Genomic DNA, 46,229 nt, shown 5'->3' with positions numbered 1-46,229 from the left:
GCATGCCGGGATCTCGGGGACCTTCTCGAGCGACTATGAGAGCCACGCGCTGCAGCTTTCCTTCAACGCGAAGTTCTGAGCGCGAAGTTCTGAGCGCTCACAGGCCCAAACAAAGACACCGCGGCGCTTTTCAGCGCCGCGGTGCATTTTAGAGGCTCCAAAAGAAACCAGTCGTTTCAAGTTTTATCCGGCTCCTCAGGCTTCTGATGATCTCGTCCTACAGTAGTTTCGCTCAGGTCGCGTTCTGCAAGCACAACGAGCCATCGATGTAGGGCTATCGACAAACCCGCTCCAGTAATTGGCTGGGATCGGATTGAAGGTCCGCTTGGCGCCGGGAAGGCCATGTCTTCCTGCCCTGGACGCTGCGTCACCGCATGACCGGTTCAAGCCCAAAGTGCAGTTATCCCCAAAATCTGGGGGCAGAATTGTGGAGAGGAGCCGTAACGTCCAATGGCGGTTCGAAGGATTCTGACGTGCTCAAATATTAGGCGCTTTCTGTTTTCCCAGGGAGCTTTTCATCCAGCAAGCCGGAGACTGGCAGTTCCACTCCGGTCGATCCGCCGACCTTCGAGAATGACGCACATTCTCTCTCGATCAGCCTGCGCATCCCGCCACAGCGGCTTTGAGGCGGGCTTTGGGAATACGAAATTGCTGACAGCTTGATAGAGCAATGCTGTCTTTCGCTGCTATCCGGGCGAAGGACCGCTTTGGGCCGATATACCATTGAGTTGAGCAAACGACGCTCAGCCAGGTCGCGGTAATCTCAAGCTTTCTCACGCATCAAAAAAGCTTCCCAAGGCGGAAGCGTGATTATTGCCGGACCATTCGATGGAAGGATGGCGGCATTCGGGGAAACTGGCTCGACACTCCCATCCGGGCTGCGAAACTCAGCGGCCGTGTCCGATAGATTGAAGACGCAATGCATCTCGTTGCCCTCGAACACGCGGCGAAAACTCAGAAGCGATCCATCGACGGCCAGATCCACCAGCGCCCCCTTACGCAAAGCTGGCTCCCGACGTCGGAGCGCGATCGCGTCGCGGTAGTGGTTTAACAGACTGTCGGGCTTATCATGCTGAACCGAAACCGCCCGCATCTCGTGCCCTGCGCCCAGAGGCAACCACGTGCGCGACGCTGTCGAAAATCCTGCGTGAGCCGCGTCATATAGCCAAGCCATCGGCGTCCGGCATCCGTCACGACCTTTGAAATCGGGCCAGAAACGTTTTCCATAGGGGTCTTGCAAATCCTCAAACCGGATCTCGGCCTCGGGTAGTCCAAGTTCCTCTCCCTGATAGATGGTGGCCGAGCCGCGCAGGCACATCATCAGCAAGATCATCAGTCTTTGCGCTTCGTTCCCGAGATTCCATCGCGAGACATGCCGCATCGCATCATGGTTCGAGAAGGCCCAACAGACCCAGCCCTCGGGCGCGGCCGCTTCAATATTCGCGATGACCTCGGCGACATGTGACGCAGTTGGAGGTGTCGGCGAAAGAAAATCATAGGCGTAACACATCTGGATGTGGTCGTCGCCGCGCGTGTAGCGCCCGATCAACTCCAGCCCGATCTGGGCATCGCCGATTTCGCCAAGCGCGATGGCGCCATACTCATCGAGGAGCTGACGAAACTCGGCTACGAATTCGAGGTTTTCCGGCCTGTTCCGGTCGAAGATATGCTCTTGATAATTATAGGGGTTCACCGAAGGCGCGATCGAGTCGTTCTGCCGTTCCTCCGGCAGCGCCGGGTTGTCGCGCAGCTCGGAGTCGTGAAAATAGAAGTTCAACGCGTCGAGCCGGAAACCGTCGACCCCGCGGTCGAGCCAGAAGCGTGCAATGTCGAACGCCGCGCGGCGCACGTCCGGATTATGGAAATTAAGGTCAGGTTGCTCGCTCAGAAAGTTGTGCAGGTAATATTGCTTGCGGCGCGTGCTCCACTCCCAAGCCGAGCCGCCGAAGATCGACAACCAGTTATTCGGCGGAGTGCCGTCGGGCTTCGGATCGGCCCAGACATACCAGTCAGCCTTCGGATTCTCGCGATCGGCGCTGCTCTCGACAAACCATGGATGCTGGTTCGAACTGTGTGAAAGCACCAGATCGACGAGCACGCGGATGCCCAGCCGGTGCGCTTTCTCGATCACGGCGTCGAAATCCTCCAAGGTGCCGAAAATCGGCTCGACATCGCAGTAATCGCTGACGTCGTAGCCGAAATCCTTCATAGGCGACCGAAAGAAGGGCGAAATCCAGATCGCATCCGCCCCCAGAGACGCAACGTGATCCAGCCGCTGCACGATGCCCGCCAGATCGCCGATCCCGTCGCCATTGCTGTCCTGAAAGCTGCGCGGATAAATCTGATAGATCACCGCTCCACGCCACCAGTCGCGATCGGCTATGACACTGCCCTTGGGGGCGATGGGCTCTTGCAGGCTCATGAAGACGATCTCCGGAAAACATGTCGGGAAACAGCGCCGCGGATTGCGCAGCTGCTTCCCACCTTGGGCTTACTTGATGCTTTTCCACCGGGTCTCGACCCGGTCCGTCACGGTCTTGGCATCCTCACCCGTGGTGAAGTCCACCATCGCTTTCCAGAAGGCATTGGTGCCGATCTCGCCCGGCATCAGGTCCGACCCGTCGAAACGGAAGGTCGTCGCCGATGTCAGGATATCGCCGAGCTTGCGCTGCGTGTCGTCCTTGTAGAGCGCTTCGTTCGCCGCCTTGAGCGGGGTCAGGAACTGGCCCTGCGCCATCATGATCTCATGCGCGATCGGGGTCAGCAGGAACTGGATGTAGGCGCGCGCCATCGGGCTGTCATGGGTGATCGTCACCATTCCGCCAGACCCCAGAACGGGTCGCCCAAGTTCGGGCTTGGAGGCGTAGGGCGGAAAGTAGAAGAAGCTCGCGTCGCGCCCGACCTTCACATCCGAGGGGAAAAACGTCGGAATGAACGAGGCTTGTTTCATCATCATGCATTTCGGCGGAAAGGTGAAAAGCCCGCTCGGCGCGTCGCGGAAATCGGTCGTGACGGCGGTGTCCGGGCCGCCTGGCGTATATTCCGGATTTCGCGCGAAGGTCCCGTAATCCTCGATCGCCTGCACGACGCGCGGGTCGTTGAACGGGATCTCATGATTGACCCATTCGTCATAGACCTTTGGCGGGACGGTGCGCAGCATGAAATCCTCGACCCAATCGGTCGCCGGCCAGCCGGTAGCGGCCCCCGATCCCAACCCGATGCACCAGGGCGCGACGCCGTCCTTGACCATCTGATCGCTCAGTCGAACGAGATCTTCCTGCGTTTGCGGAACTTTGTAACCCATCTCCTTGAAGTTTTCGGGCGAATACCAGACGAGACTTTTGACGTCGGTGCCAAAGAAAACACCGTAGAAATTGTCTTTGCCGTCCGGACCGGGAAACGTCGCGAGGTCGGCCCAGGATTGACCGGCGGCGTAGCCGTCCTTCACCTCCTGCTCGGTCGAGGCCTCGAGCGGCACGAGGACGCCGGCCTTGCCCATGTCCTTGGCCAAGCCGGGCTGCGGGAAGTTTGCGAAATCGGGTAGCCCGCCCGCCTTCGAGGCGATGACGATATCCTGCTCGTAGCTCTCCGAACCCGAATACTGGACCGTCGCTCCGGTCGCAGCTGCGAAATAGGCATAGAGGTTGCGGTAACGATCGGCGTCATTGCCGGTATTGGCCCCCATGATCGTCAAAGTCTGGCCACTGAAATCGTATTTTCCGGCAAAGTCGTGATAGCTCTTCCAGTCGAATTCTCCCTTATCGACCGGAAATACCAAGTCCTGCGCCATCGCAATTCCTGGCCAAGCCAGCAGAGCTGAGAGCGCGATCGCGGGCTTCGAAAACTTTGTCATGGTGATCTCCTCCAGATCCAGCGCCGAAATCGACCGTGCCTCGTCGATCCGAAACGTTTCGGAAAGATGCTAAAACGAGACGATTCTGTCAATGATCTTCGGTTTACGGGTTCGTGAGCGGACTACTCCCGTGGCGGTTGGATCGAAGCGCCTTGGCGGAACTCGAATTCCAGTTCAGTGACTTGGGCCTCAATATCGGGATGCGTGATACGGCGATCGAATGATGAAGCCAAAGCGCTCCAAGCCGCTCCGAGCTCGGAGCGCGTGCCGCCAATCGGTGGATCGAACGCGTCCGGGTCGTAATGTTCGAGTCCATCGTCATGGGCGAGCACCGAAAGGTCCCGCGGGACCTGAAGCCCGGCTTCCTTCACTGCGGCGTAGACGCCAGCCGCCATCATCAAGTTACCAGCGATGATTGCACTGGGCGGATTTTTCCCAGTCAGAAGCGAAATCGTCAGATCGTGTCCCGCCTCGAAGGTCATCGGTGCATTCAGAATGCGGCAATCGCCTGCGCCCTTCACGGCTTGATCGAATCCTCGAGCGCGGGCCTGCGCGAAAGGCAGATCTGCGGGGCCGTTGAGAAAGGCGATATCGGCATGACCCAGCTTTCTCGCGGCGCTTACCATCGAGCCGATCAAAGCAGCATTGTCGAGATCGACGAAATCATGTGCGCAGCTCGGATCGCGCCCATGCACAACGAAGGGGATGCCACGGTCTGCAAGCTGGACAATACGCGGATCGTTTACCGTCGGCCCGATCACCACGAAACCGTCGACCCCACCGCTGCGATAGAGCTGGTCGTAGACCGAGATATCGTTCGCATATGCCGTCACATGCAGAATGAGACGCTTCCCGCGCCGGGAAAATTCGGCGGAGATGCCCCAGACGACTTCGAAAAGAACCTCGCGGGCAGATGCATCAAGTTGACGCGGAACCACCATAGCGACATTTCCCGACTGCCCTGTCTTCAGACCTCGCGCCATCAGGTTCGCACGATAGCCCAGCTTGGCTGCCGCTTCCTCCACGCGGCGCCGCGTCTCGGCGTTGACATCGTCGAAGCCACCGAGCGCGCGACTGACCTGTGTGATGGAAATACCCGTCTCCTTACTGATGTCCTTCAGTGTCGCCATGACCATCCCCGCTATTCCCAGCCAAGCTTAGCATGATCCCGAAACGTTTCGACAGTGCGAACATGTTCATTTCTTGGCCATTACCACCGAGCGGAATGGTGTTTTTTTCCTGAACTGTTTCTCGCCGTGCAAGAGGCGCGATGTTCCCAACGAGTTTCAGGCGACCTTTCGCTGCAGGCAGCATCAAAGTCCGCTATGGGCCGATACCAGAGACAATGAGGTCTTACGGCTGTTCGCGGCGCCTTGCCTTTTATGCCTGCGGCAAAGATTCTCGCGGTGGCGCCAAAGTCTGCCCCTTTTTACCGAGTCAATCCAATCGCGATCTCCGAACCGCGCGATTTGGGATGCCTGCGCCGGCACGGAGGTTCGCAACAACGCGTCGTGACACAAGAATACCGTCCGCGCGAAGTGCTTCGGTCAGTTGGCGATCATTTAGCGGACATTCGGGGCCTTCTTCGGCTATCATCTGCGCGATACGCGTTTTGACTGCAAAGGCACCCTCAGGGGATGAAACTCCCGAACCTTTTCGGAGAGGGCGTGAGAAAAACTCTCGCAGTGAAAGTACGCCCATCGCGGGGGTCGCCGCCGAGGAAGAACGCGCCAATCGTCCCACCGTGCTTTCATGAAGGCCGAGACGACGCGCGGCTTCTCGGCGCGTCAAAACTCTTTGCCCAACGGGGCCCTCGGAAAGAAACTGCCCCTGCTCAACTGCCAGCAACGTGCCAAGCGCCAAGAGGTTTTCGTTTCGCGTCTGAATGGCGCTGAGGAGCTGAAGCGCTTCGCTTCTTTCTCTTGAGAACGACGTCCCTAAGCCAGCTCCCTGCTGAAAGTCATTCACTTCGATCCGGGGAAGGCTCTCGGGGTTGAGCTGAGCGGTCCAACCATCGTCCCCTTTTTCGAAAATGAGATCAGCTATACGTGTGCACGTAGCATCTGTCGAAAAACCAGAGGCAGGTCGCGGGTTCAAATCGCGTAAACGGGCCAGCAGTGGGACTAACTCGTTGCCACTAATTCCGGCCGCCTCCGCGAGAGCGGTGGGCCCACGTTCCGCGAGAACCGGAAGAACATCGAGCATTCGCCGCATCTGCGGCGATACCTCTTCCTCTTCGGCAAGTTGCAGGGCGAGGCATTCGCCAAGCGAGCGGGCAAAGAGGCCACGCGGCTCGATTGCCTGAAGCGCGGCCAGGACGGTCTCGACACGCGCGGACGGAACCCGCAACGTGGCGGCGATCGTCTCGACCGGCGTCTCCAGAAAGCCGTTCGGCCCCATCGCGTCGAGCAGCGCCAGCGCAATGGGCCGGTCTGCCGGACGCGGCGCAAGACGGTCGATCTGGCCGAGTACATGGGCGCGCAACGAGGGTCCGGGTGCGGCGATATCGGCCGTGCCATCCTCCATCGCGGGAGGCAGGCGCACTCTCAGCCAGGGATTATCGGAGGCCGCCTCTCGTAGGGTTTGCGCCAACTCGAGATTGGAAAGCTCCAGAAAGCCGATCGCCCGGTGCAGCTCCTGAGAGAGCTTGAGCTGGGTGTCGAGGCGCTGGGTGACCTTCTGGGTGAGTTTCATGTCTTTTGGACGTTGCGGCGGAAGAACTCGGCGAAGCCTCTTGCCACTCTGTCGTTATCGAGCCCCCCGTCAAGCGTCGCCAGTGCGCTTTTTGCCCGATCCATCGGTACGCGATCGCCCTGATAAGCGGTCAGAAGATCGTGGATATAACCCGGCTGGAACTCGGGGTGGAACTGCACCGAGAGCGCTGGGAAGCCGGTATAGACCAGCCCGCCATTTGGGGAGGGGTCGTTCGACAAGAGCCGCGCGGTGCCGGGAGGGAGCGCCGTAATCTGATCCTGATGGAACGACAGAGCAGCGAGCGGATCGGGCCCGAAGACCTCTGCCCCTTGCGGCGAAAGCATGTGCTCCTGCCGTCCGAGCATCCAGCCCGCCGCGGATTTCTCGACCTTCCCGCCGAAAGCCTGCGCCATCACCTGATGACCGAAACAGACCCCTGCCACCGGGCGGTTGCGCGCGCGCAACTCGCGCAGGAACCCCTCGAGCGGGGCAATCCAGTCATGGTCTTCATAGACACCCGCGCGGGATCCCGTCACGAGATAGGCGTCATAGTGATCGGGATCATCGGGAAGCGCCTCGCCCCCCGCGACGAAGATGCTTTCGAACGTTGCCTCGGGCAAGGCCGGTGCGAGCCAGCGTTCGAACATCCCCGCATAGGTGCCATGGGCGGGCCGGAACGCCTCGGCGGGGCGATCGGCTTCGAGAATACAAAGTTTCATTGTCGTCCTGAGGATAGGTCGGTCGGGGCGAGCTGTGCCCCGACCGGGAGAGGTCAGCTCAACTCGATCCAGACCGATTTGGTCTGCGTGTATTGCGTCAGCGCCTCGAGGCACTTGTCGCGCCCGTTGCCCGACTGCTTGAACCCACCCCACGGCGTCGTGGCATCGCCCGCCTCATAAGCGTTGACCCAGACGATCCCCGCCTCGACATCGCGGGCAAAGCGATGCGCGTTCTTCACATTCGAGGTCCAGATCGCAGCCGCCAGCCCGTAGATCGTATCATTGGCGGTTTCGATCGCGTGATCGAGGTTGTCGACCGGAATAATCGAAGCGACCGGGCCGAAAATTTCCTCCTGCGCGATCTTCATCTTGTTCGACACATCGGTAAACAGCGTCGGCTCGACGAAGCAGCCGGCGTTGAAATTGGCCGGGACATTGCCGCCGAAGGTGAGCTTGGCCCCCTCCTTGCGGCCCGCCTCGATATAGCCCAGCACGCGCGATTGCTGCTCGGGCGTCACCAGCGGCCCCATCGTCGTGTCCGGATCGAGCGGGTCGCCGGGGATGTGCATGTCCTGCGCGGCCTCGGTGAAGAGCGCGATATACTCGTCATAGACTGCGCGTTCGACGAGGATGCGCGAGCCCGCCGAGCAGACCTCGCCCTGGTTGCAATAGATCCCCGCGACACCTGTTGCGGCGGCCTTCGCCAGATCTTCGCAATCGGCCAGCACGATCTGGGGCGACTTGCCGCCGCATTCGGTGCTGACCCGCTTCATGTTCGACTGGCCCGCATAGATCATCATCAGCTTGCCGACCTCGCCCGAACCGGTGAAGCCGATCTTGTCGACGTCCATGTGGAGCGCCAGCGGCTTGCCGGTATCCTCGCCAAAGCCGGTGACGACGTTGAAGACCCCATCGGGCCCGCCAGCTTCCGAGAACAGTTTCGCCAGAAGCAGCGCCGAGAGCGGCGATTGCTCGGCCGGTTTCAGCACGATCGAGTTGCCGACGCTCAGCGCGGGTGCGATCTTCCACGCAGCCATCATCAGCGGGTAGTTCCACGGCACGACGAGCCCGCAGACCCCCAGCGGCTGGCGCAGGATGTAATGGAGCGCGTCGGCATTGGTGTTGGTCACCGCGCCCTCCATCTTGTCGATCACCTCGGCGAAGAAGCGGATCGTCATCAGCGAGCCGGGAATGTCGATGTTGAACATGTCCGAGATCGGCTTGCCCATGTCGAGCGTGTCGAGCAGCGCGAAATCCTCGGCATGCTCTTCGATCAGATTCGCGAAGCGACTCATCACCGCCATCCGCGCGGTGGGCTCCATCCGCGACCAGACGCCCGATTTGAACGCCTTCTTCGCGGCCGCGACGGCGCGGTCCACGTCCTCGGCACTGCCGCGCGCGACAGCGGCCACAACCTGCCCATTGGCCGGGTTGATGGTTTCGAATTTCGCGCCCGACGCCGCATCGACGAATTTTCCGTCGATGAACATCCGCGTTTCGGGCACGAGTGCGGCAGCGCGAGCCTGCCAGTCTTTCAGAGTCATGGTCATTGGCGTTCCCTCCATGTCGTTATTTTTTGCGCTCTCGCGTCGCGATGACCGCGACCACGATGAGAATGAGCGATAGAAGCACGATGATTGTGCCCACCGCGTTGATTTCCGGCGTCACGCCGCGGCGCATCGTCGAGTAGATATACATCGGCAGCGTGTTGTCGCGCCCGGTCAGGAAGAAGGTCACCGGGATCTCGTCGAAGCTGAGCACGAAGCTCAGGAGCCCCGCCCCGATGATCGCCGAGCGAATATTCGGCAAGGTGATGTCGATGAAGCTGCGCCATGGCGAGGCACCCAGATCGAAGGCCGCTTCCTCGAGCGACGGTTGCAGGCGCTGCAGCCGCGCATAGACCTGCGTCACCACCACGCCCAGCAGAGCCGTCGCATGACCCAGGATCACCGTCTCGAGGCTCAGCGGAAAGCCCATCAGCTTGAACATGTTGAGCATCGAGATACCGGTGACGATCCCCGGCAGCGTGATCGGCAGCAGGATCAGCCTGCGGAACACGGATTTGCCGGGGAAGTCGAACTTGTGCAGCACCATCGCCGCGGGCACGCCGACCGCGAGGGTCACGACCGTCGCCAGCGTCGCGACATAGAAGCTGTTGCCGATCGCGGCGATCAGGTCGGAATTGCTCCATAGCTTGCGATACCAGTCGAGCGTGAACCCCGAGAGCGGCCAGGTGAGCGACCGCGAGTCGTTGAAGGAAAACGCGATCAGGACCCAGATCGGGATGTAGAGAAACGCCATCAAAAACGCGACGAAACTCATGAAGGCCGTATCCGCGCCATAGCGCGACACGAGGCCGGGTGTTTTCTGTGCCATGGTCAGACGCCTCCCGTCATGCCTTTGCGCTCCATCCTGTCGGAGAGGGAGACGATGGTAAGAACGACGACGAGCATCACGATTGCCAGCGCGGAGCCGAGCGGCCAGTTCAGTGCCGCGCCGAACTGTGTGGCGATCACGTTGGCGATTAGGTTGCCGTCAGGTCCGCCCACGAGGAAGGGCGCGATGAAGTCTCCAAAGGAGAGACAGAAGGTCAGCGTGAACCCTGCCGCGACACCGGGCAACGATAAGGGCAGCGTGACCGTCCAGAAGCTGCGCCACGGCCCCATCCCGAGATCGGCCGAGGCTTCTGTCAGGTTGGTCGGGATCTTCTCGAGCGCGGTGTAGATCGGCATCACCATGAAGGGGATGAAGATATAGGTGAGCGTCACCACCATCGCGAACTGGTTGTAGAGAAACAGGCTCGACGGTTCGTCGATGATCCCCAGCGACATCAGGAAGGAATTGAGCACGCCTTCCGTGCCGAGGATGGTTTTCCAGATATAGGCGCGCAGCAGATAGCTCACCCACAAAGGCGCGATAACCGCCATGTAAAGCCAGGTCCGCAGCGCCACCGAACGGCAGCGGAAGACGAGGTAGTAGGCGAAGGGATAGGCCAGCAGGAACGAGGCCATCGAGACGAGCACCGAGATCTTCAGCGTTCGCAGGAAAACCCGCACATATTGGGGATCGGTGAAGATCGTGATGTAGTTCCCGAACTGGAAGGCTGGGATGAAGGTCGGGTATTTCTTCAGCCAGAAGGAATAGGTGACGATGATCCCGTAAGGCAGCAGCATGAACAGGGCAATCCACATGAGCGGGATGCCCATCACCAGCATGCTTGGAAGGTTGCGGCGCAGGAAGCTCATGGCGTCACCGTCCCTTCGAAGACGAAGACGTTATGGGCGGCCACGCCCAGTCGAACCGGCGCGCCGGATTGCGGCAAGGTGGAATGCGAAAGCTTGTCGGGCAGCAAGGTATCGGCGTCGATCTTGCTGCCATCGGCGAGGGTCACCGAAATCCTCAGGCCAAGACCGTAATAGATCACTTCCGAAATCGTGCCTTCGAAGACGTTATCGGCGGCTTCGCCCTCCGCCAGCAGCTTCACCTTCTCGGGGCGCACGCCAACGGTGACGGTCGCACCTTCGCCAAGCTTGGCATTGGGATGGGCCGTGATCTGCGTGCCGCCCGCCGCGATCGTCGCGACCTCGCCCGAAAGCGCGCTGACTTTGCCGGGAAGAAAGCTCGTTGTGCCGATGAAATTCGCAACATAGGGGCTCGCTGGGTGATCATAGAGATCCTGCGGGCGTCCTTCCTGAGCGATCCTGCCATTGTCCATCACCACTACGCGGTCGGACATCACCAGAGCTTCGGTCTGGTCATGGGTCACCATGATGAAGGTGATGCCGACCTTCTCGTGCAGGTGCTTGAGCTCGATCTGCATCTGCTCGCGCAGTTTCGCATCAAGGGCCGAGAGCGGCTCGTCGAGCAACAAAACCTTCGGGCGCCGCACGATGGCGCGGGCGAGTGCGATCCGCTGGCGCTGACCGCCGGACAACTGCTGCGGACGCTGGTTGAGCTTATCATAGAGCCCCACCAGCATCAGCGCATCCTTCACGCGAGTCCGCACCGTATCTTTGTCGAGTTTGAAGGTCTTGAGGCCGTAGGCCACGTTCTCGCCGATCGTCATATGCGGAAAGAGCGCGTAGTCCTGAAAGACCATGTTGACCTCGCGTTTGTAGGGCGGGTCGAATGTCACGTCCTTGTCTGCGAGCCGGATCGCTCCAGCTGTAGGTTCCTCGAACCCGCCGATCATGCGCAGGAGGGTGGATTTGCCACAGCCCGAGGGTCCCAGAAGCGTGACGAATTCGCCATCTTCGACGGTCAGCGAAACGTCGTCCACGCCGATGATGGTCGGACTGTAATGCTTGGAGATGTTCTCCAATTGGATGATTGAGGCCATGTCGCCTTGTTCCCTGCTTTTTCGGGAGCGGGCAGCCCTCCCCGACCGCCTCATCCCTTGATCCCTGAGGTGACCCCGATACCGGGGTCACCGTTCTTGCATCGCTTACTGCGCCTTCACGGAATTCCAGGCGTTGGTGTAAGCTTCGAACCGATCACCGAGCGATTGCCAGATTAGTAGGCTATCGAGGTAGTCAGGGTCGTCCTGATGCAGAGCAGCATATTGCTCGGGGCTCATGCAGGATTTAGCGGCTGCCGCGTTAGCCACCGAATAGCCGTTGACATTGGCGACCCCACATTGCCCCTGTTCGGAGAGCTGCATGTTGAGGAACTTGTAGGCGCATTCCTTGTTGGGGCTGCCCTTGACGACCATCCAGCTGTCCATCCACCCCTCGGCACCCTCCGTCGGGATGAACTCGGTCACTTTGATACCCTCGTCGGCGAGAAGGCTGGACTGATAGCCAGCCCAAGTGTTCGAGATCACTACCTCGCCGGCCTTGTAGAGGTCCACGAGTTCGCCAGCGGTAGCCCAATATTTGCGGATCAGAGGCTTTTGTTCGACAAGCGACTGCTTCGCCTTCTCGATTTGTTCATCCGAGAGCGAGTAGATGTTCATGTCGCCGTTCTTACGGGCGGCGACGTAGATTGCACTCTTGTCATCCCAGAGCGAAATCTTACCCTTGAGATCTTCGCGCCAGAGATCTGCGATCGAAGTGGGCGGCGTATCGAACGCATCGTCGCGATACATAAAGGCGATCGCGCCCCAGACATAGGGCATCCCATAATATTCACCGTCCTTCTGGATACCGTCGAGGGCCAGGAACTTCGGATAGATGTCGTTCCATCCCTCGATTTTCGAGGTATCGAGCGGCTCGACGAAATCGAGGTCGATCATCAGCTTGGTCGTGTCGATCGACGGGGTGATCAGATCGTAGACACCACCGCCGGCCATCAGCTTCGGTGCGAAATCGTCGTTCGATCCGACATAGGTGGCATTCACCTGGCAACCGGAGGTCTCCTCGAATTTCGTGAGGAAGGACGGGTCGGCGTAGCCTTCCCAGGTCAGCACGTTGATCGTGCCCTCCGCCAGCACCGGCGATGCGGTCAGGGCGAGCAGGCTGAGCGTGCCGAGCATCGTCTTCTTGATAGTCATGTTTTTACTCCACTGTTGGTTTTTTCGGCCGTTTACGGCTCTTTTCGGGTCTTTCGAGAAATGGTGCCGATATCGACACCGAGGGCGGCAGCAGCCTTGCGTTTGCTGCCATGGACACGGATCGCGTCTTCGATGATCCGTAATTCGTATTCGCTCACCGCGTCGCGCAGGCTCGCACCTTCGGCGAGCGGGGCCGGCGCGCTGTCGGGAGAGCTGCCGTACGAGTGCTGCGCTTGGGTCGGATCGAGCGCCATGAGCCGGCGCGGCAACTCTTCCTCGTCGTCGCCGAGCACCGAGATCTGCTGCATCAGATTCCAGAGCTCGCGGATATTGCCCGGGTAGTGATAGGCGCGCAGCCGCGCGCGCAGATCGTCGGAGAGATGTAGCGGGGCCGAACGGCGCTGATTGATCGCGGTGAGAAATCGGTCGATTAGGTGGTCGAGCAGTTCGGGCACATCACGCAGTGGCTTCATCGGCATGTTCACGACCGCGAGCCGGTAATAGAGGTCCGTACGGAAGCGGCGATCTTCTGACATTTCCAGAAGGTCGCGATTGGTCGCCGAGATGACCCGCACGTTCACCCGCCGCGGACGCGTGCCCCCGATCCGTAGGATCGTGCCTTCTTCGAGGAAGGAGAGCAGCTTGGCCTGAAGCGGCAAGGGAATTTCGCCGATCTCGTCGAGGAACAGCGTGCCACCTTCAGCCGCCTCGATCAGGCCTTTCTTACCCTCGGTCGACGCCCCGGTGAACGCGCCTTTCTCATAGCCGAAGAGCTCGGATTCGAAGAGGCTCTCCGGGATCGCAGCGCAGTTCACCGCGATGAACGGATCCACGCCATTGGCGACGAAGTTATGCAGATGGCGCGCAATCTCGGTTTTCCCGACGCCGGACTCCCCGGTGATGATGACTCGCGCGCCTTGTAAAAGCGCGCGCTCCCCACGCGAGATCATCCGGTCGAGCCAAGGAGAAATCACCCTCTGGCGGGCGAAATCGGGTCGCATCCGGCGCTCGGTCGCGCTCGTGAACGTCGGTGCGGATCGTGCGCCGGTCGCCTGCCTTCGAGCATGATCGAACACAGCCAGATCGCGCAGCGTGACAACGTGCCCCTCATTGGCGCCGGTCGCGGAAATCCTGCGCAAGGTCACGAAAACCGCGCCGGTCGCTTCTCCCCGCAGAATGAGACTGCCCGTGCGGCCCGCTTCGAGCGTCTCGCCCAGCAGGGTCCAATTGAGAGAGGACATGCTGTTGAACTGCGCAAAGTCGAATCCTTCCATCTCCTTCGCATTGAGCCCGCACAGGGATGCGGCTTCGCGGTTCGCGAAAGAAATTGAATGGTCAGGATTGAGCACGATAATTCCGTCGGCCAGCGCATGAAGAGCCTGATCGAGCGGGCGGGGCGACGTCGCGGATGTCTGTTTCATCTCTCCCGCCTCCATCACTGTCCCCGAGCCCTGAGCGACGTTACACTCGCGAGATCGCCACCCTGCGAGACCGGCCCCAGCCGCGCGCGCAGACTCAGCACAAGGCACTCCGTCTCGCGAAGCGCGACGCAGCGCGCCGCAAGTTCGGCACGGATCGGACGGTCGGGGTTGCGCAGAAGAACCGGGTAGAGACCGCTCGGATGGCCGGGGAGATGATCTCCAGCGACTGCGAAAATCTCAGTGAGCGGGACAGGAAGTTCGATCAGATCATCGATGCTTCGCGCGGGAAGAAGGTCGGGGTTGAGGTCGAGTAGTTCTTCGGCGCTGGTATTGATGCGCAGAATTCGGGCATCGCGATCGACGACCAGAACAGAGTCCGGCAGGGCGTCGAGGATTGCTTCGAGCGTGTCGATCTCCTCGCGCAGTACCGCGGCGCGGCGGGCGTGTTTCGAGACATCACGCACGGTGCCCCACATGCGATACAGGAAGTTACCCCGAATGTGCCCGCGCACGTCATTCTCAACCTCGATGAATACGCCGTCATAACGCAGATCGCGCGAGGGTGAGGCATTCACATCAAAGCTCGCGCGGATCAGGCGCCTTACGAAGTCCTCGTTTTCGGGCGAGCGCGGAAAGGTCTCGTGCACGGGGAGTGCATTGAAATTCTTACCCTCAGGGGTGCGATAGAGCCGCGCCATCGCATCGTTGCAGAAGCGCCAATGTGGACCATTCTCAAAAACCTGGCGGATGATCTCCTGCTCTGGGGCCGAGAGGTCCACGGGCTCGTCCCATTCCATGCACCAGCCCGCATCGTCGGAGGCCGCGAGGATCGACTCGAGAATCTCCTTTTCCTCGGCGAGGGTCGCGACCTCTCTGAGCGCGCCGCCCGCGGGCCATTTCACCGTGCGCAAGCAAAGCCCCTGCTCGGGGTCTGTGAACCGAGTTACGATCGCGGTGACGCCGATCCGCGCGCCGTCGCTGGCGCGCATCTCGAGCGTGACGACATGCGGCCCGACGGTGGTCTCTGTAAAAACCCCCTCAAGCCGCTTGCGAGAGGCCAGCGGATAGATCGCTGACCAGGCCTCACCCGCGGCCGCGCCCGGCACGAGGCCGAGCACGGCTTCCTGGGCAGCGCAGGCAGACACGATCCGTCCGTCCCGGCTGAGAATGTCGATCATCTCGGTCTCTGGTCTGGTTGGATCTGTCATGCTCTGGGCTCCTTTGCGGGGGTCAACGGATTACGGTACACAATGCAGGTATTGCTCCACATCCCAATTGGTGACCTCACGCAGGAAGCGTGTCCACTCGTCCTGTTTGTATTCGTCGAAGACTTCGTAGAGCCGCCCCGGAAGTGCCGAACGAATGACCTCGTCGTTCTTGAGCGCGTCCAGCGCATCCCGAAGATTGAGCGGGATGAGATTGACCTCTCCTCCCGACTGCCAGACCTCGGTCACGTTACGCGATTCCGGCGCGCCCGGGTCGATCTTGTTGCGGATGCCATCGTCCATCGCCTTCAGCAGCGCACCGCAGAACAGATGTGGGTTGACCATGCTGTCCACTGCGCGGAACTCGAACCGGTCGGGCGAAGATATGCGGACCGTACAAGAGCGGTTCTGCAGGCCCCAATTTGCCCCGATCGGCGCCCAGAGACCGTAGTCGTTGAAGCGGCGATAGGAGTTCACGGTCGACGCACCGATACAGGTCAGCGCGTTGATATGCTTGAGCGACCCGCCCAGAACGTGATGCCCCAGCTCCGTCGGCAGCCAGCCGCCTTCGGTGTTCTCGAACTCGTTCACGCCGCCCTTGGAATACATCCAGTTCTCTTCCATGCCCGGCAGTTCGCCCGGCACGATCGCCTGCACCTCGCGCTCACCGCCGGTCCAGATCGAACAGTTGTGGTGGCAGCCGTTGGCCGCGTAACCCATAAAGGGTTTCGCCATAAAACACGCGATCAGCCCGCGCTGGCGTGCGACCTCGGCGCAGATCTGGCGATAGGTCGTCATCCGGTCGCATGTCGGCAGCGCATCGTCGAACTGGTAGTTCAGCTCGATCTGGCCGGGCGCGTCCTCGCAATCGCCCTGGATCATGTCGAGACCCATCGCGCGGGCATAATCTGAGACCTGCATCCAGATATCGCGGGCGCTCTCGAACTGGCCGATGTGATAGGCGAGCGGTTCGGTCACCCCGGAATAGGGGCGCACCTCGCCAGCCTCGGGCTTGAGCCAGAGCATCTCGGGCTCAAGACCCACACGCAGATGCAACCCGTTATGGGTCTCGCGGAACTCACGGTCGAAGCGCTTGAGGTTCCCGCGGGTGTCGTATTCGTAATACTGGCCGGGAAAGTTCGGATCTTCGAGGCTGTAGAACAGCGTGCAGAACACACGAGCGACGCGCTTGTCCCAGGGGAGCTGGACGAACGTATCGGGATCGGGCAGCGCGATACATTCCATCGCGTTCGCGTCGAAGCCGATCAGGTTGCCTTTGAAATCCGGCAGCACGTTGGTGACGCCGCCCATCCAGGTCTGAACACCCTTGCGCGCCTGGGTTTCCCAGTGACGCGCCGGGGCGGCCTTGCCCATCACCCGCCCGGTGATCGAGATGTATTGGTAGTAGATGTAATCGACCCCGAGCGCGTCGATCTTCTTGCGAACACGTTCGACCAGTTCGGCCCGACCGGGCGCATCGACTTCGCGGTGATAATCGGTATCGGTTGTCATTCTTGGCTCCCTATTGGTTTTTTTGCGTCTCAGCCTTCAAGGTAGCGGGCGCGTTCTTCGGCGCTGACCGCCTTGGCGAGGCTGGCGTATTCGGCGCGGCAAGCGGCCGCGAAGTTCTCGGTGAAAGCGGCTCCGAAGATCCGCGCGGCGTCGTCACTGGCAGCAAGCCGATCCGCGGCCTCGGCGAGATCGCGCGGGAAGCGGCTTGCACCTTCGGGGGCGAAATCGGGATGCGCTGCGGCGCTCGGTTCGGGCGCGGGCAAGTCGCGCTCGATCCCGTCGAGTCCCGCGCCCAGCATCAGCGCCATCGTCAGATACGGATTGCAATCGGCGGGTGGCACCCGGAATTCGAGACGGGCGCGCGCGCCCGTATGCGGCACGGAGCGCACCGCGACGGTGAAGGGATATTCCGCCCAGGTGAGCGATTTAGGAGCCCAGCTACCCGGTGCGAGGCGGCGATAGGCATTCACGCTCGAGGTACACATGGCGAAGGCATCGGGCACGACCGCCATCATCCCGGCGATGAACTTCTTCGCCAGATCGTTGGTCTGGCCATCGGGCGAAGCGAAGAGGTTCTTGCCAGTTTCGGCGTTGCGCAGGCTCATCAAACAATGGCCGCCGATACCGGGATACTCCGCGCCCATATACGGCATGAAGCTCACCGTCTTACCGTGCTTGCGGGCATAGGAGCGCGCAGCCAGGCGCAGGAAGCTCGCGTCGTCGGCGGCACGCAGCCCTTCGGTCGCGGCGGTCGTGGCCTCGAGGCAGCCCGGCCCCAGTTCGACGCTCAAAGCATAGAGCGAGACGTCATGGCCGAGAATCTCTGCCTCCATGTCTGCAATGAACTCGGCATGGGTATTCGCGGTGGCGCCCGACCAGCACTTGTTGTCGGGGGCAAATTTCGCGAGCCCCGCGAAGCCTTTCTCGCGCGCGGTGGTCGCGTCTTCCTCAAGCACGATCAGCTCGAATTCGAACGCGGCGTCGACTTTGAAGCCCATTGCTTCGGCGCGCTCAAGCTGGCGGCGCAGCACCTGGCGCGGCATCAATTCCTTCGCCTCGCCCGACAGTTCGGCGATCACCGTGACCGCATCGGGCTCGGAGGGGTTTGCACGCATCGAGGCGACGTCGATCTCGACCGTCTCGGTGAAATAAGAGTTGCCGCCGAAGAGGTTGTCCCCGCTGTCCCAATAGGCCAGAACATTCGCGAAGCGCGCGTCCCCCGCCCAGTCGAGAAACTGGGCCTTGCGCAGGCGCCGCTCGCGCAGGACCGACGCGTAATCGAATTGACCGACATGCACGATCTCGGCGTCGAGCTTGGCGAGGGCGGCTTCGAGGAGGTCGTTCATCTGGGGGCTCATGCGGTTTCTTTCGGAGTGAGTGCGGCCATCAGGCGGGCGCGGTGTTTGGCAATCAGTGCGGGCGGAGCGCCAAGGCCGATCACGCCGGTGAGCGCGCCGTCGCGGGCGTATTCGACGATCACGGGAGCCTCGCCGATCTGACTCAGGTCGCCTTCAACAACGGTTTGCGTCTCGGCCAGCGCCGGGGCGCCGAAGGCCTGAACGCGCATGCCGTATTGATCCGACCAGAAGCTCGGCAGCGGCGCGAAACCGGGCTCGGGCGTCTCGCCCGCCTCAATCGCGACGATGGTCTGGGCGGCGCGTTTGGCGGTTTGTCCGGGGATGCACCAATGCTCGATCCGGCGCGGTACATCGTCGAAAAGCGGGTTCGCAAAGCGAGCGATGTCACCGACCGCGAATAAGCTTGATGCGCCGACCGCCCGCATCGTGTCATCGACCAGAACGCCGTCGCTGAGTTCCGCACCGCTCCCGGCAAGCCATTCGGTATTGGGCAGAGAGCCGAGCGCTTCGACGATCACGTCAGCCTCGATTTCCTTGCCGTTGTCGAGGAACACTCGGCCCGGCTTAAACGCCTCAACCGAACGCCCGGTGAGCAGCGTCACCCCATGGCGTCGGTGCAACGTGGCCATCGCGGACGCAACACGCGGACCGAGCGCGCGCATCATCGGTTGCGGCCCCGGTTCGACGATCGTGACGTGAAGGCCAAGCTTGCGCGCGGTCGCGGCGATCTCGCAGCCGATGAACCCGGCCCCGATCACCGCCAGACGGACGCCCGGTTGCAGCATCGGGGCGAGCGCGCGGGCATCGTCGAAGCCCCGCAAAACGTGACGGATGTCTTCGTTTCCAGGAAGCGGCAGTCGGCGCGGCCGGATGCCGGTCGCCGCGATCACCCAGTCCGAGCGGATCAGAGAGCCATCGGCAAGACGCACGCCGGCACTCTCGATCCCGGTCGCCCCCACACCAAGACGTATCGACGCGTCCTCCGGCATCAGCTTGGAGCGTAGCAGGAGCTTGCTGAAAGCCTCGGTTTCATCTGTATCGCCCCCCGCAAAGCTTTCCATTACTTCCTTCGACAGGGGCGGCCGGTTGTAGGGCGCATGCGGCTCGTCGCCGATCAGCGTGAGCTGCGCCTGCGGAAGCGCCGCCTTCAGCGCTTCGGTCGTGCGCAGCCCCGCGAGCGAGGCGCCAACGACGGTGATCCGGGGCCCTGCCATGTCCGATCAGCCGAGGATGATGGCCTGCTCGGGGCAGGCATCGGAAGCAGCTTCGGCATCGGCAACCTGCGAGTCGTCGATCACTTCGACCCAATGGAGATCGCCATTGTCGTCGAAGGAGAAGATCTCCGGCGCGGCGATCACGCATTGCCCGTGCAGCAGGCAGATATCCATGTTGACGTGAACTTTCATCTTACTGGTCCCTCTTGGAATTTTTCGACAGGATTTGCGTTGATCAGGCCGGGTCAAAGGCGATCGGCATCCGGATCGCTCCGGTATTCCCGCTATCTGGAAGCCACTCGACCTCGCCATTGAAGCGCGGGTTCTTCAGGCGTTGCGCGAGCAACTTGAGAGCTTCGGTCATGTCGCCGCGGGCGATGAAGTGGCCGAGACAGTGATGCGCGCCACCGCCGAAGCCGAAATGCGGCTTGCGCTCGGCCGTGATGTCGAAGCTCGCATCGTCGAACACGCGCGGATCGGAGGTCGCCGATTGCGAGAAAAGGTGCAGCGTCGTGCCCTTCTCGATCGGCGTGTCGTTATAGGTGAAGTCCTCGACTGCCTCGCGGGTGACCCAGGTCACGGTGGGACGCACGCGCATAACCTCTTCCACCGCGGCACGGCCCAGCTCCGGCTGTTCGGCCAGAAGCGCCCATTGCTCGGAATGCTCGATGAAGGTTGCCATCGCGAGACCGAGCTGGTTGCGCGTGGTATCGATGCCGCCGAAGATCGCCAAGACGATCATGTCGAGCAACTCCTGATCAGAGAGCTGGCTCTTGTCCTCATTGGCCTTAATCAGCATGCCGATGAAATCGTCTTTCGGCGCGGCGCGGCGTGCCTCGACCAGCTCCTCGACATAGTCAAAGAGCCGCCTCGTCGCCGCCTCGATCGTCGGCAGGTCCTTCTTGAAGGTCACGCCAAGTGCGAGCCCCATATCGGCGGCGATGTCGGCCAGCTCGCGCCAGCGCTCGAAGGGCAACCCCAGAAGCTCGCAGATCACGCCGGTCGCGTAGGGCTCGGTGAATTCGGCGATGAAGTCGCATTCGCCCTTCGGCGCGAACTCGTCGATCAGCATCGTCGCGAGCTCAGTGAATTTCGGCGCCAGCGTCGTGATGAGTTTTGGCGAGAAAGCCGGGTTCGCCATGCGGCGCAGGCGTGAATGGTTGTCGCCCTCTTGGCTGAGAAGCATGCTTTCCCACCAGCGCGCGAATTCCCCGGTGACATCGTTCAACGTTGGCCAGCGATAGGAGCCCTGACGCAGCTTGGGATGCCGCAGAAGCTTTTGCACGTCGTCATAACGCAATACTGCGAGACCGTAATTCGTGCGCGCGCACCAGCACAGCTCGCGGGCACGCATCACTTCGGAGGAGCGGATGGAGAACCCAGGGTCCGAAATATCGAGATAGGGCAAATTGTCTGCGACGATGCTGTCTTGCGTCATTTGGAGAAACTCCCGGTCAAACTCGCGTCTCACCGAGACAACATGCAAGTTTGGTTCCAGAAACCTCCGAACACCACCTAAAACATTGGCATTTAAACGTATTTTTTTATTATAACGTCAAAATCGCAGAAGTTTTTCATGTGGGAGTTGATTCATTCTCTCGCGTTGATGCAAAATCTCATCAGCGTTGACATCCTGCATCATGCGTTTCTCTTCGCTTCCTCCGGAGCCAAAAGCCTCGGAAAACAGTTGGCTTGGAGACGCGTGGAAGCTGCCTCTGAGTCGCTTTGATGGAATGTGAAGCACTTCGAGAAGCAAGCGCTTGAGAGATGGACACCGCAGGATCGTCTTGCCCTTCCAAGTATGAGGGCATGGACGATGATTTCTCCAACGCTCTCCATAAAGCTTCGAGGGTCATGGACGAAAACGAAGAGTTGCTCAGAAGGCTGAAGTGACCATTGCGTGCCACAAATGGCGGTTCTGAGCCGAAGGTGGCCCGCCCAGCCCTGCGTGGCCCGATAAGAACTCCGAGCTGCTGAAGCAGCGTGGCAGTATTTTCGTGCCTGTCCAGTTTCTTCGCCTTCCGGAGATACCCCACCCTTCCGAGAGAGGACGTTTGACAGCTACCACTGCGTGCTGGGAGGGCTGCACATCATTACCCTTGCTCGTCGGTAAAGAAGGGATCGTCGGCGTCCTTCAGGCTGCACACGTTGCCGTCGGGGTCGAGGAACGCGCCGGTCGTGCCCCAGTCGTGCATTTTGACTTCGACCGGCACGCCCTGAGCCTCCAGCAGGCGCGCCGCAGCCTTCACGTCTGAGACGTTGAAGCGCAACGCAACCGGGTTCTGAGAAATGTCTTTCCGGGTGCCTTCGGCGCGTCCGCCGGTCTCGATCATCAAATATCCGCCGCCGAAGCGAAGGCAGGTCAGCCCCGGTTTTTCATACCAGAGCGGCAGGCCGAGCTTGGTTTGGTAGAACTCCACACAGGCCTCGTAGCGTTCGGTGAAAAGGATGAGGCCATGACGTTCGATCATGTCCGCCAGCTTTTTCGCGGGCGCGGTTTCGCTGTCGATTTCCATGGGCATTTCTGATCTCCTGTCAGTGCAATTAGTTATATCGCCTCGCGTCCGGCGGCGCGGGTGGTAGGCCAACGTCGCGCCGGATATGCGAGCAAAGGGTAGTCGTAGGGATCGATTTGGATCTCTGCCGTGACCGCAGCAACGCCCACAACAGCGCGCAAACGACAGACGTCGCTCCGTGGCGGTGGAGCAAGCAATGAACTTCACCGCGCAGCTGCAAATCTCGCGGGTGCGTCTCTGGCATTATGATGCGCTCCCAACGTTCAGCCGGTCGCGCTGGCTTCCTACCTGTCCCGGCATGTGGAAAGCCTGCGACTTTTGAGTCGAAGGATAAGCGTGAATCTTTCGCATTGGTTCTCTCCGTTGACCACCGGACGAGCGACGTTCTAAAAGTTCAAGCCAACTTGAGGTCAATACCGAAATGCGAGAAACGACCGAGCCATGGAAACGACGCTGACCATCAATCAAATTTCACGCCGCAGCGGCATCGCCTCCTCGGCGCTGCGCTACTACGAAGAGCGCGGGCTCATCTCGTCCGAGCGGGCGGGCTCCGGGCACAGACGCTTCCCGCGCCACGTTCTGCGGCGCCTCGCCTTTATCAGTTTCGCTCAGACCCTCGGCATGACGCTTGAAGAGATCAAAACCGAACTCGACAAGCTACCAACAGACCATGTTCCAACCGGAGACGATTGGGCGGTGCTGTCAGAGAAGTGGACGCACCGGGTCGACGAGCAGATTTCCCAACTTCAGCGGCTGCGAAAGACTCTGACCGCTTGCATCGGCTGCGGCTGCCTCTCCTTGAAATCCTGCAAGATGTTCAATCCCAAGGATGAACTGCGTCAGCGAGGGACCGGCCCAAGAAAGTGGATTGAGGATATCTGAGACCGTAGCCAAGGCACGGCCGAAAACGCTGGCGCGATCACCCTAAAGAGTTGGGTGAATTCGCAATAGACGTCATCTTTCAAAGCGCTATCCCGTTTGACGCTGAATGCGCCCACCGACCGTCGACAGATCGATCATCGGCATTTCGGATTGCGTGAGCAGTTGACGCTCGCGTTGCTCCTTGTGAGACTTTGCGCCGGAAGACGACCCAGTCGGAGCGTGTTGAGGGGATTGCAAATGGATAACGAGGTGAACGGAAAGTGCCTGTGTGGAGCCGTGAGGTTTCGCATATCGGGAGAGTTCGAGAGCTTCTTCCTGTGCCATTGCGGGCGCTGCCGCAAAGATAGCGGCACGGCTCATTCTGCGAACCTGTTTTCATCGACAGCTGAGATCACCTGGATGTCCGGGACGGGAAACATCAGGGTATTCCGCGTTCCCGGGACACAGCACGTGAAGAGCTTCTGTGCAGACTGCGGGTCGGCACTGCCGTTCTCTCAAGCGCATGATGGCTCCCTCGTCGTCCCAGCAGGCTCACTCGATAGCCCGATCGACATACGACCCACCGCGCATATTTGCGTCTCCAGTCGCGCGAACTGGGACGATGACCTGGCCTCGATCGATAGGCTCGACGGGCTTCCCGGTCGATCCGGGTAGGCTGGCGCCCCGTCACACACAGCATCCAGAGAGGGAAAAGCGCCCCTCACTGCGTCCGTATAATCGAGCCATGTTTGCACCGGCCTTGAGCGGTCGCAGCTTCCGCCATCCCTGACGGCGAGCCCCAAAAACCATGTCGGGCTTTCCGCGCTCCCTCGGACAGTGTTGGGCTGGTCCAATCAGGGTGATGACGATGAGCTCTGCGATTTCCATCGTACCGAGACCTTACACGCAAGGCATATTCCTGATGTGCGTGGGAGGTGGCCTGCCTGAGCGCCAATGACGCCTTCGCGAAAGCGCTGACCGCCAGCTATTCTCCCCTGCAGATCCTATTCCTGCGCAACGTGATCGCCCTGCCGGCCACGATCGTGATCGCCCTGCCGGCCACGATCGTGATCGCGCTGATCCTGGCGGTCTTTCGCCGGATGTTCGCCGTGATCCTCTGTATAGTGGACTTACCTGCTCTCAAGTAAGTAGGCAGCAAGCATTGCTCTTCATGCAATCTCGCCGGAGAGTTAAGAGATCTATAACTGAACAGGTTTGAAATGACCCAGCCGAGCCGCCCAACAAGCCACCCATCTTTGCTTAGCGATCACCGAGAGTCGCGCGATGAGATACTGGGTGGAGAGCCGGTGATTAAAGGCACGCGGGTCACTTGCCGATCTGTGCTTGGCAGGCTTAGCGACGGCGATACCTTGGATGATCTCTGTGAAGAGCATCCCTCGATTCCAAGAGAAGCATTCGAGGGCGCTGCTACCTACGCCCGCACCCACCCACCCCGTGGGAAATCCTCCGAAGGCAAACCTTGGCGACGATGAGCCAGAAGTGTGCCGATAGAGTTACAGACAAATCTGCTCCTTTTCGAAAATAGCAAATTCGCGAACCGGATTTGGCATCTTTCACTGGCTCTGATGATGTGACCGTCCTCCTTTGTGGATCATCGCAGACCCACCTTGGCACATCGAAGCCGTCGGGGGGCGGTCACATCATCAGAGCCGCAGAGATCATGGATTTTCATGGTCAGGATATATGCCTGCGAGCTTGGATCCCAACTGGTGCCCGGGCTGGTTCCTTATCTCTGGGCCAATCAGGGCAGGCCGGCACAATAGCTGAATTCCACGCGCGACGAGCCGACCGCCCTCACTGACCGTGAGCGTGACAGATTGTGGGTTAGCCAAGCAGAATTGCCTTATCCGAAAAACCTCTTCGGGTGTCGGCGCCGGCACGCCCAGTCTTCGGCGCGCCGCCGAGTTTGCACTCCGCACCACGAGAACGGGCTTCTCCGCTTCGATTTCCAAAGTCTGGGGCACCCCAGAATAGATCCCCGACAAGTGCTCAAGGATGTTCTTCTCCCGGAGGGTGAGGGCGAACCAGTCTTTCGGACCTTGTTCCACCTCAGATTTGACAGTGTTCATCGTTTGCGCCTCATGATTTGGGAGAATGCAGAGAAGTGAGTGGGGCTCGTCTGGGTTAGTCGCGATGCAAGGCCGGTCCGGCAAACCGGTCTTGCATTGAGGCCGGGATGCGTCGGTCAATGAAAATGCGGCTCAGAGCGGGCGGTCGAGACGGGCGATTTTTTCGGGTGCGCCCTCGAAGGCATAGGAGTTGAGTATCGCCCGGTTGCCGAGTGCCCTGATGTCGGTTTCCGTGAGGCGCGCCTCCTCGGCCGCCTCCGCAAAGCCCTCGTGGATGGTCTCCACCTGGTGCACGATGATCTCCATGGCTGCCGCGGCAGAGAGGCCGAACATGGGGGCCGCCTCGATGGCAAGCGCCACCCGGCTCTCGCGCGAGGTGCCATGCACCCGGATCGCCTGATTGGCCTCCCGGCTCATTCGCGGGCGCGGCTCGATGTCGTAGGCTGGCGTGAGCGTGAGCCATTCCCCATCCCAGAAGGCCGCGTGATTGCGGGCGTGATCGTCGGTATTCCCGATCAGGATGTTGAAGACCATCCGGCGGAAGAGCTCGATCTGCGTTTCCTCCGGATTGGTTCCGCCACGCCGTAGGAGGCCCGCCAGCTCCTCATAGCTGCCGTAGTAGCTGCGGTCTTCGTCGAGACCCAACATGGTCAGGGCAGACACCATGTGGCGCCGGGTCCAAAGCTCGCCCTTCGGCGCGCGGTCGAACCGCTCCACAAGCAACACATCGCGGCCCCGCACCTCGATGAGATCGGCCCGCGCCACGTGGATGCCGACGCGCTCGGCGAGCCGCAGACCCACGAGCTCAGCGCCGACGATCTTGTGCGGATCGCGGCTCGAGGGAAACTTCGCGATGAATTTGCGATCCCCATCGGTGATCTGCGCCTTCGGGCGCGCGCCCCCGATCGAGGTGCCATGGTTCATTGCCTCGTCGAGTTCGCGCGGCAGCGGCGTGCCAGCCTCGACCAGGCGGGCCGCCTCCATCATCTCCTCCAGCGTGGCCGTTTGGGTCATCCGCGGCTCATAGGTGCTGGAGGACGCCTGAAAATCGAGCGCGCCAGTGCGGTCCGATCCCGAGAGGAGCATGTAGCTCAGCTCGTCGATCTCGCCGGTGTCAGCTGTGCGGTCGCGCGTGCCCGTCACATATGAATGGATCACCCGGCGCCCCCAGTTGTCCGGTGCCCCATCACGCAGACATCCAGCGATCTTGTGCGGCGCGGAGGGGACCTGGCGGCCCTTCTTCAGCGGCAGCTCGGGTGTGTAGAGCGCGATCGCGTCTCCGCGCTCGAGATAGCTCTGGCCATAGGCGAACTGGTAGAGTCCATCGACGAGGTCAATGCGGCCCGCCACCACAGGGCTCGTGGCGCCAGGCAGCCAGGTCCAGACGAACCCATGCTTGGCCGGATCGATGAGCTTAGAAGTCATCGTCGACCTCCGCCGTCAGCTGGAAGGCGCGCTTGGGCAGGAGCGCATTGACCTCGCGGGTGCTCTCGAGCGCCTGGGAAACCCGCTCGGGCGCCGCATCGAAGAGCGGCACGCCGAGCACGGCCGCCATCTCGAAAGCCGCGCCCAGCGCGGCCCCCATGTCGCCGGCCTCGACCCGCGACACCAGTCCGCGCGACACGCCGGCCCGTTTGCCGAGTTCGGCCGCAGTCATGCGCCGCCGGATCCGCGCCGCGCGGATCATCTCGCCCAGCAGGGCGGCAGCGTCGCGGGCGATCGGCGAGTAGTTTCTGGTACTGGGCTTCGGCATGCCATGCTCCGTAAATAGCGCATATCAATGCGCTATGCATGATTTATGGGCCGCAAGGCGCATGTCAAGGACCAACCAAGAACTTGATCTACAAATGGTGCATTGCGCATCAATATGACCGTTTTACGGAGCTAAAGTAAGCCATGAGGGGCCTTCGCATCGGATACGACGCCTGACAGAAAAGCTTGACGACGACTGATCAGGTCGCATGGTTTCAGTGGACTAAGCGTGCCGCTATGAAAATCACCCATCCCGTTGTCTTTAATATTTTTTCCGCGTTATTCAGTTCTCGGAGTTGGAGCGAAGAAAATGATCTCGGAATCGGAGCCGCCGAGCTTCCCAGTTTCAAAAAATGCCAAGAACATGCGTTCGTTTTCCTTCCCCTCAAAACAGAAAAAAGCTAAGCTCGACTCGGAAAGAACTTTCTTCTCAAGACACTGAATCAAAACGCAAACTTACGCGAAATTTGCGCAAACCTATGCGCAAAAGAACCGCAAAGATTTGCTTGAAACTCGCCAGAATCTAATAACAAAATCAGTGTATAGCCCGCAACGTTGCGCGCAATCCTACATCGGGTTGTGGTGCAGATGACAACGACAGCCAAGAAGCAAAACGACGACACCGTGATCTGCGACATATCCTATCGCGTTGTCTTGGGCCCCGGATATGTCTGGCCGTTTTACTTCAAGTCCTTCGATGTGCATGCCGCCTATGACGCACGCAAGCTCGCGACATTCACCATGAGTGGCGGCGGGTTCACGGTGAGGCTGACCCGGCAGTAGCCGCACGCCGCAGAACGTCCAGGGTGCAGCCACCTGGATCCTCAGCGCGCGGTCCGGCGATGCGGCGGCGACGCCTGACACGGGACTGCGCTCATCGCGCACCGAGGGAACCGCGCTCGCGTGCGAGGCCGAGCATCGCAAACACTGCCAATCCGCTGAACAAGGTGCTCATCACCACGGCCTCGTGCCAGCCCGCGAAGAAGCGCTCGCCATCGCGTCCGGCAATCAGGATCGAGATCAAGGCGATCCCGAGGGCGGAGCCGAGATAGCGCGCGGTATTGTTGGCGGCCGACCCCATCGCGGCGCGCTCGGGCGGGACGGATTGCACCGCCTCATGCCCCAGCGCGGCGTTCAGGATACCGTTCGAGACCCCGGCAATCAGCAGCCCCGGCACGAGGATCGCCCAACTCGCCGCAGGCGTCGCGAGCAGCATCAGGGCCTGCCCGACCGCGCAGCCGACGATCCCGCCGATCACGCGCTGGCGCGAGTTCCAGCGCGCGGGCAAGCGATGCGCGTTGAGCGCGGAGATCGCGGTCAACGCCGACCATGCGAGGAGAACGAAAGCGGCCGTAAGTGGCGTCTGCCCCATGCCGCGCACCAGCACGGTTGGCACCAAAGACATCAGCGCAAGCACGCCCGCGCCCGAGGCGAAAGCCGCGAGTGTCGCGCCGGTGAAGGGCGCATGGGCAAAGAGATCGAGCCGCAGGATCGGGTTCGGAGCCCGGCGTTCGGTGCGCAAAAAGAGAGCCAGAAAGGCGAGCGCGCCCAATGCGAGCAAGCCCACCACGCCGAAAGCTCCCAACCGCAACTCGGTGAGCGCCGAGAGCAGGCAGCCGAGGCCGAGCATCAGAAGCAGGCCGCCCGTGAGGTCGACCCGATGCGGGCTGCGCGGGCTCTCGGGAAGGCGGGCCGAGGCGCTCAGCGCAAGGATGGTCGCCGCGAGCGCAATCGCCCAATGCCCTGCGGGCCATCCGCCAATCGGCAGCAGCGCCGCGGCGAGGATCGGCCCGAGCGCCACGCCCGCGCCAAGGCCCGCGGCCCAGATCGCGGCGGCACGGCGGCGTGGCTCGCCCTCGTAGATCTGGCCGAGAAGCCCGAGGCCGCAGGCCATGATCCCGGCGCTGCCGAGGCCCTGCACGACACGCGCGACGATCAGGAACAGACCGGTCGGCGCGAGTGCAGCGGCAACGGAAGCGAGCGCGGTGAGCCACAGCCCGCCCACGAAGGTCCGCCGCCGCCCCAGCGTATCGCCGAAGGCCCCGGCGATCAGAAGCCCGCAGGCCGCCCCCAATGGCATCCCCGACATGATCCAAGCCTGCTGCGCAGGGCCAAGCCCGAGCGCGGCGGTCATCGCCTCGAGCGTGGTCAGCGGCAGGGTGAAAACAACGAGGGACAGGAGTGTCGCAAGGGCCACGATGGCGAGCGGGGCTTTGGGGGTAACGGGCATTTCAGTTTTCCTTGGTCACGCGATGCCGAAGCCAGACGAGACCGCTCTCCAGCGTCTCGGTCTGACCCAGTTCCAGCGACTTGGTCGGGCCGGTGATCAGCCCCACCTGAGTGGCCGGGTTTGATAGTTAGGGCATGACTGGACCTGGTCCATCGGGACAAGGGATTCCGGGGCCGGTGGACGTTAGCCCAAAGCACAATGCTGTCGTTGGTGTCGTCGTGCCACTGGCGCGACGGTCCACTTCAGTGGCGGAACGGAACAGTATGCGGATCGGAAGAGCGACCAGCACACCGCTTTGCATATCGACGGGTCTCAGAGTGTGAAGGCGGCGCGGAACGCCTCGAGTGCCGCCTCCTCATCGCCCTGCGCGAAGGCCTCCATGGCGACCGGGCCGCGATAGCCCATCTGCTGCAGCGCTTTCGCCACACCGGCATAGTTGATCTCACCTGTGCCCGGCTCGAAGCGCCCCGGATTGTCGGCCACCTGGACCTCACCGATCCAGGGCAGGCTCGCCTTGCACCAGCGGATCAGATCCCCTTCGCCGATCTGCGTATGATAGAGGTCGAGATTGATCCGCAGCTGCGGGCGATCGACGGTCGAGACCAGCGCCAGCACATCCGCGGTAGAGCCGAAGGGGCAGCCCGGATGGTCGATAGGATTGAGGTTCTCGAGCGTGAAGACCACCCCCTCTTCCTCGGCCAGATCGCAAATCCGGTTCAGCGTATCGCAGGCCCGCTGGAAGCTGCCCGGCGCGAAGCTGCCATGCTGCGGGATCGGGATACCGCCGTCCCCAAGCCCCGTGCCATGCAGGTTGAGCCGATCCACGCCCAGCCGCTTGCCAACCGCCGCGGTCTCACGCGCCGAGCGCAGCAGCATTTCCGCCCCCTCTGGGTCACTCAGCCGCCCCTCCAGATAGCCGTTCATGATCGTGTAATTCGCCCCCACCGTCTCGAGCTTGTCGAGGTCGTGTTCCGGCCAATTCCACAACCCCACGCCGAAGCCCATCTCTGTCAGCCGCGCTGCACGCCATTCGATCGGTCGGTCCCGCCAGAGCATCTCTGCGCAGGCCGCCAGTTGAAACGGTTGTTCCATCATCTTCTCCACCCGGATGCCCTCAGGCATCCCGGTCCATGATCCACTGCACCGCCGGATCCGCCTGGAACCGCCAGTTGCGGCGCGGCCCGGCCATGACGTTGAGGTAATACATCTCGAACCCGTAGGGTGCCCCGCAGGGATGATGCCCGCGCGGGACCAGCACCACGTCGCCATCCGAAACCGCCATCGTCTCATCAAGCGTGCCGTCCTCGGTATAGACGCGCTGGATGCCGAAGCCCTGTGCCGGGTTCAGGCGGTGGTAATAGGTCTCTTCGAGATAGGTGATGCGCGGGAAGTCATCCTCGTCGTGACGGTGGCTCGGATAGGACGACCAATGGCCCGCCGGGGTGAAGACCTCGGTCACCAGCAGGCTGTCGCAGTAATCCTCCCCCTCCATCGCGATATTGTTGATGTAGCGCGTGTTGGTGCCTTTGCCGCGCTCGGTCAGGCTGATCCCGTCGGGCCCAATCTTGCGCGCTTCATGCCCGCCCTTGCCGGGTGCTGTGCAGACCGCGATGGTGCAATCCGTCTCGGCCACGGCCTCCCAGTCCTGATCGTTGGGCACATAGAGGCAATGCGGCGGCGTCTTCTCGAAAACGTTCATTCGCTCGCCCAACACGCCCCAGTCCTGCCCGGCGGCTACAACCCGCGCCTTGCCCTCGACCATCACGAGGATCGCCTCGTTCGGACCGGTGGCCTCCGCCGCGCTCTCGCCCGCGCGCAGCCGGTAGAGCGAGAACCCGACATAGCGCCAGCCCGCCGATTGCGGGGTGATCTCATGCACCTTGCCATGGGTGCCAAACGGTTTGCGCAGCAGATCGGTCATTTGTCTTCTCTCGGATTGAAGGTCACGAAAAGACGATAGGCGGCATACCCGCCCATCGCGAGGAACAGGATCGCGAAGCCCGGATCTCCAGCGACGAGTTCGAACAGGCCCCAGCCAAGGGCCACCCCCATCACCAGCAGCCGCTTCCACAGCGGGCGGAACCAGGGCGTGTCGAAATCGAGGAAGCGATCGCGGGCCATGCGCTCAGGCCTGCTCAGTGGCGATCAGCCCCGCCTCGACGGCGGCTGACTTGAGGGTTTTGAGCCCCAAGGACTGATACTCAAACGGGTTGCGGAGATCGGGATCCTGCTCGGCCTCGATCACGATCCAGCCGTCATAGCCCGCCTCCTTCAGGATCCGCAGGAGCGGTCCGAACTCCACGCCGCCCTCAGGATCACCCGGCACGGTGAAGACACCTGCGCGCACCCCGTCCATGAAGGACATGCCGGTGTCGCGGACCTGCCGCATCACCTCGGGGCGAACGTTCTTGGCGTGGAAATGGCGCACGCGGTCGACATATTTGCGCAGGATCGGAACCGGATCGATCCCGTCGCCGCCGAAATAACAATGCCCCGCATCGAACAGCAGCTTCGTCGCAGGCCCGGTCGCCGCCATGAACGCGTCGATCTCGGCAGACGTCTCGACGACAGTGCCCATGTGGTGGTGATAGACCAGATCGACGCCCTGCCCGGCGGTGAACGCCGCCAGCTCCTCGATCTTCGCCCCGAACGCGGCCATCTCGGCCTCTCTCAACACCGGCTTCTCCGACAGCGGCACGTCCTGCCCCTGCACCGAGTTCGACGTCTCACAGGCAATACAGACGGTGCAGCCATTATGCTTGAGCTTGTCGAGATGCGGCTGGATCGCCACTTTCTCATCTTCAACCGATTGCGTCAGAAGGTTCAGCGAATACCACCCGGAGACGAAAGCCAACCCGTAGCCGCTGAGCAATTGCTTGAGCGCTTCGGGATCATCCTGCGGCCAGCGATGGCCATTCTCGATCCCGTCGAAGCCAATCTCGGCGGCCTCGCGCAGGATCTGCTCGGTCGGGATATGCGCGCCCAGGGAATGGTCGTCGTCATTGGCCCAGGCAATCGGGTTCGTGCCGAAACGGATCATCTCTCTCCTCCTCAATTCACCAGCCGCGCGTTTGCGATCTGGGTCAGGTATTCCTCGAAGCGATCACGCTGCTTTTGGCGGTCCGAAACCTCGGGCACTGCCACGTCCCAGAAGAAACCGTGTTCGCCTGCCGTGGTTTCCAGCCCGGTTCCGGGGAAGTCCTTGGCCACGGTGTCGATCACGATGACCGTCGGGATGTCACGCTCGCGCGCAGCTTTCACTTCCGCCTCGAGCTGGTCGGTATCCTTGGCCTTCACCGCATGCGCGCCCATCGCCGCTGCATGCGCGACGTAGTCGATCTCGGGCTGCACCTCGACATTGCAATCGACATACATGTTATTGAAGGGCTCACCGCCGCAGCCCATTGTCTGCAGCCGGTTGATGCAGCCATAGCCGCGGTTGTCGGTCAGGATCACCGTGAAGGGCACACGGCGCATCACCGCCGTCGCGAGCTCCGAATTCGCCATCATGTAGGAGCCGTCACCCACGAAGCAGAGCACGTCACGCTCGGGCCGCGCGAGCTTGAGGCCCATCGCGCCCGCCACCTCGTAGCCCATGCAGGAATAGCCGTATTCCATGTGATAGCCGCCCTGAGACGGCTTCCACAAAAGCTTCAGCGCACCGGGCATCGTGCCAGCCGCACACATCGCGACGGCGTCATCTCCCGTGGCACGTTGCACCGCGCCGATCACCTGACCGTCGGTCGGCAGCGCCGCCTGATCCTCGGGACGCGCGCAATAGGCGTCGACCGCGCGCAGCCAGTCTGCGCGGGCATCGGCATCGGGCGCCTCGGCCCGATAATCGCCAAGTGCGGCGCTCAACTGCTCAAGCGCGACCTTGGCATCGGCCACCAGGCTTTCGGCCCCGTGCTTGGCCGCGTCATAGCCGTGGATATTGATGCTCACCAGCTTCGCCCCTGCCCCGAACAGCGTCCGCGAGCCGGTGGTGAAGTCCTGGAACCGCGTGCCGACCCCGATCACCAGATCGGCGTTTTGCGAGGCGGTATTGGCCGCCGCCGAGCCGTCCACGCCGGACGCCCCGAAACTCATCGGATGGCTCTGCGCGAGGCTCGACTTGCCCGCCTGCGTCTCGGCCACCGGAATCTGGTGCTTCGACGCGAACTCCGCGAGCGTGTCCTCGGCTTGGCTATAGACCACACCGCCACCGGCGATGATCACCGGGTTCTTCGACGCCTTCACCATCTCCGCGACCCGCGCCAATTCCCCCGCATCGGGAGCGGGACGGCGAATACGCCAAACGCGGGGCTCGAAGAACTCCACCGGGTAATCATAGGCCTCGGCCTGCGTGTCCTGACAGAAGGCCAGAACGGCGGGGCCGCAATTGGCCGGATCGGTCATCACCCGCAGCGCCCGCGGCAGCGCGGACAGGATATGCTCAGGCCGCGAGATCCGATCGTAATAGCGCGAGACCGGGCGGAAGCAGTCATTCGCGCTGACGGTGCCATCGTCGAAATCCTCGACCTGCTGCAGCACCGGATCGGGACGACGCGTCGCAAACACATCGCCCGCCACGATCAGCACCGGCAACCGGTTCACATGCGCCAGTGCGGCAGCTGTTACGAGGTTCGTCGAGCCCGGCCCGATGCTTGATGTCACCGCATGGGCGCGCGTGCGCTTCTTGCCCTTGGCATAGGCGATCGCCGCATGACCCATCGTCTGCTCGTTCTGCCCGCGCCAGGTCGGGAAGACGTCCTTGTAGGCATGCAGCGCCTCGCCGATCCCGGCCACGTTGCCATGGCCGAAGATCGCCCACATCCCTTCGATGAACCGCTCGCCATCCTCGGTCATCTGCACCGAGAGCCACTTCACCATCGCCTGCGCGGCGGTCAGCCGGATCGTCTCGCTCATCTCTCTCTTCCTCTCTGGGGCCACTTCCTCTTGGCCCAAATATCCCGGGGGGCTCCCGTCAGGGAGCGGGGGCAGAGCCCCCTCTCCGCTGACACCTCAAGCCGCCTTGGCTGCCTTCGCCCGCGCTCCGTCCCAGATCCCGCAAAGTCTCGTGTAGCGTCGCGCCATCTCGGCCACGGCCTCGGCATCGGTCAGCTCACCCTGCATCCAGGCCCGCGCCACGTCGCCAAAGATTGTCCGGCCAACGGCAAAGCCTTTGACCAGATCGAACCCGGCCGCGACCTCGAAGCTCGCCGCCAGTTCCGCCTCCGGCGCATCCAAGCCCAGCACCACGATCCCGCGGGTGTGCTTGTCGTAGTCCTCGATGGCGGCCACGGCCTTGGCCCATCCGGCCGCGTCCGCCATCGGTTCCAGCTTCCACCAATCCGGGTAGATGCCGATCTCGTAGAATTGCCGGATCAGGGTCGCGGTGGTGTCGGCATCGACCGGCCCCACCTTGGACGGAATGACCTCGAGCAGGAATTCCAGCCCGTTCCTGCGCGCCGCGGTAAAGAGGCGCTTGACCACGGCCTCCTGAGTGGCGCGGGTCTCGGCATCGTCATTGGGGTGGCAGAAGCACAAAACCTTCACCACCTCTTCGCGCGCCCATTGGGTCAGACCGCCGCAATCGGGGCCCAGTTCCGGCTCCAGTTCCAGCGGGCGCGAGCCCGGCCATTCGCAGGGCCGCCCGATCCAGAGGCCCGACCCGGAGGCCGCATGCAGCGCCGCGCGCCCGATCCGGTCATCGCACAGAATACCGTAGCCCGGCCGCCCGTCCTGCACCTGGGTTGCCGCCGAAAGGCACAGCTCCTTGAACGCGCCACCCTTCTTGAGCGTGTAGCCCGGCATCTCTTCGAGCTGCATCCGGTGATCGAAGGCGAAGACCCGGTAATCCGGCCAATCGGGCAGAGAGCGCGTGTGCCGGTTGGTCGACCAGTGGATCTGCTCCAGCTCCGCATCGTTGCGCAGATCAGGCTGCTTCACCCCGCGCTTGAGGAAGAATTCCAGCTCGGTCAGCGAGGGATAGGCGGGCGTGCAGCCATGGCGCGAGACCGCAAAGGCCCCGCAGGCATTCGCGTATTCCAGCGCCTTCGGCCAGCTCTCGCCATCGAGCCAGCCCTTCATCAGACCCGAGAAGAACCCGTCACCCGCGCCCAGCACGTTGAACACCTCGATCGGGAAGCCCGGGCCGGTCTGGCCGTCATCGAGGCTGTCGGGAATGTCGCCCTCGAAAGCCACCGCGCCGGCGGCTCCGCGTTTGCACACCAGCGTGGCGTCGGAAACCTTGCGCACCGCACGCAGCGCCGTAATCGTATCGGTCGAGCCGCCCGCGATGTGGAATTCCTCTTCCGTGCCCACGATCAGGTCGAAATGGTGCAGCGTGGCCATTAGCTTCTCGGTCACCTCGGCGCTCTCCACGAAGCGGCTCTCGCCCTCGCCATGTCCCGCCACGCCCCAGAGGTTCGGGCGGTAGTCGATGTCGAGCGCAGTCTTCGCCCCATGCTTTCGGGCCAGTTCCAGCGCCTTGAGCACCGCCGCCCGCGTGCGCGGATGCGACAGGTGCGTGCCCGTCGCGAGCACCGAGCGCGTCCGCGCGATCAGCGCCTCGTCGATATCCTCCTCGCTCAGCGCCATATCCGCGCAGTTCTCGCGGTAGAAGATCAGCGGGAACTGTTCCTCGTCGCGAATGCCGAGGATCACCAGCGCCGTCAGCCGCTCCGGGTCGGTCGCAACGCCGGTCACATCCACCCCCTCGCGCAGCAACTGCTCGCGGATGAAGCGGCCCATATGCTCGTCGCCAACGCGAGTGATCAGCCCGGACTTCAGCCCCAGCCGCGCCGTCCCGCAGGCGATGTTCGTCGGGCTCCCGCCGATATACTTCTCGAACGAGCCCATATCCTCCAGACGCCCGCCAATCTGCGCCCCATACAAATCAACGCCTGCCCGGCCAATCGTGATCACGTCGAGGTTTTTCATGCCATATCTCCGATCCGGATCGGGGCGCCGTTCGAGCGCGCCATCGCGTGGATCACCGTCTCGATTTCCAGACCGACGGCGAAATCGGGGCCGGCATTCGGCCCGCCCGCGATGGCTGCGCAGAGGTCGCGCGCCTCGATCACTTTCTGTTCGTTGAAGCCGAAATTATGCCCCGGCGCGGGGCAGAAGGCGGCGAAATCGGGCTGATCGGGGCCGGTCAGGTGACGGGTGAACCCCGCCTCTCCGGCGCGATGCAACCACAGCTCGTTCATGTTCTCCTGATCGAAGACCAGCGTGCCGTCCGATCCATGGATCTCCCATTGCAAACGACACTTACGCCCGCGCGCCACCCGCGACGTGGCGAACGAGCCCTGCGCGCCGCTCGCGAACCGGATCAGGGCCAGCGCGCTGTCCTCGTTCTCGACCGGCTTGGGGCCTTCGGGGGAAGTGCGCTCGGAGATCGCGATTTGGGTCATCGCGGTCAGCTCCTCAACCGGCCCCATCAGCGCCACCATCTGCGACACGAGGTGGCAGCCCAGATCGCCCAAGGCGCCCAGACCACCAGCCTCGCGCGTCATCCGCCACGACCACGGGAGGCGCGGGTCGGCGGAATAGTCTTCGTCATAGACGCCCCGGAACGCGCGGAGCGTGCCGATCGCGCCCTCCCAGATCAGCTTGCTGGCCATCTGGAAAGCGGGAGACCGAAGGTAGTTGTAACCGAGGATCGTGACCTGCCCGGGATGCTCCGCTGCGAGCCCGGCCATCGCCCGCGCATCTTCCAGCGTCAGCGCCATCGGCTTTTCCAGCCAGACATGCTTGCCCGCACGCAGGGCGGTCTCGGCCATCGGGCGGTGCAATCCGTTGGGCGCGGTGATCGAGACCACATCGACCGCCGGATCGGCGCAAGTCGCCTGCCAATCGTCGCTGCCACGCGCGAAGCCGAACTGCTCAGCGAAGGCGCGGGCCTTGTCGGAGGGCGTGTCGCAGAGGATCTCCAACCGGGGATGCGCGCCGCCGAAGACGGTCGCGAGGTTGCGCCACGCCATGGCATGACATTTCCCCATGAAGCCGGTCCCGATCAGGGCCACGCCAAGCGGAGTTTCGGGCATCGGAAGCGCCATGTCACCCTCGGTTGCTGAAGTCATTCTTGTCCGTAACAGGGACGCGCGACGCCCCTGCCGCTTGTCAGATCGTGCCGCCGAGCGAGCCTTCGAGCTGTGCCATCTCCTGGCCACCGGCCATCAGATCCTGCAACTCGTTCGGCGTGATCTCGCCCCGGGTTGCGGTGCCCAGCGTCTTGCCGCGATTGAGCACGGTGAAGCGGTCGCCCACCGCCATCGCATGGCGCACGTTATGGCTGATGAACACGACACCCACGCCCTGCTTGCGCACCTTGTCAATCGTGGCGAGCACGTTCGAGGTCTGGCGCACGCCAAGCGCCGAGGTCGGCTCGTCGAGGATCAGAACCTTCGCGCCGAAATAGACCGCGCGGGCGATGGCAACGGTCTGGCGTTCGCCCCCCGAGAGGGTGCCCACCGCCTGATCGGGACCGCGGAGGTTGATGCCCATATTTCGCATCTCTTCGACGCAGACCTCATTGGCTTGCTTCACGTCGAAGCGCTTGAACGGGCCCGCCCCTTTCGTGGGCTCGCGCCCCATGAAGAAATTGCGCGTCACGCTCATCAGGGGGATCATCGCGAGGTCCTGAAACACCGTGGCGATCCCGGCCTCCATCGCATCGCGCGGGCTCGAGAAGTTCATCGGCTTGTCCTCGAACAGGATCTCGCCCTCGGTCGGCTTGTGCACGCCCGACATCGTCTTGATGAAGGTCGATTTGCCCGCGCCGTTATCGCCGAGAAGGCAGTGACACTCGCCGGGGCGGATATCGAAGCTGACACCGGCCAGCGCGATCACGTTGCCGAAGTGCTTCTTGATGCCGCGCATCTCGAGGATGGGCTTGGCGTCGGCGGCGACGGCGCCGTGATGGAATGCGGTCTCAATTTCCATATCAGCGTTCCCCCGTCACGCGCTTGCGGATCACGTTGTTGAAGATCACGGCGAGCAGCAGCATCCCGCCCAGGAAGACTTGGAACCAGTCCTGATCAATCGAGGTGTAGGTCAGGCCGATCACGACCATGCCGAAGATGATCGAACCGAAGAAGGCGCCGATCGCCGAGCCGTAACCGCCGGTCAGCAGCGAGCCCCCGATCACCGCGGCGATGATCGCCTCGAATTCTTTCTGGAAGCCGCGACGCGCATCGGTGGAGCCCGCGTCGATCACGGTCATGATGGCGACGAGCGCGGCGCAACAGGCGGTCACGATGAAGAGCGTCGTCTTCACCCGGTTGACCGGCACGCCCGAATTGGAGGCCGCGTTCTTGTCGCCGCCGGCAGCGAAGATCCAGTTGCCGGCGGGGGTGCGCAGCAGGATCCAGGTGGCAAACAGCGCGATACCGATGAACCACAGGATCTCGACCGGCACGCCCGGCACTTTCGGCGCGCCCGACTTGAACGTGTCGATCCAGCCCCACTCGGCGAGCTTCGCGAAGAGACCCGTGAACGCGTCGCCCGAGAAGAACGGTGCCAGCCAGTCATCACCCACCGCATCGCGCACGCCGCGCAGCTGGGTCGAGCCGCCGGTCAGATATTTCAGCCCGACGAGCGACAGGCCGCGCAGAATGAACAGGAAAGCCAGCGTGACGATGAAGGAGGGCAGCCCCGTGCGGATCACCAGCTGCCCGTTCACCACGCCCATCATGCCAGCGAAGATCAGCGTGCCGGGAATGGCCACGATCAGCGGCAGTCCCAGATTGACCACGAGCGCGCCGAAGATCATCCCCGCGAAGGCGACCATCGAGCCGATCGAAAGGTCGAACTCTCCCCCGATCATCAGAAGCGACGCGCCGATGGCGAGAATGCCGAGCTGGGCCGCGGGCGTCAGGAAGTTCATGATCCCCGAAAGGGTGAACATCGACGCATTGGCGGTGAAGAGAAAGAAGATCGTCACGAGAATGAGCCCGGCGATCGCGCCCAGTTCGGGCCGCTTCATCAAGCGCGCGAGAACTGTCTCCTCGCGGACGCGCTCGTCGGTAACCGTGGAGTCGGCAGGCATTATACCCTCCCTGAGAATGCTGGTTCGTGGCGCTTTCGGTTCCGCGACCGCCCGCGGTGGCGCCGATGGGATGCGCGCGCGTCAAAGGGCGCGCGCATCCCGGTATCAACTCATCCGATATGGATCAGCGAATGCCCTTGGCCGACAGGTCGACCACCTGAGCCGCCTTGTCCTTGGTGATCAGGTTCGGACCCGAAGCGACGTTCGACGCCGGGATGAGGCCGTATTTCGCGTTGAGCGCGAGGAACGACACCGGCAGATAGCCTTGGAGATACTGCTGCTGGTCGATCGCGAAGGCCGCGTCACCATTCTCGACATCCTTCAGGAAACCCGGGGACAGATCGAAGCTCGCGACGTTGATCTTGCCGCCACCTTCACCCAGCGCCTTGACCGCCTTGACCGAGGGTTCGCCCGCCGTCGCCGCACCCAGCGCCAGCACGGTGTCGATCGACGTATCGGATTGCAGGGCTGCGCGCACCTTGGCCTCGATATCCGCCGGATCATTGGTGGTCGGCAGCACTTTCACCTGACCGCCAAAGCCCTTGGCGAAACCGGCGCAACGCTGGTCGAGCGAGACATTTCCGACCTCCTGGTTGACGCAGAGCCCGTTCTTGCCACCCATCTCCTTGAGCTTCTCACCCGCGCGCTCACCTGCGGTGAATTCGTCCTGACCGACATGCAGCAGCGCACCCAGCGATTTCGACACATCCGATCCGGCATTCATCGTGATCACCGGAATGCCTGCGGCAACGGCCCGCTTGATCGACGGGCCAAGCGCGTCCGCATCGGGAACCGAGACGACCAAGCCGTCGGGCTCCTGGTTCACGGCGGCGTCGATCAGCTGGCTCATCGCGACCATGTCGAAGGTCTCGGGCGAGCGGTATTCGACATTCACGCCAGTATCCTTCGCCGCCTGTTCGACGCCGTTCTTCACAACCGACCAGAACGGATCGTTGGCCTGCCCGTGCGAGACCACGACGATATCCGTCGCGAATGCCGGTGCAGCGAAAGCCACGGCGGTGGCCGCAACTGCAGCACGCAGAAACTGTTTCATGTGATCCTCCCAGATTCACTTTCTGTTTGTCACCGCACCGCGCTCCTCCATGTCGCGTCCGATGCGGCCCGGCCGATCCCTTCGGCCTTTGAACCACAGGCACCTCCTCGCGCCTGCGATTTCCGTCCACTCCGAGGCAGCGCCTCAGAGAGTCGCCAGATCGACGGCTTCCCCCATCTTGGCGGATTTCGTTGCGGCCTCGGCCATCGCGAGCGCGGCCACGCCATCCTCGAGTGTCACGGGCATCGGTCGACCCTCTGCCAGAGCAGTGACGAAGGCGTCCCATTCTGCCGCGTAGGCGGGCATGTAACGCTCGAGGAAGAAATAAGTGGGCTTGGCCGAAGAGACGCCGGCCACGGTCGATTTTGAGACCGTGTTCTCCAGCATGTTCGCCGCGCTCAGCAGCCCCTCCGAACCCAGCAATTCGACGCGCTGATCGTAGCCGTAGACAGCCCGGCGCGAGTTCTTGATCACGGCAATACGCCCGTCTGCATAGGTCAGCGTGACCACGGCCGTATCCACGTCGCCCGCCTCCCCGATCGCCGGATCGACGATAGAGGAGCCAACTGCGCGAACGCTGACCGGCGCCCTGTCCATGATAAAATTCGCCATGTCGAAATCATGGATCATCATATCGCGGAACAGACCGCCCGAGACCTTGATGTAAGAGACCGGCGGCGGCGCAGGATCGAAGGATGTGACCGAGAGCAGCTCGGCTTTGCCGATCTCTCCGGCGTGGGCGGCAGAGCGCAGTGCGCCGAAATTCGGATCGAACCGACGGTTGAAGCCGATCATCACAGGCTGGCCGGTTTTCGAAACCGCCGCGAGGCAGGTTTTCGCCCGTTCAAGCGATAGATCGACCGGCTTTTCGCACAGCACAACCTTGCCTGCCGCCGTCGCCTTCTCGATCAGATCCGAATGGGTGTCGGTCGAGCTGGCAATGAGCACCGCGTCGATGTCGGGATTGGCAATGAGTTCCTCGGAACTTGCCGCTTTCGCGTCGTATTTCGCAGCGAGCGCCTGCGCCGCCTCCGCGTTCACATCCGAGACCGCGACAAGCGTGCTGCCCGGATGTCCGGCAATATTTACCGCATGCACCTGACCGATACGGCCGGCGCCCAGCAACCCGACTTTCAACATGCATTCCTCCCAGAACCGATCCGATTCGACCGATGACTGGCGCTAACATCATCCGTTTTGCACGCGCGTGCAAGAATTTTTTGCACGCGCGTGCAAAACGGGACTCCGCTGCCGCTCTTTTCTGTGTGTATGCTGGCAAGAAAGCTGATAGGTCAGCTTTTGAGGAGAACCCGATGAGCGACGTGCGCAGACCGAATTTCGAAAACAACATCACCGCCGATGATGTCGCCGAAGCTGCCGGTGTCTCGCGCTGGACGGTCAACCGGGCCTTCAAGAAGGACGCGTCGATTTCGCCCAAGACCCGGACCAAGGTGATGGAAGCGGCGAGCAAGCTCGGCTACGTGCCCGATCTGCGCGCAGCCGCATTAGCCTCGGACCGGTCGAACCTCGTCGCGCTGCTGGTCGATGACTTCGCCAACCCGCATAAACTGGTGATGATGGAGCGGCTCACGCGCATCCTGCGCAAGCATGGCTGGGATACGCTTCTGGTGAACACGCTCGACCGCGACGATGCGGGCCATGCGATCCTCAACGCCAGCCAGCGCCGCGTCGATGCCGCGATCCTGATCGGGATTCAGTTCGACGACGAAGTGCTGGAGACCGCTCTGCACGCCCGCCGCTTCCACAAGCTGATTATCTTCGCGCGCACCTCGCGCCATCCCGACACGATCTCGATCGCGGTGGACGACGCTGCCGCGATGCAGGAGATTGCCGCCTATGTTGCGGAACAGGGCTATCGCCGCCCGCTCTTCCTCGCGGGTCCACGCACCTACTCCGCGCATCTGCTGCGCAAGGAAACCTTTCTGGGCTGCTGGGAGCGGCGTTTCGGGACCGTCCCCGAATTCGCCGAAGTGCCCGCCTATGACCCGATCCTCGCAGAGCAGGTCGTGACCCGGATTCTCACCGATCGCCCGCGCGACGAAATGCCCGACATCCTCGTCTGCGAGAACGACGCGCTCGCCATCGGCGCGATCGACGTGATCCGGCACAAGCTCGGCCTGCGCATTCCCGAGGATATCGCGGTGACGGGCTTCGACGACGTGCCGCAATGCCAGAGCCCGAATTACGCATTGACCACCTATCGCCAGCCCCTGACGGAGATGGCCGAATATCTGGTCGAAGTGCTCGAAAGCAGCGAAGACCGCGACTTCGACCGCGCGTTCAAGGGCAAGCTCGTCCCCCGCGCAAGCGCCTGACTCCGGAGGGCAAGCGCATCGGTCGACTGGAATAGAGGGCTGATCATTCGCCGTGTGACGCACGCATGTCGACTCAGCGCCCGATCAATGCCGGTTCCTGTACGAGAGAGACACCGAAGCGTGCGCGGACCGTTTCTCGGGCGTAATCGGCAAGCGCGATGACGTCCTCGACCGTCGCACCGCCGAGGTTCACGAGGATCAGCGCGTGCGCTTCAGAGAATCCGGCACCGCCCCTGCGGACCCCCTTCAGGCCGCAGAGATCGAGAAGCCTCGCCGCCGAGAGCTTCACGCCGCCCGGGACCTGATGCCCCGGGACGTCCGCCAAGCGTCGCGCGGTCGCGACCGAGACGATCGGGTTGTGAAAGAAAGACCCGACATTGCCGATATCCCTCCAGTCCGGGATCTTCGCCGCGCGTTGGGCCAGAACGGCTTTCATGATCCTGTCCGGGCTGAGCGGGCCGGGCAGGTCGGCCAGACCGGCATAGCCGAGATTCGGCTTCCAATCCGTGGGCAGCCGAAGCGTGACCCCGGTGACGAGCTCAACGCCCGGCCTCTCCTTGAAACGGCTGTGCCGATAGGCGAAGCCGCAGTCGCGTGCCGAAAGGCGTCGAGCGGTCCATGTCTCCGTGTCGATAATGTCGACGCTCTCGACCAGATCCTTCAGCTCCACTCCATAGGCGCCTATGTTCTGGACTGGCGCCGCGCCGACGGTGCCCGGTATCCCGGCAAGGTTCTCGAGGCCGCCGATACCCTGCTCCACCGTCCGGCGCACCAGGGCGTCCCAGTTCTCGCCCGCCCTTGCCGTGACGCGCACACCATCGGAAGCACGCGTCACGCTGCGACCAAGCAATCCGTTGATCCCGACCACGCCGTCGATCTGCTCGGCCAGCACGCAATTGCTCCCGCCGCCCAGCAGGTGAAACGGCAGACCGAGACGCCCGGCGTATTGCGAGGCGGCGATGATCTCGGCTTCTGTGCGCAGCACCCCGCCGAACCGGGCCTGCGACCGCAAGCCCAGCGTGTTGCGGCGGCTCAGGTCGAACGCGGCCTTCAGCGGTGTCGGCGACTGCGCGACGGGGGGCGTCCACGCACCGGGCCTGCCAGCGCGCGCAACGTCGGTCCGCCGCTCCGCGCTCATGTCACGGCGTCGCGGATGACATAGGTGCAGCGGCGACCGCCCTCGACGATATGTTCAACCCGCTCGACCGAGACATCCTCGCCCAGTACAGCCTTGAACACCGCCTGTTCGGCCCGACAGAAGCCCTGACAGAAAGTCGCCGCGGCGCAGATCGGACAATGGTTCTCGACAAGGAGAAGGGTACCGTCCCCATGACGCTCGGCAGAGGCCATGTAGCCTTCGGCATTGCGCAGCTCGGCCAGCTTCTCGACCCGTGCAGCCAGATCGCCACAGCCCGTCATTTCTGCCTCGTAGAGCGCCTGCGTCGTCGCCTCTCGGGCCTCGATGATGCGCTCGAGCGCCTCCTCCCCCAGAACACCGGAAATGCTGCGCAGAATCTCCACGGTCAGCGCGGCATGCGTGTCCGGAAACCGGGCCTGCCCCTTTTCGCTCAGATGCCAGAAGACCGCAGGTCGCCCCCGCCCGGAGGCGCGACGTTCATCTGCGACCAGCCCCTCTTCGGCGAGTTTCAGCAGTTGCTGCCGCGCGGCCTCTCCGGTGATGCCGAGGCGGGCCCCGACCTGCGCCGAGGTCAGCGCCCCGTGCATCTTCAACGCCATCAGGATGCGCTCAGAGGCGGAGCGCGGCGACCAGCCTGAATCTTCCATCGCGTATTTTTCCAAGCTATCGCTTGACATATTCGCCTCAATCTTTTTCAAAGCACTTACTTGATTAATTAACCCGCCGCAGGCTGCGGCGCAACCACCCCCCCGCAGGAGACCTGACATGGCTTTCGAACTTCCCGCACTGAACTTTTCCCATTCCGCACTGGCTGACCGCGGCATGAGCCAGGAAACGCTCGAACTACACCACGACAAGCACCATCAGGCCTATGTGACGGCGCTCAACGGCTTCGTCGAGAAGACCGCCGACCTTCAGGGCAAGACTCTGGAGGAGATCGTCGTCGCCACTTACGGCGATCCCGCACGCGAAGGCATCTTCAACCAGGCGGGACAGCACTGGAACCACATTCATTTCTGGAACGCCCTTTCGCCGCAGGGCGGCGGCATCCCCGGCGCACTCGAGTCGCGACTGATCACCGATTTCGGCTCTGTCGACGACTTCAAAGCGGCGTTCAAGGCCGCAGCAACCGGGCAATTCGGTTCGGGTTGGGCCTGGTTGATCCAGAAGCCCGACGGCAGCCTCGGCGTGACCAAGACGCCGAACGGGGTGAACCCACTCGCCATCGGCGAGGGTACGGCACTGCTGGGCCTCGATGTCTGGGAACACAGCTACTACGTTGACTTCCGCAACCGTCGGCCGGACTACGTGACGAACTTCCTCGACAATCTCGCAAATTACGAGTTCGCGGCGTCGAACCTCGCCTGATGCACCGAGTGCCGTGCGCACCACCTGCGCACGGCCTCTTCCAAGCTCATGAGCCCCTCCCCATGACATACGTCGTCACCGAAAACTGCATCGCCTGCAAATACATGGATTGCGTCGAGGTCTGCCCGGTCGATTGCTTCTATGAGGGCGAAAATGCTCTCGTGATCCACCCCGATGAATGCATCGACTGCGGCGTCTGCGAACCCGAGTGCCCCGCCGACGCGATCCGCCCCGACACCGATCCTGACGGCGAAGGCTGGGTCGACTTCAACCGTAAATATGCAGAGGTCTGGCCTGTCATCGTCGCGATGGGCACCCCGCCCGCGAATGCCGACGAGATGGATGGCGTGCCGAACAAGCTGCAAACGCATTTCTCGCCCGAGCCGGGGCAAAAAGGATAGTCATGAGCACTGAACTCTCACAGGCTTCCTATGCCATGATCGACGCCGGGCTGGACACGCAAGCTGCGTTCCGCGAGGCGATGTCTGCGTTGGCCGCAACCGTTTGCGTTGTGAGCGCCGCGCGGGACAGCGACCGCGTAGGGCGCACCGTCACCGCAGCGCTCTCGCTGGCGGTCGATCCGCCGTCGCTGCTGGTCTCCATCGACTCCAGCGCCCGCCTGGCATCGCTGATCCGCGCGCAGGGCGGGTTTTCCTTCGCGATGCTGCAAGCGGACCAGCAGGCGGTGGCCGAGGCTTTTGCCGGCAAGGTCGCGCCGGAGAAGCGGTTCGAGCACGGCGCATGGGACACCTGGCCCTCCGGCCACCCGCGCCTGCACGGTGCCGTGGCCACGATGGACTGCGCCCTCGTCGGAGAGATCGAGACGACCGATCACGTGCTGTTCGTCGGGCGTCCACGGAAGATCGACCTCTCCGCAAACGCCAAGCCACTGGTCTGGCACGGCCGTCAGTTCAATACCGTCACCCCGCTGTGACGGCTGCGACAGCCACGAGATCCGGGCGGATTACGCCCGTTGGGGCTATCGTGCCTCGTTCCGCTACATCACCGACGTGCCGGAATGGTTCGCGGCGCACAAGCCTTCCGATACACTCGTAGGTTCAAGATCTACCTAGCAACGCAACCAGTCGACATCCGAACAGGGATCGATGGGCTTGTTAACTCCGTTTCGGGGAATTTTGATCTCGACCCTTTCTCACGGGGCTTCTTCGTGTTCCGCTTGAAGGAACGGGACAAGATCAGCTTCCACAGCGCTTCCACTGTGTTTATCGCAACGCAAAAGCCTCGCGGGTAGCGAGGCTAAGCGTTTGCTTTTCTTCATAAGACATTGGTTGCGGGAGTAGGATTTGAACCTACGACCTTCAGGTTATGAGCCTGACGAGCTACCGGGCTGCTCCATCCCGCGTCCGTTGAGCGTTTGCCT

44 protein-coding genes and 1 tRNA gene are annotated in these 46,229 nt (G+C 62.3%); 10 read left to right on the top strand and 35 right to left on the bottom strand.

What is annotated here, in order from left to right; all coding sequences use genetic code 11:
* Nucleotides 1-763: 763 nt before the first annotated feature.
* From F8R15_RS18895 to F8R15_RS18810, 18 genes are all read right to left on the bottom strand, one after another.
* Nucleotides 764-2,422 (bottom strand): alpha-amylase family glycosyl hydrolase, encoded by a 1,659-nt coding sequence (locus F8R15_RS18895; protein WP_152845630.1) that lies wholly within the window; start codon nucleotides 2,420-2,422, stop codon nucleotides 764-766.
* Between the two features lie 69 nt (nucleotides 2,423-2,491).
* Entirely contained in the window at nucleotides 2,492-3,853 is a 1,362-nt protein-coding gene (locus F8R15_RS18890) for an ABC transporter substrate-binding protein (protein WP_253732774.1), read from the bottom strand.
* A 122-nt stretch (nucleotides 3,854-3,975) separates the two neighbouring features.
* Nucleotides 3,976-4,983 carry a LacI family DNA-binding transcriptional regulator gene (locus F8R15_RS18885; protein ID WP_172976264.1) on the bottom strand — a complete coding sequence of 336 codons (1,008 nt, stop codon included), beginning with the start codon at nucleotides 4,981-4,983 and terminating at the stop codon, nucleotides 3,976-3,978.
* 307 nt (nucleotides 4,984-5,290) lie between these two features.
* Complete coding sequence (locus F8R15_RS18880; RefSeq protein WP_152845628.1) at nucleotides 5,291-6,547, bottom strand: RNA polymerase sigma-54 factor; 1,257 nt, start codon at nucleotides 6,545-6,547, stop codon at nucleotides 5,291-5,293.
* The gene (locus tag F8R15_RS18875; RefSeq protein ID WP_152845627.1) at nucleotides 6,544-7,266 is read right to left on the bottom strand and encodes a type 1 glutamine amidotransferase; all 723 of its coding nucleotides are present in this window, start codon (nucleotides 7,264-7,266) and stop codon (nucleotides 6,544-6,546) included. The genes F8R15_RS18880 and F8R15_RS18875 overlap by 4 nt, the downstream gene beginning before the upstream one ends.
* A 53-nt stretch (nucleotides 7,267-7,319) precedes the next feature.
* Nucleotides 7,320-8,816: an aldehyde dehydrogenase gene (locus F8R15_RS18870; protein WP_152845626.1), complete on the bottom strand. Its 1,497-nt coding sequence runs from the start codon at nucleotides 8,814-8,816 to the stop codon at nucleotides 7,320-7,322.
* A 19-nt stretch (nucleotides 8,817-8,835) separates the two neighbouring features.
* Complete coding sequence (locus F8R15_RS18865; protein ID WP_152845625.1) at nucleotides 8,836-9,642, bottom strand: ABC transporter permease; 807 nt, start codon at nucleotides 9,640-9,642, stop codon at nucleotides 8,836-8,838.
* 2 nt (nucleotides 9,643-9,644) lie between these two features.
* Nucleotides 9,645-10,511 (bottom strand): ABC transporter permease, encoded by an 867-nt coding sequence (locus F8R15_RS18860; RefSeq protein WP_078601042.1) that lies wholly within the window; start codon nucleotides 10,509-10,511, stop codon nucleotides 9,645-9,647.
* A complete protein-coding gene (locus F8R15_RS18855) occupies nucleotides 10,508-11,605 on the bottom strand; it encodes an ABC transporter ATP-binding protein (RefSeq protein WP_210402334.1) in 1,098 nt (365 codons plus the stop codon). Before F8R15_RS18855 ends, F8R15_RS18860 begins: the two co-directional genes overlap by 4 nt.
* A gap of 105 nt (nucleotides 11,606-11,710) precedes the next feature.
* The gene (locus tag F8R15_RS18850; protein ID WP_078601046.1) at nucleotides 11,711-12,757 is read right to left on the bottom strand and encodes an ABC transporter substrate-binding protein; all 1,047 of its coding nucleotides are present in this window, start codon (nucleotides 12,755-12,757) and stop codon (nucleotides 11,711-11,713) included.
* 32 nt (nucleotides 12,758-12,789) lie between these two features.
* Nucleotides 12,790-14,178, bottom strand: coding sequence for a sigma-54-dependent Fis family transcriptional regulator (locus F8R15_RS18845; protein WP_172976263.1), 1,389 nt, complete (start codon nucleotides 14,176-14,178; stop codon nucleotides 12,790-12,792).
* A gap of 14 nt (nucleotides 14,179-14,192) precedes the next feature.
* Complete coding sequence (locus tag F8R15_RS18840) at nucleotides 14,193-15,386, bottom strand: PAS domain-containing protein (RefSeq protein ID WP_152845622.1); 1,194 nt, start codon at nucleotides 15,384-15,386, stop codon at nucleotides 14,193-14,195.
* A 30-nt stretch (nucleotides 15,387-15,416) separates the two neighbouring features.
* The gene (locus F8R15_RS18835) at nucleotides 15,417-16,895 is read right to left on the bottom strand and encodes a glutamine synthetase family protein (protein WP_078601052.1); all 1,479 of its coding nucleotides are present in this window, start codon (nucleotides 16,893-16,895) and stop codon (nucleotides 15,417-15,419) included.
* Between the two features lie 29 nt (nucleotides 16,896-16,924).
* Nucleotides 16,925-18,241 carry a hypothetical protein gene (locus F8R15_RS18830; RefSeq protein ID WP_172976262.1) on the bottom strand — a complete coding sequence of 439 codons (1,317 nt, stop codon included), beginning with the start codon at nucleotides 18,239-18,241 and terminating at the stop codon, nucleotides 16,925-16,927.
* Between the two features lie 8 nt (nucleotides 18,242-18,249).
* Nucleotides 18,250-19,467, bottom strand: a complete 1,218-nt coding sequence (locus F8R15_RS18825; RefSeq protein WP_152845620.1) for an NAD(P)/FAD-dependent oxidoreductase — start codon at nucleotides 19,465-19,467, stop codon at nucleotides 18,250-18,252.
* Nucleotides 19,468-19,473: 6 nt separating this feature from the next.
* A complete protein-coding gene (locus F8R15_RS18820; RefSeq protein WP_038073655.1) occupies nucleotides 19,474-19,659 on the bottom strand; it encodes a ferredoxin in 186 nt (61 codons plus the stop codon).
* A 43-nt stretch (nucleotides 19,660-19,702) separates the two neighbouring features.
* A complete protein-coding gene (locus F8R15_RS18815; protein WP_152845619.1) occupies nucleotides 19,703-20,905 on the bottom strand; it encodes a cytochrome P450 in 1,203 nt (400 codons plus the stop codon).
* 655 nt (nucleotides 20,906-21,560) lie between these two features.
* The gene (locus F8R15_RS18810; RefSeq protein WP_253732772.1) at nucleotides 21,561-21,989 is read right to left on the bottom strand and encodes a VOC family protein; all 429 of its coding nucleotides are present in this window, start codon (nucleotides 21,987-21,989) and stop codon (nucleotides 21,561-21,563) included.
* Nucleotides 21,990-22,424: 435 nt separating this feature from the next.
* Between F8R15_RS18810 and soxR the strand changes: the two genes are divergently transcribed.
* The 4 genes from soxR (at nucleotide 22,425) to F8R15_RS18790 (ending at nucleotide 24,337) form a co-directional block, all read left to right on the top strand.
* A complete protein-coding gene (soxR, locus tag F8R15_RS18805) occupies nucleotides 22,425-22,865 on the top strand; it encodes a redox-sensitive transcriptional activator SoxR (RefSeq protein WP_152845618.1) in 441 nt (146 codons plus the stop codon).
* 237 nt (nucleotides 22,866-23,102) lie between these two features.
* Nucleotides 23,103-23,519: a GFA family protein gene (locus F8R15_RS22140; RefSeq protein ID WP_152845617.1), complete on the top strand. Its 417-nt coding sequence runs from the start codon at nucleotides 23,103-23,105 to the stop codon at nucleotides 23,517-23,519.
* A gap of 260 nt (nucleotides 23,520-23,779) precedes the next feature.
* Nucleotides 23,780-23,992 carry a hypothetical protein gene (locus F8R15_RS21830; RefSeq protein WP_253732770.1) on the top strand — a complete coding sequence of 71 codons (213 nt, stop codon included), beginning with the start codon at nucleotides 23,780-23,782 and terminating at the stop codon, nucleotides 23,990-23,992.
* A 72-nt stretch (nucleotides 23,993-24,064) separates the two neighbouring features.
* Nucleotides 24,065-24,337 (top strand): DUF433 domain-containing protein, encoded by a 273-nt coding sequence (locus tag F8R15_RS18790; protein ID WP_152845616.1) that lies wholly within the window; start codon nucleotides 24,065-24,067, stop codon nucleotides 24,335-24,337.
* A gap of 729 nt (nucleotides 24,338-25,066) precedes the next feature.
* Here the strand turns inward: F8R15_RS18790 and F8R15_RS18785 are convergent.
* Nucleotides 25,067-26,359: a type II toxin-antitoxin system HipA family toxin gene (locus F8R15_RS18785; protein ID WP_152845615.1), complete on the bottom strand. Its 1,293-nt coding sequence runs from the start codon at nucleotides 26,357-26,359 to the stop codon at nucleotides 25,067-25,069.
* A complete protein-coding gene (locus F8R15_RS18780) occupies nucleotides 26,349-26,687 on the bottom strand; it encodes a helix-turn-helix transcriptional regulator (RefSeq protein WP_152845614.1) in 339 nt (112 codons plus the stop codon). Before F8R15_RS18780 ends, F8R15_RS18785 begins: the two co-directional genes overlap by 11 nt.
* A gap of 587 nt (nucleotides 26,688-27,274) precedes the next feature.
* Between F8R15_RS18780 and F8R15_RS18775 the strand changes: the two genes are divergently transcribed.
* Nucleotides 27,275-27,469 carry a hypothetical protein gene (locus F8R15_RS18775; protein WP_152845613.1) on the top strand — a complete coding sequence of 65 codons (195 nt, stop codon included), beginning with the start codon at nucleotides 27,275-27,277 and terminating at the stop codon, nucleotides 27,467-27,469.
* Between the two features lie 91 nt (nucleotides 27,470-27,560).
* Here F8R15_RS18775 and F8R15_RS18770 read toward each other — a convergent pair whose 3' ends face one another.
* The 12 genes from F8R15_RS18770 to iolG form a co-directional block, all read right to left on the bottom strand.
* Nucleotides 27,561-28,916 (bottom strand): MFS transporter, encoded by a 1,356-nt coding sequence (locus tag F8R15_RS18770; protein WP_152845612.1) that lies wholly within the window; start codon nucleotides 28,914-28,916, stop codon nucleotides 27,561-27,563.
* Nucleotides 28,917-29,228: 312 nt separating this feature from the next.
* On the bottom strand, nucleotides 29,229-30,008 hold the full coding sequence (locus tag F8R15_RS18765) for a TIM barrel protein (RefSeq protein WP_152845611.1): 780 nt from the start codon (nucleotides 30,006-30,008) through the stop codon (nucleotides 29,229-29,231).
* 22 nt (nucleotides 30,009-30,030) lie between these two features.
* Entirely contained in the window at nucleotides 30,031-30,837 is an 807-nt protein-coding gene (iolB, locus tag F8R15_RS18760) for a 5-deoxy-glucuronate isomerase (RefSeq protein WP_152845610.1), read from the bottom strand.
* Entirely contained in the window at nucleotides 30,834-31,037 is a 204-nt protein-coding gene (locus tag F8R15_RS18755) for a hypothetical protein (protein WP_152845609.1), read from the bottom strand. The genes iolB and F8R15_RS18755 overlap by 4 nt, the downstream gene beginning before the upstream one ends.
* A 4-nt stretch (nucleotides 31,038-31,041) precedes the next feature.
* Nucleotides 31,042-31,956 (bottom strand): myo-inosose-2 dehydratase, encoded by a 915-nt coding sequence (gene iolE, locus F8R15_RS18750; protein WP_152845608.1) that lies wholly within the window; start codon nucleotides 31,954-31,956, stop codon nucleotides 31,042-31,044.
* A gap of 11 nt (nucleotides 31,957-31,967) precedes the next feature.
* Nucleotides 31,968-33,824, bottom strand: coding sequence for a 3D-(3,5/4)-trihydroxycyclohexane-1,2-dione acylhydrolase (decyclizing) (iolD, locus tag F8R15_RS18745; protein WP_152845607.1), 1,857 nt, complete (start codon nucleotides 33,822-33,824; stop codon nucleotides 31,968-31,970).
* Between the two features lie 96 nt (nucleotides 33,825-33,920).
* Complete coding sequence (gene iolC, locus F8R15_RS18740; RefSeq protein ID WP_152845606.1) at nucleotides 33,921-35,840, bottom strand: 5-dehydro-2-deoxygluconokinase; 1,920 nt, start codon at nucleotides 35,838-35,840, stop codon at nucleotides 33,921-33,923.
* Nucleotides 35,837-36,985: a Gfo/Idh/MocA family protein gene (locus F8R15_RS18735; RefSeq protein WP_253732768.1), complete on the bottom strand. Its 1,149-nt coding sequence runs from the start codon at nucleotides 36,983-36,985 to the stop codon at nucleotides 35,837-35,839. Before F8R15_RS18735 ends, iolC begins: the two co-directional genes overlap by 4 nt.
* A 40-nt stretch (nucleotides 36,986-37,025) precedes the next feature.
* Complete coding sequence (locus F8R15_RS18730; RefSeq protein WP_152845605.1) at nucleotides 37,026-37,847, bottom strand: ATP-binding cassette domain-containing protein; 822 nt, start codon at nucleotides 37,845-37,847, stop codon at nucleotides 37,026-37,028.
* Between the two features lies 1 nt (nucleotide 37,848).
* Nucleotides 37,849-38,952 carry an ABC transporter permease gene (locus F8R15_RS18725; RefSeq protein ID WP_152845604.1) on the bottom strand — a complete coding sequence of 368 codons (1,104 nt, stop codon included), beginning with the start codon at nucleotides 38,950-38,952 and terminating at the stop codon, nucleotides 37,849-37,851.
* 124 nt (nucleotides 38,953-39,076) lie between these two features.
* Nucleotides 39,077-40,006: a sugar ABC transporter substrate-binding protein gene (locus F8R15_RS18720; protein ID WP_078523447.1), complete on the bottom strand. Its 930-nt coding sequence runs from the start codon at nucleotides 40,004-40,006 to the stop codon at nucleotides 39,077-39,079.
* A gap of 144 nt (nucleotides 40,007-40,150) precedes the next feature.
* Complete coding sequence (iolG, locus tag F8R15_RS18715) at nucleotides 40,151-41,146, bottom strand: inositol 2-dehydrogenase (RefSeq protein ID WP_152845603.1); 996 nt, start codon at nucleotides 41,144-41,146, stop codon at nucleotides 40,151-40,153.
* A 173-nt stretch (nucleotides 41,147-41,319) separates the two neighbouring features.
* Between iolG and F8R15_RS18710 the strand changes: the two genes are divergently transcribed.
* Entirely contained in the window at nucleotides 41,320-42,342 is a 1,023-nt protein-coding gene (locus F8R15_RS18710; protein WP_078542405.1) for a LacI family DNA-binding transcriptional regulator, read from the top strand.
* A 73-nt stretch (nucleotides 42,343-42,415) separates the two neighbouring features.
* Here the strand turns inward: F8R15_RS18710 and murB are convergent, their stop codons facing one another.
* Together murB and F8R15_RS18700 are read right to left on the bottom strand one after the other, a co-directional pair.
* Nucleotides 42,416-43,480, bottom strand: a complete 1,065-nt coding sequence (gene murB, locus F8R15_RS18705; protein ID WP_152845602.1) for a UDP-N-acetylmuramate dehydrogenase — start codon at nucleotides 43,478-43,480, stop codon at nucleotides 42,416-42,418.
* Complete coding sequence (locus F8R15_RS18700; RefSeq protein WP_253732765.1) at nucleotides 43,477-44,157, bottom strand: metalloregulator ArsR/SmtB family transcription factor; 681 nt, start codon at nucleotides 44,155-44,157, stop codon at nucleotides 43,477-43,479. The genes murB and F8R15_RS18700 overlap by 4 nt, the downstream gene beginning before the upstream one ends.
* Nucleotides 44,158-44,245: 88 nt before the next feature.
* Here F8R15_RS18700 and F8R15_RS18695 point away from each other — a divergent pair, with 88 nt between their 5' ends.
* From F8R15_RS18695 to tnpB, 4 genes are all read left to right on the top strand, one after another.
* A complete protein-coding gene (locus F8R15_RS18695) occupies nucleotides 44,246-44,848 on the top strand; it encodes a superoxide dismutase (RefSeq protein ID WP_152845601.1) in 603 nt (200 codons plus the stop codon).
* A gap of 62 nt (nucleotides 44,849-44,910) precedes the next feature.
* Nucleotides 44,911-45,249: a ferredoxin FdxA gene (fdxA, locus tag F8R15_RS18690; RefSeq protein ID WP_078523452.1), complete on the top strand. Its 339-nt coding sequence runs from the start codon at nucleotides 44,911-44,913 to the stop codon at nucleotides 45,247-45,249.
* A gap of 2 nt (nucleotides 45,250-45,251) precedes the next feature.
* A complete protein-coding gene (locus F8R15_RS18685; RefSeq protein WP_152845600.1) occupies nucleotides 45,252-45,782 on the top strand; it encodes a flavin reductase family protein in 531 nt (176 codons plus the stop codon).
* An 84-nt stretch (nucleotides 45,783-45,866) separates the two neighbouring features.
* The gene (gene tnpB, locus F8R15_RS22135) at nucleotides 45,867-46,100 is read left to right on the top strand and encodes an IS66 family insertion sequence element accessory protein TnpB (protein WP_152845599.1); all 234 of its coding nucleotides are present in this window, start codon (nucleotides 45,867-45,869) and stop codon (nucleotides 46,098-46,100) included.
* Between the two features lie 34 nt (nucleotides 46,101-46,134).
* On the opposite strand, the gene F8R15_RS18675 is transcribed toward tnpB, so the two are convergent.
* Nucleotides 46,135-46,211: transfer RNA gene (locus F8R15_RS18675), tRNA-Met, on the bottom strand.
* Between the last annotated feature and the right edge of the window lie 18 nt (nucleotides 46,212-46,229).

This window comes from Thioclava sp. JE_KL1 (genome assembly GCF_009296265.1).
In the GTDB taxonomy this organism is placed as follows: domain Bacteria; phylum Pseudomonadota; class Alphaproteobacteria; order Rhodobacterales; family Rhodobacteraceae; genus Thioclava.
Note: the sequence above shows the minus strand (reverse complement) of the source record. Positions and strands in the feature narration are given on the sequence as shown.

Excerpts from the sequence above, each read along its gene's own strand:
- F8R15_RS18895 (WP_152845630.1), bottom strand. The coding sequence starts at position 2,422 with ATGAGCCTGCAAGAGCCCATCGCCCCCAAGGGCAGTGTCATAGCCGAT.
- F8R15_RS18890 (WP_253732774.1), bottom strand. The coding sequence starts at position 3,853 with ATGACAAAGTTTTCGAAGCCCGCGATCGCGCTCTCAGCTCTGCTGGCT.
- F8R15_RS18885 (WP_172976264.1), bottom strand. The coding sequence starts at position 4,983 with ATGGCGACACTGAAGGACATCAGTAAGGAGACGGGTATTTCCATCACA.
- F8R15_RS18880 (WP_152845628.1), bottom strand. The coding sequence starts at position 6,547 with ATGAAACTCACCCAGAAGGTCACCCAGCGCCTCGACACCCAGCTCAAG.
- F8R15_RS18875 (WP_152845627.1), bottom strand. The coding sequence starts at position 7,266 with ATGAAACTTTGTATTCTCGAAGCCGATCGCCCCGCCGAGGCGTTCCGG.
- F8R15_RS18870 (WP_152845626.1), bottom strand. The coding sequence starts at position 8,816 with ATGACCATGACTCTGAAAGACTGGCAGGCTCGCGCTGCCGCACTCGTG.
- F8R15_RS18865 (WP_152845625.1), bottom strand. The coding sequence starts at position 9,642 with ATGGCACAGAAAACACCCGGCCTCGTGTCGCGCTATGGCGCGGATACG.
- F8R15_RS18860 (WP_078601042.1), bottom strand. The coding sequence starts at position 10,511 with ATGAGCTTCCTGCGCCGCAACCTTCCAAGCATGCTGGTGATGGGCATC.
- F8R15_RS18855 (WP_210402334.1), bottom strand. The coding sequence starts at position 11,605 with ATGGCCTCAATCATCCAATTGGAGAACATCTCCAAGCATTACAGTCCG.
- F8R15_RS18850 (WP_078601046.1), bottom strand. The coding sequence starts at position 12,757 with ATGACTATCAAGAAGACGATGCTCGGCACGCTCAGCCTGCTCGCCCTG.
- F8R15_RS18845 (WP_172976263.1), bottom strand. The coding sequence starts at position 14,178 with ATGAAACAGACATCCGCGACGTCGCCCCGCCCGCTCGATCAGGCTCTT.
- F8R15_RS18840 (WP_152845622.1), bottom strand. The coding sequence starts at position 15,386 with ATGACAGATCCAACCAGACCAGAGACCGAGATGATCGACATTCTCAGC.
- F8R15_RS18835 (WP_078601052.1), bottom strand. The coding sequence starts at position 16,895 with ATGACAACCGATACCGATTATCACCGCGAAGTCGATGCGCCCGGTCGG.
- F8R15_RS18830 (WP_172976262.1), bottom strand. The coding sequence starts at position 18,241 with ATGAACGACCTCCTCGAAGCCGCCCTCGCCAAGCTCGACGCCGAGATC.
- F8R15_RS18825 (WP_152845620.1), bottom strand. The coding sequence starts at position 19,467 with ATGGCAGGGCCCCGGATCACCGTCGTTGGCGCCTCGCTCGCGGGGCTG.
- F8R15_RS18820 (WP_038073655.1), bottom strand. The coding sequence starts at position 19,659 with ATGAAAGTTCACGTCAACATGGATATCTGCCTGCTGCACGGGCAATGC.
- F8R15_RS18815 (WP_152845619.1), bottom strand. The coding sequence starts at position 20,905 with ATGACGCAAGACAGCATCGTCGCAGACAATTTGCCCTATCTCGATATT.
- F8R15_RS18810 (WP_253732772.1), bottom strand. The coding sequence starts at position 21,989 with ATGCCCATGGAAATCGACAGCGAAACCGCGCCCGCGAAAAAGCTGGCG.
- soxR (WP_152845618.1), top strand. The coding sequence starts at position 22,425 with ATGGAAACGACGCTGACCATCAATCAAATTTCACGCCGCAGCGGCATC.
- F8R15_RS22140 (WP_152845617.1), top strand. The coding sequence starts at position 23,103 with ATGGATAACGAGGTGAACGGAAAGTGCCTGTGTGGAGCCGTGAGGTTT.
- F8R15_RS18790 (WP_152845616.1), top strand. The coding sequence starts at position 24,065 with ATGACCCAGCCGAGCCGCCCAACAAGCCACCCATCTTTGCTTAGCGAT.
- F8R15_RS18785 (WP_152845615.1), bottom strand. The coding sequence starts at position 26,359 with ATGACTTCTAAGCTCATCGATCCGGCCAAGCATGGGTTCGTCTGGACC.
- F8R15_RS18780 (WP_152845614.1), bottom strand. The coding sequence starts at position 26,687 with ATGCCGAAGCCCAGTACCAGAAACTACTCGCCGATCGCCCGCGACGCT.
- F8R15_RS18775 (WP_152845613.1), top strand. The coding sequence starts at position 27,275 with ATGACAACGACAGCCAAGAAGCAAAACGACGACACCGTGATCTGCGAC.
- F8R15_RS18770 (WP_152845612.1), bottom strand. The coding sequence starts at position 28,916 with ATGCCCGTTACCCCCAAAGCCCCGCTCGCCATCGTGGCCCTTGCGACA.
- F8R15_RS18765 (WP_152845611.1), bottom strand. The coding sequence starts at position 30,008 with ATGGAACAACCGTTTCAACTGGCGGCCTGCGCAGAGATGCTCTGGCGG.
- iolB (WP_152845610.1), bottom strand. The coding sequence starts at position 30,837 with ATGACCGATCTGCTGCGCAAACCGTTTGGCACCCATGGCAAGGTGCAT.
- F8R15_RS18755 (WP_152845609.1), bottom strand. The coding sequence starts at position 31,037 with ATGGCCCGCGATCGCTTCCTCGATTTCGACACGCCCTGGTTCCGCCCG.
- iolE (WP_152845608.1), bottom strand. The coding sequence starts at position 31,956 with ATGATCCGTTTCGGCACGAACCCGATTGCCTGGGCCAATGACGACGAC.
- iolD (WP_152845607.1), bottom strand. The coding sequence starts at position 33,824 with ATGAGCGAGACGATCCGGCTGACCGCCGCGCAGGCGATGGTGAAGTGG.
- iolC (WP_152845606.1), bottom strand. The coding sequence starts at position 35,840 with ATGAAAAACCTCGACGTGATCACGATTGGCCGGGCAGGCGTTGATTTG.
- F8R15_RS18735 (WP_253732768.1), bottom strand. The coding sequence starts at position 36,985 with ATGACTTCAGCAACCGAGGGTGACATGGCGCTTCCGATGCCCGAAACT.
- F8R15_RS18730 (WP_152845605.1), bottom strand. The coding sequence starts at position 37,847 with ATGGAAATTGAGACCGCATTCCATCACGGCGCCGTCGCCGCCGACGCC.
- F8R15_RS18725 (WP_152845604.1), bottom strand. The coding sequence starts at position 38,952 with ATGCCTGCCGACTCCACGGTTACCGACGAGCGCGTCCGCGAGGAGACA.
- F8R15_RS18720 (WP_078523447.1), bottom strand. The coding sequence starts at position 40,006 with ATGAAACAGTTTCTGCGTGCTGCAGTTGCGGCCACCGCCGTGGCTTTC.
- iolG (WP_152845603.1), bottom strand. The coding sequence starts at position 41,146 with ATGTTGAAAGTCGGGTTGCTGGGCGCCGGCCGTATCGGTCAGGTGCAT.
- F8R15_RS18710 (WP_078542405.1), top strand. The coding sequence starts at position 41,320 with ATGAGCGACGTGCGCAGACCGAATTTCGAAAACAACATCACCGCCGAT.
- murB (WP_152845602.1), bottom strand. The coding sequence starts at position 43,480 with ATGAGCGCGGAGCGGCGGACCGACGTTGCGCGCGCTGGCAGGCCCGGT.
- F8R15_RS18700 (WP_253732765.1), bottom strand. The coding sequence starts at position 44,157 with ATGTCAAGCGATAGCTTGGAAAAATACGCGATGGAAGATTCAGGCTGG.
- F8R15_RS18695 (WP_152845601.1), top strand. The coding sequence starts at position 44,246 with ATGGCTTTCGAACTTCCCGCACTGAACTTTTCCCATTCCGCACTGGCT.
- fdxA (WP_078523452.1), top strand. The coding sequence starts at position 44,911 with ATGACATACGTCGTCACCGAAAACTGCATCGCCTGCAAATACATGGAT.
- F8R15_RS18685 (WP_152845600.1), top strand. The coding sequence starts at position 45,252 with ATGAGCACTGAACTCTCACAGGCTTCCTATGCCATGATCGACGCCGGG.
- tnpB (WP_152845599.1), top strand. The coding sequence starts at position 45,867 with ATGGTTCGCGGCGCACAAGCCTTCCGATACACTCGTAGGTTCAAGATC.